This window comes from Nocardioides jiangxiensis (assembly GCF_030580915.1).
GTDB lineage: Bacteria > Actinomycetota > Actinomycetes > Propionibacteriales > Nocardioidaceae > Nocardioides > Nocardioides jiangxiensis.
Window position 1 is genome coordinate 670,171 of sequence record NZ_JAUQTA010000002.1, and the last position, 42,864, is coordinate 713,034.

The following is a 42,864-nucleotide window of genomic DNA, read 5'->3' on the forward strand; positions in this document are numbered from 1 at the left end:
AGCAGGTCACGACGTACGACTTCGTGCCCTCGGGGGCGCCGCTCCAGCTCAGCTGGGGCGAGGTGTTGCCGAGCGCGTGGACGTGCGCGTCCGCCAGGGGAGCGCCGTCGGTCACGTCGCTGCTGGTCACCGAGAACGCCGGGACCGGCGGGAGCAGGTTGTAGGGATCCGGGGTCACGGGGCGGTCGAGGCTCATGTGGGCACGGTAACCACGTGCTCCCAGCGAGCGGAACGGCTGCAACGCAGTGTTTACGCGCCCGCCCTCTGGGCACCGGTGCGCGCACCGCGGGGCGCATGGGGAGAATGGGGGCGTGAGTGAAGTCCTCAGCAGCACCGTTGCCAGCATCCAGCCGATCGACGCGGAGGCTGTGGCCGCCGCCGAGGCCGCCCAGGCCGGGCTGGCCAAGCCCGCGGGCGCGCTCGGGGTCCTGGAGACGCTCTCCCTCCAGCTGTCCGGCATCGCCGGAACCTGCCCGCCCCCGGTCCCGGTCAAGCCCGCCGTCGGCGTCTTCGCCGGCGACCACGGCGTGCTGGCACAGGGCGTGACGCCGTGGCCCTCCGACATCACCTTCGTGATGTGCAACGTCTTCCAGGCCGGTGGCGCGGGCATCAACGTGCTCGCGCGCGCTGCTGGTGCCTCCGTCACCGTCGTCGACATGGGTGTCGCGGGTCCGTTCACCGAGGGCACCGGCGCAGGCGCGACCCTCGTCTCGAAGAAGGTCCGTCCCGGGACCTCCGACCTGGCCAAGGGCGCCGCGATGAGCCGCGACGAGGCGGTCCAGGCCCTCGAGGCGGGCATCGCCGTGGCGCAGCAGCTCATCGACGACGGTGCCGACCTGCTCATCACCGGTGACATGGGCATCGGCAACACGACCCCGTCGGCCGCCCTGATCGCGGCGCTGACGGGCACTCCCGCCGACGTCGTGACCGGTCGGGGCACCGGCATCGACGACGACACGCTGGCACTCAAGACCTCCGTCGTCGCCGGCGCGGTCGAGCGGATCGCCCCCGACGCCGACGGCGTCGACGTCCTCGCCGAGGTCGGCGGCTTCGAGCACGCGGGCATCGCGGGCTTCGTCCTCGGTGCCGCCGCACGCCGTGTCCCCGTCATCCTCGACGGCGTCATCGCCGGCTCGGCTGCCCTGGTCGCGCAGAAGATCGCTCCCGAGGTGGTCGGCTACTGCATCGCCGGTCACCGCTCGTTCGAGCCCGGCCACCGCATCGCCCTGGAGGCGCTCGGCCTCCGCCCGCTGCTCGAGCTTGACCTCCGCCTCGGCGAGGGCACCGGCGCGGCGCTCGCCGCCCCGATCGTGCAGGCCTCGGCCCGCGTCCTCACCGAGATGGCGACCCTCGAGTCCGTCATGGCGGGTGGCGAGTGATGGCGGACGCCGACCTGCCGACGTACCCGGTCGGGCTGCGGCTCGCGGGCCGCAAGGTCCTCGTCGTGGGCGGCGGACACGTCGCCCAGCGCCGGATCCCGACGCTGATCGCCGCCGGCGCCGACGTCCACGTCGTCGCCCGCGCCGCGACGATGGCGATCGAGGGCATGTCCGACGAGATCACCCTCGCCATCCGCGACTTCGAGCCCGCCGACCTCGACGGCGCCTGGTACGCCATCGCGGCCACCGACAACGCCGAGACCAACGCTGCGGTGGCTGCCGCGGCCGAGGAGCGGCGGATCTTCTGTGTCCGCTCCGACGACGCCTCCGAGGCCACTGCGTGGACCCCGGCGGTCGGCCGCCACGAGGGGCTGACCATCGCGGTCCTCGCCAACCGCGAGCCGCGCCGTTCTGCTGCGGTGCGCGACCAGATCATGGAGGCGCTGCGCTCCGGCACCGCGCTGCGTACGCCGACCACGGCGGCGAGGAAGCCCGGCGTCGTGCTCGTGGGCGGTGGTCCCGGCGACCCGGACCTGGTTACCATCGCCGCCCGCAACGCGATCGCGTCGGCGGACGTCGTCGTCGCCGACCGCCTCGCGCCGCGCGAGCTGCTCGCCGACCTCGCGCCGGATGTCGAGCTGATCGACGTCGCCAAGCTGCCGCGCGGTCGCTACGCGAGCCAGGAGTTCATCAACGAGGTCATCGTCGACCGGGCGCTGGCCGGCAAGCGCGTCGTGCGCTTCAAGGGCGGGGACAACTTCGTCTTCGGCCGCGGCTACGAGGAGATCATCGCCTGCAACGCCGCCGGCGTGCCGGTGGAGATCATCCCGGGGCTCTCGTCGTCGATCTCCGTGCCGGCGCGGGCGGGCATCCCGGTGACGCACCGCGGGGTCACCCACGAGTTCACCGTCATCTCGGGCCACATCCCGCCGGGCCACCCCGACTCCCTGGTCAACTGGACGGCAGCTGCGCAGATGCAGGGCACGCTCGTCCTGCTGATGGCCGTGGAGAACGCACCGAAGATCGCCGCTGCCCTCGTCGAGGGCGGTCGCCCGGCCGAGACCCCGGTCGCGGTGATCATGGACGGCACCATGCCCGACGAGCGCACGGTCCTCTCGACGCTCGGCACGCTCGCCGCGGACCTTGTCGCCGAGGGTGTCACCCCGCCGGCGATCATCGTCATCGGCGACGTCGTCGCGGTCGCCAACCCGGAGCGCTACGGCAGCTGATGGCCCGCCTGGTCGACGTCACGGACGTCAGCGACCCGCGGCTCGCGGACTTCCGCGACCTGCGTGACGTCGACCTGCGCCAGGCCGTCGAGGCCGAGCACGGCCTCTTCCTCGCCGAGGGCGCCAAGGTCGTACGCCGCGCGGCCGAGGCCGGCTTCACCCCGCGCGCCTTCCTGCTCCAGCCCAAGTGGGTCGACGGGCTGCGCGACGTGCTCGACGCGACCGACGCCCCGGCGTACGTGCTGGGGGAGCGGGAGATCGCGGAGGTCGCCGGGTTCCACCTGCACCGTGGCGCCCTCGGCAGCTTCGAGCGCCGGCCGCTGCCGCCGCTCGCCGATCTCCTCGCGAAGCCCGGCCGGCTGCGCATCGCGGTCCTCGAGGACCTCGTCGACCACGGGAACGTGGGGCTGATCTTCCGGAACGCGGCGGCGCTCGGCATCGACGCGGTCGTGCTGACCGAGCGCACGGCGGATCCGCTCTACCGCCGCGCCAGCAAGACCAGCATGGGCAACGTCTACTCGGTGCCGTGGACGCGGGCACGGGGGATCGAGGACATCCTGCGTGCGTTGCGGGAGGCCGACGTCGTGCCGGTCGCCCTCACGCTCGCCGACGACGCGATCACCCTCGACGAGCTCGCCGCCATGAAGCACGAGCGGCTCGCCTTCGTCTTCGGCACCGAGGGAGCCGGCGTGCACCGCAAGACCGAGCAGCAGGTCGACCACCGGGTGCTGATCCCGATGGAGCCGGGCGTGGACTCGCTCAACGTGGCCGCGGCGACGGCCGTGACCTTCTACGCGACCCGCTGAGATCTCCTCCCACGGGAGGACGTCGCGCGGACGTGCCGCTCGCTAGGCTCCGCGGCATGACGAAGAAGGTCGCACTGGTCACCGGCGGTTCGAGTGGCATCGGCGAGTCCGCCGTGGCCGAGCTCCTCGGCAAGGGCTTCACCGTGTACGCCGCCGCGCGCCGCACCGAGCGGATGGCGGGCCTGGCCGACAAGGGCGCCCACGTCGTCGCGCTCGACGTCACCGACGACGCCTCGATGCAGGCCTGCGTCCAGCGGATCCTCGACGAGCAGGGCCGCATCGACGTGCTGGTCAACAACGCCGGCTACGGCTCCTACGGCGCGGTCGAGGACGTGCCGATCGACGAGGCGCGCCGCCAGTTCGAGGTCAACGTCTTCGGCCTGGCCCGGCTCAGCCAGCTCGTCCTCCCCACGATGCGCGCGCAGCGGAGCGGCCGGATCATCAACATCTCCAGCATCGGCGCGCGCCTCTACGAGCCGTTCGGCGCCTGGTACCACGCGACGAAGTTCGCGGTGGAGGGCCTGAGCTTCTCCATGCGGCTCGAGGTCGCGCCGTTCGGCGTCTCGGTCTCGTGCGTCGCGCCGGCGGGCGTCGTCACGGAGTGGAACACCATCTCCCGCGACTCGCTCCTGGAGACCTCCGGCTCGACCGCCTACGGCCCGTGGGCGAAGCGTGCGTTCAAGGTGCTCGAGACCGCCGACGGTCCGGCTCTGTCCTGCACGCCCGACGTGGTGGGCCGCAAGATCGCCAAGGTAGCGACGGCGAAGCGGCCGAAGGCGGTCTACCCGGTCGGCAAGGGCGCTCACGTGATCCGCGGCTCGTTCGACGTGGTGCCCAAGGGCGTCACGGACCTGATGCTCGGCCAGGTCTACGGCACCGGCCGGAAGGCCTGAGCGGACAGCTGGCCGGTCAGGCCAGGTTGGCGGGCCACGTGAGGGGGAACTCCTCGATCGCCTGCTCCATCTGCTTGCGCAGCTTCTTCTGCGCGCCGAAGGCGAGACGGTCGCCGAAGACCATGCCCTCGAGGTGGTCGGTCTCGTGCTGCAGGCAGCGGGCGAGGAGGCCGTCGCCCTCGAAGTGCACCGGCTCGCCGTCGAGGCCGAACCCGTCGACGGCCGCGTAGCCCGGACGGCTGCACGGCACGAAGGCGCCCGGGTAGGACAGGCAGCCCTCGTCTCCCTTGTCGAGCTTGCGGCTCTTCCCCTCCGGCAGGGTGACGACCGGGTTGCAGACGACGCCGACGGTGTGCTGGCCCGAGGCGTCGGGGCAGTCGAAGACGAAGACGGCGAGGTCCTCGCCGATCTGGTTGGCGGCCAGGCCCACGCCCTCGGCGGCGTACATCGTGGCGACCATGTCGGCCGCGAGCGCCCGCAGGCTCTCGTCGTACGCCGTCACCCGCCGCAGCGCGCGGTGCATGACGGGCTCGCCCCAGCGGGTGATCGGACGGACCGTGCCGCCGGTGGGCAGCGGGCCGTGGGGCGCGAGGGGTGCAGGGGAGTCGCTCGTCATGGACGAAATCCTAGTGTGCTGCGCGTCTCTGTAGCGCAATGTGTAACTCGCAGTTACAGTTGCCGCATGTCCCAGAACCCTGTCACCCGGGCCGGCGGCAAGTTCGGCCTGTCCAGCAAGGAGAAGCGAGACCCCATGGGCATCGCGATCCTCGCCCTGAACAAGCTCGGCCAGAGCCCCCTCCTCGACAAGCTCAAGATGCGCAAGCAGGCGGAGGAGATCGTCTTCCAGAGCACGCGCGGTGGCTTCAAGGTCGCGGCCGCTGCCAGCCGCACCTTCGCCCCCAAGGGCAAGAAGGGCGCGCCCGGCACGGCGACCCCGAAGGCGAAGTCGACCGGTCTGTTCGACCTGACCCCGACCGAGGACGAGCAGATGCTCGTCGACGTCGTGTCGGAGTTCGCCGCCGAGGCCGTCCGCCCCGCCGCTGCCGACGCCAACGAGGCGGCCGAGACGCCCGCCGACGTGCTCGCCGCGACCCTGGAGATCGGCCTCCCGATCCTCGGCGTCTCCGCAGAGCTCGGCGGAATCGCCGAGGAGCGGTCGGCGGTCGCCGGCACGCTCGTCCACGAAGCCCTGTCCAAGGGCGACATGGGCATCGCCGTCGCCGCCCTCGCACCCGGTGCGGTCGCCACCGCCATCTCGCTGTGGGGCACCGACCAGCAGCAGCAGACCTACCTCCCGGCGTTCACCGAGGGAGCGGACGTCCCGGCGGCCGCCCTCGCGCTCAACGAGCAGGCCGTCCTCTTCGACGTCTTCAAGCCGTCGACCACCGCCGTCCGCCAGGGCGACAAGCTGGTCCTCAACGGTGTGAAGTCCTTCGTGCCGCGCGGCAAGGACGCCGAGCTCTTCATCATCGGCGCGCAGCTCGACGGCAAGAACGTCCTCGTCCTGGTCGAGGCCGGCACCGACGGCCTCCGCATCGAGGCCGACCCGGCGATGGGCCTCAAGGCCGCCAGCCTCACCAAGGTCCACCTCAAGGACGTCACCGTCGACGCCGGCGCCATCCTCGGCGCGACCGACGGCTCGACGTACACCGAGGCCGTGCGCTACTCGCGCCTGGCCTGGTGTGCGCTCGCCCTCGGCACCGGCCAGGCCGTGCTCGACTACGTCGTGCCCTACGTCAAGACGCGCGAGGCGTTCGGTGAGCCGATCGCCCACCGTCAGGCCGTCGCGTTCATGGTCGCCAACATCGCGATCGAGCTCCAGGCCATGCGCCTGGTCACCTACAAGGCCGCGTCCCGCGTCGCCCGCGGCGTCGACGCGACCCGCGAGATCGCCCTCGCCCGCAAGATCTGCGCCGACAAGGGCATGCAGATCGGTCTCGACGGCGTGCAGCTGCTCGGTGGCCACGGCTTCACCAAGGAGCACCCGGTCGAGCGGTGGTACCGCGACCTGCGTGCCATCGGCATCCTGGAAGGAGGCGTCCTCGTCTGAGCCCCGGCTCAGCACGAAGGCACACAGCCATGATCTATCTCGAGACTCCCAAGAAGCACCGCGCGCTGATCGACCAGGTCCACCAGGTCGCGATGAACATGCTGCGCCCGGTCTCCCGCAAGTACGACCTCGCCGAGCACGAGTACCCCAAGGAACTCGACATGCTCGCCGCGCTGGCGGACGGCCTCAACGAGTCGGGTACGTCGGAGGGTGCCGGCGCGACCGGCGTCCGCCGCAGCTCCGGCGACGACACGTCCAACAAGAACGGCTCCAACATGGCGTCGGCGCTCTCGGTCGCCGAGATGTGCTGGGGCGACACCGGCCTGACGCTCGCCATGCCGCGTCAGGGCCTGGGCAACTCCGCCATCGCCTCCGTCGCCACGGACGCGCAGCTGGAGAAGTTCAAGGGCACCTGGGCCTCCATGGCGATCACCGAGCCGTCGTTCGGCTCGGACTCGTCCGCGATCACCACGACCGCGAAGAAGGACGGCGACGCCTACATCATCAACGGCGAGAAGATCTTCGTGACCTCGGGCGAGCGGTCGGACTCGATCGTCGTCTGGGCGACGCTCGACAAGTCGCTGGGCAAGGCCGCGATCAAGTCCTTCGTCGTCACCAAGGACATGCCGGGCGTGAAGGTCGAGCGCCTCGAGCACAAGCTCGGCATCCGTGCCTCCGACACGGCGGTCATCACGTTCACCGACGTCCGGGTCCCGGCGGAGAACCTCCTCGGTTCGCCGGAGATCAACGTCCAGGAGGGCTTCGCCGGTGCGATGGCCACCTTCGACAACACCCGTCCGCTCGTGGCCGCCATGGCCGTCGGCTGCGCGCGTGCGTCGCTGGACCTGACCCGCGACCTGCTCGAGCAGGCCGGCATCGAGATCGACTACGACAAGCCGGCGCAGCTCCAGTCCGCCGCCGCGGCGAAGTTCCTCCAGCTCGAGGCCGACTGGGAGGCAGCCCAGCTGCTCACGCTGCAGGCCGCCTGGATGGCGGACAACAAGAAGCCGAACTCGCTCGAGGCCTCGATGTCGAAGGCCAAGGCCGGTCGTGTCGGCTCCGACGTCACCCTGTCGTGCGTCGAGCTCTGCGCGGGCGTCGGCTACTCGGAGTCCGAGCTGCTCGAGAAGTGGGCGCGTGACTCCAAGATCCTCGACATCTTCGAGGGCACGCAGCAGATCCAGCAGCTCATCGTGGCGCGCCGGGTGCTCGGTCTCTCGAGTGCGGAGCTCAAGTGACCCACGCCCTCGCGTGATCCTGCGCTGCGCGGTCAGGCCGGCCCGTTCCCTCCGGGGAGCGGGCCGGTCCTGCTTTCCGGGCCGCCTCGGGACGTGGTCAGGCGCGGAGGAAGCGGGGCTCGCGCCAGTGCCGGCTCGCGTACGCAGCCGCCACCGCCGCCATCGACGGCTGCACCAGGTCCTCCGGCACCAGCGCGATCGCCGAGCCGCCGAACCCGCCGCCGGTCATCCGGGCGCCGAGCGCGCCGTGGTCGAGGGCAGCCTGCACAGCGACGTCGAGCTGGTCGCAGGAGACGGCGAAGTCGTCGCGCAGTGACTCGTGGCTCGACGTCATCAGGGCGCCGACCTCTGCCCAGTCGCCGGCTGCGACGGCCTGGACGAGTTCCTCCACGCGCCGGTTCTCGGTGACGACGTGGCGGGCCAGGGGGAGCCACGCGTCGGGAACGGCGGCGAGGGCGGGCTCCTCGACCTGGCGCAGCGAGGGCACCCCGAGGGCTGCCGCGGCCTCGTCGCACGCGGAGCGCCGGGCGGCGTACTGGCCGTCGGCCAGGGCGTGCGGCGCGCAGGTGTCGATGACGAGGAGGGCGAGCCCCGGGGGCGCCCAGGTCACCGGCGTCCGCGTGCCGTCGGCGAAGTCGAGGAGGAGCGCCTCACCAGGCGTCGCGAAGAGGGCCACCGTCTGGTCCATCCCACCGGTCGGCGCGCCGGCGCGCTCGTGTTCCGCACGGATGGTGGCACGCAGCATCACCTCGGGGTCGATCGGTCCGACCAGGGCCCCGATCGCCATCGCCACCGAGCAGGAGAGGGCTGCGGAGGAGGAGAGCCCGGCGCCCACGGGCACGGACGAGGCGATCGCCATGTCGATGCCCGGCACGTCGATGCCCTCCTCGCGCAGTGCCCACACCACGCCCGCGGAGTACGCCGCCCAGCCGGTCGCGGTGGCCGGATCGCCGGTGTAGGTGCCGGTGGCGAGGGTGCTCACTGCCCGCACCTGGTCGTCGGTGCGCGGAGCGACCACGGTGTACGTCGCGTGGGGGAGGGCGAGCGGAAGGCAGAGGCCCTGGTTGTAGTCGGTGTGCTCGCCGACCAGGTTGACCCGGCCCGCCGCGCGTCCGGCCGCCATCGGAGAGGCACCGAGTGCGGACTGCAGCAGGTTGGCGGCGCGGCGGACGTGTTCGGCCGCGGTGCCGGGGTCGATCAGGTGCATGTCTGCCACCTTGGCAGAAAGGAGCGGCGGAAACGCGGAGCGGCCCGTCACCGTTTCGGGTGACGGGCCGCACGCTCGACCGGTCGGGTCAGCAGGTGTGGGTGCCCTTGCGGTTGGCGACGACCTTGCCGTCCTTCACGATCAGGGTGCGAGCCTTCTTGCCCTTCGGGCCGACGCACGCGTTGACCGTCCCGCCCTCGGACGAGACGACGTCCACGGAGAACTTCGGGGTCTGGCCGGCGAACCGCGTGACGTAGCGGGTGGCGTTGCGCAGCCCGCGCCCGGCGGCGACTGCCTGCAGGTCCGTGAGGTCCTCGCCCGAGTTGGCGGCTGCCTCCTGGCGGGCGCCGAAGTAGTCGGCGACGGTCAGCGAGTCGGCGTCCTCGACGAGCTCTCCCTTGGTGCCGAGGCCGACGGTGTCGACGAACTCGAGCTTCTTCTGCTGCTCCGGCGACAGCTTGCCCTTGATGTCCTCGAACAGGGAGTTGCCCAGCTCGCCGGCCTTGCCCTTGGCCTGGTCCGCGGCCTTGGAAGCGGCGTCCTTGGCGGCGTCGACGCCCTTCGAGGCGACCGAGGAGGCAGCGTCGGAGGCCTTGGCCTTGGCCTGGTCGGCGGCGTCCTTCACGGCGTCGCCACAGGCGGCGAGCGAGCCCGCGAGGGCGACGGTGGCGACGGCAGCCGCGATGCGCTTGGTCTGCATGGTGTGTCCTTCCGGTTGGTTGTCCCCGAGAGGGGAAGGGTGAGAGGGACGCTGCCACGGATAGCGTGTACCCGTGCATCCCGTCTCAGATACTCAGACTCTCCAGGTCCTGCCTGCTGACGCGATCCCGGTCGTGGTCTCCGCCACACGTGCGGAGGCAGCGCATGTCCCGAGCGGGGTCGAGATCGTCGTGACGGGCCTGGGCAAGACCGCCGCGGCGACCGCCACGGCCCGGGCACTGGCGCGGCGGGAGCTCGGGCGCGTGGTGCTCCTCAACATCGGCACCGCGGGCGCCCTGCGGGACGGAGTCGTGGGCCTGCACGAGCCGGGCGTCGTGATCAACCACGACATCAACGCCGACGCGATCCGGGCCCTCGGCTACGACCCGCAGGAGCGTCTCGTGCTCGACGCGTCGCGCCCCGCGGTGCTGGCCACCGGCGACGTCTTCGTGACCGATCCGCTCGTGCGTGACCGGCTCGCGCAGCAGGCGCACCTGGTCGACATGGAGGGCTACGCCGTGGCGTACGCGGCGGCGCAGTTCGGCGTACCGCTGCGGATGGCCAAGCACGTCTCCGACAACGCCGACGAGTCGGCCCACGACTGGCCGGCGATGGTCGAGCTCTCGGCCCGCGCGCTGGGCGCCTGGGTCAGCGCGGTCCTCGGCTGATCACCGACGCCTGCCGCGCTTGGCGGTCCCCTTCGCTCCACCCTTCGTGCTGCGTCGGGCACCTGCTCCGCCGCGCCCGGCCTGACCGGACGAAGCGTTCTTCTGCGCAGACGCCTTCTTCGCGGGCTGCTTCGGCCTGGCGGCCGCCTTCTTCTTCGGCGTGGGCGGCGTGGGGGTGCCCCGTGAGCTGTCGGCCGTGCGTCCCCGCACGATCCCGATGAAGGTATCGATGCGCGGGTCCTCGTCCTCGCGGCGCCAGGCGATGCCGACGGGATGCAGCGGACCGTCGGTGAGCTCGCGGGCCACCACGTCCTTGCGGTGGTGGAGGCGGGCGACGGACATCGGCAGGACGGCGACGCCGCCCGCGCCCGACGACACGACCTCGACCGCGTCCTTGGCAGACATGGAGGGGTAGGGGAGGCGCTCGACGGTCGCGACCTCGGCCCAGCCCGGGAGGTCGGCCGGATCGGTGACCAGCTGGTGCCCGGCGAGGTCGCCGATGGTGAGCTGCTCCTCGAGGCTGAGGTCGTCCTCGACGGAGAGGACGGCGACCGACACCTCCTCGTAGAGCGGGATCACGTGGAGCCCGTCGCGGTCGACGGGCAGCCGGACGAAGGAGATCGATGCGGTGCCGTCGGTGAGCACCGCGCGCTGCTGGCCCGTCGCGACCATGCGCAGCTCCAGCGGTGCGTCGGGGTAGCGCTCACGCCACCGCTTCGACCACTTGTCGGGGGAGACGCCGGCGACGAAGGCGACGGCGAGCGGTCCGATGGGCTCCTGCATGCGGTCAGGTTAGTGGGGTGGCGGGCGCGGAAACGGACTCCGGACGCCGTGTGACGTGGGAGGCATGGGGCCGATGTGCATTCGGCCCGTGAGTACTGCTACGGTTTCACCACTCGCGCGGGTGGCGGAATAGGCAGACGCGCTAGCTTGAGGTGCTAGTCCACGTATAGTGGGTGGGGGTTCAAGTCCCCCCTCGCGCACGCGAGTCGAAGAAGGCCCGAGACATCGTTTCGGGCCTTCTTCACATTTCGCGACGCCGGCCCGGCCGAACCGGCGACGTCGGCACGACCGGAGCCGTGGCGGTCCGGCCGTCAGCGGGTGAGCAGGTCGTCCATCACACGTGCGACCAGGACGGCGACCTCCTCGGGCGCGGCCTCGGCGAGCGTCTCGAGGGAGCCGGTCGACCGGCTCGCGAGGATCCCGGCGAGGGCAGCCACCGCCAGCTCGGCACGGAGCCGCGCGTCGGGCGCGCCGGCCCCGGCTGCCTTGGCCGCTGCCGGCTCCACCAGGCGGGTGGTCAGGGTGCCCAGTGCGGCGTCCTGGACCTCGTCGTTGTCGTGGCGGCGCAGTGCGGCGTGCAGGGCCGGGGTGGGGCCGCCCTGCTGGAGACGCTCCAGGACTCCGGCGAGCCTCGTCGGGTCCGTGATGTCGATGGGGGCCTGGCCTGCTGCCGACCCCGCCGGGCGGAGGGACTCGACGTACAGGGCGGCCTTGCTGCCGAAGTAGCGGGCGATCAGCGCCGGGTCGGCGTCCGCGGCACGGCCGATGTCACGCACGGTCGCGTTGTCGTAGCCGTGCTCCGAGAAGAGCGTGCGGGCTGCGTCGAGGAGGCGCGCGCGGGTCTCGGCCGCATCGCGCGTCCGGCGCGCACCGCTCACCGGTCGGCTCCCGCGCGACGTGGCGCCGCAGGCACCTCGGCCGGTTCGAACCCGACCACACCGGCGATGGCGGCGTCGGCGTTCTCCTCGATGAGCAGCTGGTCCACCTCGGGCGTCGTCGACCGCTCGACGAGCTGCACACCCACGACGACCGCGGCAGTCAGGACACAGAGGCCGACCGCGACCCAGGCGCCGACCGTGAAGCCCCGGTCCGTGGGGAAGGGGCTGGCGCCCGTGGTGTGGGCGGTCAGCACGGTGGCGGAGAGTGCGCTGCCCACCGAGTAGCCGATCTGCCGCAGCACCTGGTTCATCGCGAGGGCGCTGCTGGTCTGCGACGCCGGCACGGCGCCGACGATCATCCGGGGCATGACGGCGAAGGAGCAGCCGACGCCGAGGCCGCCGAGGCCCATCACCACGAGGATCTGCCAGAGGTGGCCGCGCTCGGTGATGAAGAAGAGCAGGGCCGCGGTGAAGGCGAGCATGCCCAGGCACAGGATGTACGCCGGCCCCATGCGGCGTCCGAGGGCGGCCGAGAGCCGGCTGGAGAAGTAGCTCATGGCCGAGAGCGGGATCAGCACGAGGCTGCCGACGAGGACCGACTCGCCCAGGCCGTAGCCGGTGGAGGTCGGCGTCTGCACGAAGCGGATCACCATGGACATCAGCATGTACATGCCGACGCCCGCGAAGAGACCGGCGAGGTTGGACGTCGTGACCGTGGCGTCGCGCATCAGGCGCAGGTCGACGAGGGGAGCGGTGGCCCGGAGCTGGTGCCAGGTCCACAGCGCGAGGGCGGCGATCGCGGCGGCAGCCATGCCGAGGATCCGGCCGGAGCCCCAGCCCCATTCCTCGCCCATGCTGATCGCGAGCAGCATCGCGCCCAGGCCGACGGCCAGGAGCACGGAGCCGACGAGGTCGAAGCGCTCGGACGGGTGGTGCTGGCTGGTCGGCACGACGAGCAGCGCGAGGGCGATCGCGACGAGGCCGAGCACTGCGGCGAACCAGAAGGCGTAGCGGTAGCTCACGTTGTCCGCGATCGCGCCGGTGATGGGGTAGCCGAGGCCGACGCCGACCACGGTCGTGACCGAGAGGGTCGCCATCGTGGAGCGCGCACGCGCGGGGGAGAGGTGGTCGCGCGCGATGCCCATGACCAGCGGGAGGAGGGAGAGCCCCACGCCCTGGAGGGCCCGGCCGAGGAGGAGGAGGGCGAAGACGTCGGTCGGGAGGCCGGCGAGCATGCTGCCGACGGTCATCGCTGCCAGGACCGCGACCAGGATGTGCAGCCGGCGCGGGCCGTCGGCGAGGCGGCCGACCATCGGCACCGACACGGCTCCGACGAGGAGCGCGACGGTGAGGGTCCACTGGGCCGTGCCCAGCGAGACCCCGTAGTCACCGGCGATCGTCGGGACGAGGGGCGCGCCGAGGCTGCTGATCATCGCGATGAGCAGTCCGATGTAGACGAGCGCGGGGACGAGTGCGCGTCCCTGCCAGGTGCTCTCGTCCACGTGGGTCGATGTTCCGGGGCCTCCGTCGGTCACGCCGTCCTCCTTGTCAACACGCGATGTCATCACTTGTAGACTAACACTGACGACGTGTCGCCGCACTGTGGCGTCGGTCAAGTCCGCGAGGATGAGGTGTGGCACGGAGACGACGCAGCAGCACGACCCGTGCGCGCACCGAGCGGCCGTTGCCGCTCGTCGGGCCGGGGGAGCGGCTCTGGATCCTCGATGTGCCCTACGGGACGGCAGTCGACGGGGCGAGCTGGCACCCTGCGGTGAAGATGCACGTGTACGTCGGCCGGACGCTGCCGCAGCACCTCGCGGCGTACCACCCGAGGGCGCACACCCTCGGCCGGTTCCTGGAGAACCTCCACAACGACACTCCCTCACCCGTCGACCCGCCGGTCGAGGAGTTCGAGCCGCGGCAGATCCAGTACGAGGGCTCCGACGCGATCGCCAAGCGCGCCGCGGCGGGTGGTCGCCTCTTCCTCCTCGCCGACGAACCGGGTGTCGGCAAGACCGTCACCGCGGTGCTCGGTGCCGTCGCCGCGGCCGAGCTGCGGGGCGGCTCGCGGATCCTGGTGGTGGCGGACCGCCCCGCCGCCATCACGATCGGCCACTGGTGCCGCACCATCGACGCCCTCGGGGACGCCGGGATGGAGTGGGTGGTCACCACGTGGGACCGTCTCGAGAAGGTCGCCGCCTTTCCGTGGGACGTCGTGATCGCCGACGAGGCCCACGCCCTGCGGCGTACGACGACCAAGCGGTGGAAGCACTGGGTGAAGGTCTCGGGCCTCGCGAAGGCGCACGACCGGGCGCCGTTCGTCATCGCGACGACGGCGACGCCGGGACACACGCCGCTCGAGCTGCCCTACCTCGCGCCGGGCTACGCGCAGGTCCACGACGAGCCGATGACCGCCTGGCACCGGGCGACGGCTCCGGGCGAGGCGTTCGCCGACGCGCTGGAGCGCCATGGAGTCGGTGTGGAGTCCGGCCGCTACGGAGCCACCTGGACCAGCGACCCCGAGCGCCGCCGCAGCGACCTCGAGCTCGTGCGCGGCTGGCTCGCCGCTGCGGAGCCGCCCGCGATGCTCCACCGGGCCGCGCCGTGGGGGCCGGTGCCGATCTCCGGGCTGCCGGTCGAGCTCGCTCCCGCGGAGCGGTCTGCCTACGAGGCAGGGTGGGGCGAGTTCTGTCGGGAGATGGACCTCGCGCGCCGCGGCCGCAACTCCGCCCAGGGCCGTGCCGCGCTTCTCCGCTTCCGCCAGAAGGCCGGCCTGATCCGCGTCGACTCGACGGTCGCGTGGATCGGACAGCAGGTCGAGGCAGGTCGCCAGGTCGCCTGCTCGGTGGAGTTCGTGGAGACCGCCGCCGACCCGATCGTCGAGAGGCTGCGCGACAGCGGGCTCGAGGTCGCCTGCATCTACGGCCGCGACCGCTTCGACACCGAGGCCGAGCGGCTGCGCTTCCAGACCGGTGAGGCGAAGGTCTGTGTCTTCACCACGGTCGCGAGCATCAGCCTGCACGCGGGGGAGTCGCTGCCGGACGGGTCGTCCGCCAGTACCGACCCGCGGGTCGGGCTCTTCCACCAGGCGCGCTTCTCGGGGATCGCCGGTCGGCAGGTCACGGGCCGCACGCACCGCGACCACCAGGTCTCGCCGTGGCACATCGCCTGGGCGGAGGGCACGGTCGAGGAGCAGGTCGGCCGTGCGATGGTCGAGCGGATCGCCGCAGCCTCCGACACCGTCGGGGGCGACACCGCGGGCCTCGCCGAGGTCGCCGCCCTCCTCGGCGCCGACTGGCTGCCCGCGACGTCGCTCACGGAGTGAGCCGCTCTCACTGGTCAGGCGGATGCACGGCGGATCCGTCGTACGCCGTAGGATCGTGGCCCGTGAAGACGTTCGAGGAGCTCTGGGCCGAGCTCGAGGAGAAGGCCCAGACCCGTCCTGAGGGATCCGGCACCGTCAAGCAGCTCGACGCCGGCGTCCATGCGATCGGCAAGAAGCTGATCGAGGAGGCCGCCGAGTCCTGGATGGCCGCCCGGTTCGAGGGCAAGGAAGCCACGGCGCTCGAGATCAGCCAGCTGCTGTACCACGCCCAGGTCCTCATGCTCGCGAGCGGACTGACGCTCGACGACGTCTACGCACACCTCTGAGAGGTACCCCCACATGCTGCGCATCGCTGTCCCCAACAAGGGCGCCCTGTCCGAGGCCGCCTCCGAGATCCTCAAGGAGTCGGGCTACCGCCAGCGCACCGGCGCGAAGGAGCTCGCGCTCGTCGACGCCGACAACGGCGTGGAGTTCTTCTACCTCCGTCCGCGTGACATCGCGCTCTACGTCGCCGACGGCACGCTCGACGTCGGCATCACCGGCCGCGACCTCCTGCAGGACTCCGGCGCGAAGGCCGACGAGGTCCGCAGCCTCGGCTTCGGTCGGTCGAAGTTCCACTTCGCCGGCCCGGCCGGGACGTACAGCGAGCTCGCCGAGCTCGAGGGCAAGCGGATCGCCACGTCGTACGTCGGTGTGGTCGAGACGTTCCTCGCGGCCAAGGGCATCAACGCCACCGTGGTGCACCTCGACGGTGCAGTCGAGACGTCGATCCAGCTCGGCGTCGCCGACGTCATCGCCGACGTGGTCGAGACCGGGTCGACGCTCAAGGCTGCCGGCCTGGCGACCTTCGGCGAGGTCATCCTCGAGTCCGAGGCCGTCCTGATCACGCGCCAGGGCGCGGAGAAGGGCGAGGACTACGACGTCTTCCTGCGCCGCCTCGAGGGCGTCCTCGTCGCCCGCAGCTACGTGATGATGGACTACGACATCCGTGCCGACCAGGTCGAGGCCGCGACGGCCCTGACTCCGGGCCTGGAGTCGCCGACCGTCTCCCCGCTGCACCGCGAGGGCTGGGTCGCCGTCCGCGCGATGGTCCCGCGCAAGGGTGCGCAGAAGCTCATGGACGAGCTCTACGGCATCGGCGCACGCGCCATCCTGCTCACCGACATCCACGCCTGCCGGCTCTGATGTCCGAGGTCGCACTGCCGAAGACCTGGCGCCCGTTCGGGGTGCGGGCTGCGGGTGGCATCTTCGGCCTGGCGCTCGTCGTGATCCTCGTGGCGGCCTGGATCTCCTTTCCCGACTCGGTGAAGGAGCAGTTCACCCTCTGGCAGCGGATCACCACGGTTCTCCTCTTCGGCGGTTTCCTGGCCGTCGAGTGGGGGCTCATGCGGTGTCGCGTCACCGCGACCACGTCGGGCCTGACGGTGGTCAACGGCTACAAGGTGCGCCAGCTCGAGTGGGCCCAGATCGTGGCCGCCCGGATGCCGGCCGGCGCGCCGTGGCTCAGCCTGGACCTCGATGACGGCACGACCTGCGCCGTCATGGCGATCCAGGGTTCCGACGGGCTGCGCGCCCGGCGGGCGTACGCCGACCTGAAGTCGCTGATCGGCTGATCGCCGAGTCGGAGCCCCGCTGACCGCCGGGGCGCCGGGTCAGACCGCCCGGATGCCCCAGACCGCCGAGAAGGTGTCCTCGGGCTCGATCGTGACCAGGTCCTCACCGGTGCGGAAGGCGTTGGCATTGGCGGTCATCGGCTCGACGGCGAGCGAGCGCCGGTCGTGGCCGGCCACGTCGTCGCCGCTGTAGAGCTGCAGCCAGCGGTGCTGCTCGTCGACCCACAGCAGGACGGCACGGTCGGCGCGGAGCACGACCTCGGCGCGTCCGTCGCGACCGCGGCGCAGGTCCGTGAACGCGTCGTTGAAGACCGTGCCCTTCACGGGGCGCCAGACCTGGAAGTCGACGTCGGTGCCCTCCACGGACTCGCGTCCGGTCGGCAGCAGGCGGACCGGGTCCGCCAGTCCCCGCGTGGCGGCCGGCAGCAACAGCTCGCAGGTATCGAGCGGCGCGCCGACCGTCAGGTAGGGGTGCGCGCCCGAGGCGTACGGCGCGGGGGAGTCGCTCAGGTTCGTCGCGCTCTGGGTGACGGTGAGACCGTCCGCGCTGACGTCGTACTGGACGTGGAGGTCGAGCAGCCACGGGTAGCCGGTCTGCGCCATCAGGCGGTAGGTCAGCGCGACGCTCGATGCGGTGTGCTCGAGCACGGACCAGGCAGCCCACCGGGCCAGGCCGTGCGAGGCGTTGCTGCGCTTCGGCTCCGTCAGCGCGAGCTGCTGCTGGACGCCGGCGAACTCGTAGCGGCCGTCCTCGATCCGGTTGGGCCACGGCATGAGCAGCTGGCCGCGGCCCATCGAGGCCATCGCGTCCTCGGCGAACCCGTCGACGAGGTCCTCGCCGTCATGGGTGAGGACGCGCAGGGCGGCCCCGCTCTCGGTGATGACGGCGCGGTAGCCACCGGCGCTGATCTCGAACTGTTCTCCGGACGGGCTGAGCATGGCCTTCACCCTAGGGCGATGTCGGCCCGTTCCCTGGTCGCGTCCACGGCGTAGTGGGCGGCCTCGTCCTGCTGCCACGCCACCAGCCGGGCGCGGTACGCCGCGGCGTCGGCTGCCGCGCTCGCGTGGCGTGCCACGTCCCGCGCGAGGGACCGGTCGAGGCGGTCCGGTGGTCCGTCCAGCCAGACCAGCAGTGTCACCAGGTCGGCGACCTGCCGGTGGCCGGCCCCGACACCCTCGAGGACGAGCAGCTCGACCGGATCCTGCTCACGCAGCCCGCCGGGGGAGTCGGTCGCCCAGTCCCACGTGTGCCAGGTCGAGCGCCGGCCCTCGGCGAGCGGCGTGAGCAGCCCGTGCAGGTCGTCGCCGAGGGAGGCGAGGCCGTGCCATCCGGCGTACACGTCGTCGAGGTGGAGCGTGGCGACGTCGAGGTGCCGGGGAGCTGCGGCCTCGATCGCGGCGGCGAGCGTGGTCTTGCCGGCGCCACTCGGCCCGTCGACCGCGACCACGCGCCCGGCCCCGAGCGTGGGCCGTCGTGCCAGGGCGTGTTCGAGGATCTCCCGGGCGGTCGCGTGGCTCATGCTCCCCGAGAGTAGGGCCTGCACGGACCGACACGGTGATGCGTCATCTTCCCTCGCGCCGCGCTCGGCGCCCGGTCGGTGATGTGTCCACGTGTCGGTTCGCGCATGCCGGCGCATGCCGGCGACCTCGAGCGGGAGGCCTAGGCTGGGCGCATGGTCAACACCCAGCGGTTCGAGGGCGCGAAGCTCATCCAGGCGAACTTCCCGGATGACGACGGCACGCAGTCGCCCGAGCTGGCCGCTGCCCTGACGACGTACGCCGCAGGCGGGGCCTACGGCTACGTCGACGTGGTGCGCGCCCTCCAGCCGAGCCGCCTGCTGGTGCCGGTCGTGGCGCTGCTCGGCGAGGTCGAGTACGACGAGAACGGCCTGGCGCACGACAAGTCCTCCGACATGGCCACGGTCCTGATCCAGAACGCCGCGGGCGAGAAGGCGCTGCTCGCGTTCACCAGTACCGACACCCTGCAGGCGTGGAACGCCGAAGCGCGGCCGGTGCCGGCGCCGGCTCACGTGGCTGCTTCCTCGGCGCTCCAGGAGGAGGCGACCACGCTCCTGGTCGACGTGGCGGGGCCGGTGCCGTTCCCGCTGAGCGGTGCGGACCTGCAGGGCGTCGCCGCGGGCTGGGAGCTGGTGAAGGTCGGCGAGGAGTGGGCGTGGGCGGCGCCGGCCGACGACCTCGACGACGACACCGGCTCCGTCGATTCGTGATCCGGGCCTCGACCCGTTAGTCTTGCTCTCGACCGATCTGCATCTGCGTGCTCGCACGACGAGGCGGATCCACCAAGCGGAGGCCCAGGCTTCCCACCCGCATCGACCGACACAGGTCGTCGGGTCCGGTCCTCACAACTCCAGCCGTGCGACGTACGACGGGAGCTGTGACGAGATGTGTGCATCCGTGCACCACATCCGATGACTGGCCTTCGCTTGCGAGCGGAGGCCTTTTTTCATCCTCCGGGTCCACCCAGCAGACAAAGTCACCAGGAGGACACATCAGCACCGAGCTGCGCATCAACGACCGGATCCGGGTTCCCGAGGTCCGCCTCGTTGGACCCAATGGCGAGACGGTCGGCATCGTTCCCACGAACGAGGCACTGAAGCTCGCTCAGGAGGCTGACCTCGACCTCGTCGAGATCGCCCCGCAGGGCAAGCCCCCCGTCTGCAAGCTCATGGACTACGGGAAGTTCAAGTACGAGAACGCCCAGAAGGCCCGTGACGCCCGTCGCAACCAGACGAACGTGATCATCAAGGAGATGAAGCTTCGTCCGAAGATCGACGGCCATGACTACGAGACGAAGAAGGGCCACGTTGTCCGCTTCCTCAAGGCCGGCGACAAGGTCAAGATCACGATCATGTTCCGCGGCCGCGAGCAGCACCGTCCCGAGCTCGGCTACCGCCTGCTGCAGAAGCTGGCGGAGGACGTGCAGGAGCTGGGCTTCGTCGAGTCCAACCCGAAGCAGGACGGCCGCAACATGATCATGGTGCTCGGCCCGAACAAGAAGAAGGCCGAGGCCAAGGTGGACGTCGAGGCGGAGAAGGCTGAGAAGATCGCCGCCCGCGACGCCGACAAGGCCGCCGAGCAGGCGTCGCGTGAGGCCACCAAGCCCACCGAGCCCAAGGTGAAGAAGGCCAAGCGCGCCAACGAGGCGCTCGACCCCGACATCGACCTCTGACGAGATCCCCCTCGTCACGCGAACAGTAAGAGATAGAGAGCAAAGAGATGCCGAAGAACAAGACGCACTCCGGTGCCAGCAAGCGCTTCAAGGTCACCGGCTCGGGCAAGATCCTGCGCGAGAAGGCTGGCAAGCGTCACAACCTCGAGAAGAAGGCCTCCAAGGTCACCCGCCGCATGACCGGCACCGTCGAGCTGGCCAAGGCTGACAACGCTCGCGCCAAGAAGCTTCTGGGTCTCTGACCTTCCCTTCCCCTCAACTTCCCGCAGCCTGAGCAGGCGGCGGGGCTAGCACCAAGGAGTACGACATGGCACGCGTCAAGCGCGCAGTGAACGCCGCCAAGAAGCGCCGCGTTACCCTCGAGCGGGCCTCCGGCTACCGCGGTCAGCGTTCGCGCCTCTACCGCAAGGCCAAGGAGCAGGTCACCCACTCGCTGGTCTACAGCTACAACGACCGCCGCAAGAAGAAGGGCGAGTTCCGCAAGCTCTGGATCCAGCGCATCAACGCGGCCGCTCGTGCCGAGGGCATGACCTACAACCGCTTCATCCAGGGCCTCGGCCTCGCGGGTGTCGAGGTCGACCGCAAGATCCTCGCCGACCTGGCCGTCAACGACGCCGCCACCTTCTCGGCGCTCGTCGCCCAGGCGAAGGCCGCTCTCCCGGCCGACGTCAACGCTCCGGCCAACGCCTGAGCCTGACGCTCCACTGAGCACCTGACGTGGCGAGCTTCCGCACCTCTTCGGAGGGTCCCCTGACACACGGCAACAGCCGGGTCAAGGAGGCGCGGAAGCTCGCCCGTCGCTCATTTCGCAGCACTGCAGGGCTCTTCCTCGCGGACGGGCCCAAGGCCGTCGAGGGCGCGCTGACCGTCGATGGCTGCGTCGTCGAGGTCTTCGCGACGCCGGCCGCGGCCGAGCAGCACGCCGGTCTCCTCGGCGCCACGCAGGTCACGCTCGTCGACGACCGTGCCCTCGCCTCGCTCTCGGACTCCGTGTCGCCCGCCGGTCTGGTCGGCGTCTGCCGCTTCCTCGACCGTCCGCTCGCGGAGGTGCTGGCCCCGCGGCCGCGCCTCGTCGTGATCTGCGCCGACGTCCGCGACCCGGGCAACGCCGGCACCGTCATCCGGTGTGCCGACGCCGCGGGAGCCGATGCCGTGGTCCTGGCCGGAGACGCCGTCGACCTGTACAACCCCAAGACGATCCGCGCCTCGGTCGGCTCCGTCTTCCACCTGCCGGTCGCCCTCGAGCGCGACCCGGTCGCGGCCGTGCGGGCCGCGCAGGCCGCGGGCCTCGGCGTACTGGCGGCGGACATGGACGGACGCGACCTCTTCGCGGCCGACGACCTGCTCGCCCGGCCGACCGCATGGCTGATGGGCAACGAGGCCTGGGGTCTGCCTGACGCCCTGCGCGAGGCCGCCGACGAGGTCGTGAGCATCCCGATCTACGGCGGCGCCGAGAGCCTCAACCTGGCGACGGCGGCAGCCGTCTGCCTCTACGCCTCGGCGCGCGCCCAGCGCTGAGGCGGCCTCAGCCGACCTTCCCGCGGGGAAGGGCCGTGACGAACGCCGTCTCGTCAAGCGCCTCGGCGTACCGCCCGGCCATCACGACGGCGTTGACGATCTCGTCCTGCGCGTCGCGCAGGGCCTCCGCCGTGGGGTAGTCCTCGTCGGGCAGCTCGAGGCTGACGCCGAACACGATCTCGTCGCCTCCGGTGCGGACGACGACCTCGTTCTGCTCCTCGAAGCCGAGCACGGCTACGTCGGCGTCGATCCGGCGGCACTGGTCCCACTGCGGGCTGCGGCCCGTGCACAGGTCGCCGACGGTGGTCTCCTGCAGGGTCGCGGTGCCGTCGAACCCCGTGCCGTCGCGCTTCCAGTAGAGGGTGACGGTGCGGTCGCGGGCGACCCTCCAGTGGTCCGGCTTCTCGTCCCGGACGACCGGCAGGTAAAGGCTCGACGAGCGCATGCCGCCGCGACCCTCCAGCGCCCTGACGAGGGCTGGGTCGGGGCCGTCCGCGCCACAGGAGACGAGCAGCGGCGCGAGGACGGCGAGTGCGACGGCGGCGACGACGGTCGAGCGTGACATGGCACCAGCCTGCACCCGAGCAGCCCGATCGGGCGGGACCCCAGCATCCGGGGGCGATCCGTCCTCGTTGTCAGTGGTCTCTGCGAGTCTGTCGTGCATGACCACTGAGTCCTTCTCCCCGGTGCCTGGCCCCGCTGATCCGCGCCGGTGGCGGGCCCTCGGCGTGCTCGGCCTGATCCAGTTCATGCTGATCCTCGACGTCACCGTGGTGAACGTCGCGCTGCCCCAGATCAAGATCGACCTCGACATGTCGGAGTCCAGCCTGGCCTGGGTCGTGGAGGCCTACGTCCTGGCGGCGGGAGGCCTCCTCCTGCTCGGCGGTCGCCTGGCCGACCTGATCGGGCGACGGGTCACCTTCCTCGCCGGTGTCGCCCTCTTCGGCGTCGCCTCGGCGACGTGCGGCTTCGCGCAGTCCGGGCTGATGATGGACGTCTCGCGCTTCGTGCAGGGCATGGGCGAGGCGCTCGCCGCACCGGCGTCGCTCGGCATCATCGCGGTCCTCTTCCACGACCCGAAGGAGCGCATCAAGGCGCTCGGCATCTTCGGTGGCCTCGCCGGTCTCGGCGGCACCTCGGGCACCGTGATCTCCGGCTTCATCACCCACGTCGACTGGCGGTGGATCTTCTTCATCAACGTGCCGGTCGCGATCGCCGCACTCCTGCTCGTGCCGCGCCTGGTCGACGAGAGCCGGTCGCCGAAGGCCCACCGTCCTGACTTCCTCGGCGCGGTCCTCGGCACGTCCGGTCTGCTCGCCGTCGTCTACGGCCTGCTCCGGGCAGCCGACCACGACTGGACCGAGACCGGGGTCGTCGCCGCGATCGCCGGCGGCCTGGTCCTGGTCGCGCTGATGGTGCTGGTCGAGGCACGGTCGAGCGACCCGCTCATCCCGCTCTCGTTCTTCCAGAACCGCACGCGCGTCACGACCAACATCGTCACGCTCTTCTTCTCGACCGCGTTCTTCTCCTACTTCTTCCTGCTCACGCTGGTGGAGCAGCAGATCCTCGGGTGGAGCTCGATCAAGTGCGGCCTGTCCTACCTCCCGTTCGGCATCTGCATCGGCGCCGGCATCGGCATCGGCACGGGGCTGATGCCGAGGGTGGGCGTCAAGGCCCTCCTCGCCACGGGCTTCGCGCTCGACGCCGTCGGCATGTCGCTGGCCACGCTGATCGGGTCGGGCGACTCCTACGTGGGGCACATCCTGCCCGGCATGGTGCTCCTGGCGCTCGGCTCCGGTCTCAGCTTCCCCGCCATCGGCAACGCCTCGCTCCACCAGGTCACCGCCGAGGACTCCTCGCTCGCCTCGGGCGTCCAGCAGGCGATCCAGCAGATCGGCGGAGCGCTCGGCCTCGCCACGCTGGCGAGCATCGCGGTGAAGCACGCTGCCAGCAACCCGCTGCCCAACCATCTCCCGGATCTCGCCGGCGGCTCGGTCATCGCCTACTGGGTCGGCGCGGTGTCGCTGGCCATTGGTGGCCTGCTGGTGGTCGCCTTCATGGAGTACGTCGACCCCGTGCCGAAGATGCCGGGGGCGGAGATCGCGCCGGAGCCCGAGCCGGCCTGAGTGCCGCGTCGCCTCCGTCCACGCTCCGGCCCACTAGGGTCGGAGCGTGGACCTGATCGACAGCCTTCCTGACGGCGTGGTCGTCCTCGACGCTGCTGGCACCGTCGAGGCGATCAATGCCGAGGCGGCGCGGATGCTCGGGGTGGACCAGGCGTCGTCGGTGGGGCAGGCGGCTGGGGTCGTGCTGTGTCTGCAGGACACCGAGGGGCGTGACTGGCTGGAGCACAACCGGCCGTGGCAGGGCCTCTCCTCACGCACCGGCATCCCCGAGCAGTCGTGGCTGCTGCCCAACGGGTCCGAGGTGCTCGTCGTCGCCCGGATCGTCCGGGGGAGCGCCGGCGTCCAGCGGGTGGCGGTCTCCCTCCGTTCCGGCAGGGGCCGGGCTCGTCTGGACCGCGAGCGGTCCGACCTGGTGGCCACGGTCGCCCATGAGCTGCGCTCGCCGCTCACCGGTGTGAAGGGATTCGTCCAGGCCCTGCTCAACCGCTGGGACCACCTCAACGACGAGCAGAAGAAGCTGATGCTCTCGACCGTGCACAGCGACTCCGACCGGCTCAGCCGCCTCATCGCCGAGCTCCTCGACGTCGCCCGCATCGACACCGGGCGGCTGCAGCTCTACCCCCGTCCGTCGGACGCAGGCATGCTGGCCGCGCGCGTGGTCGACTCGGTCTCGCAGAGCACCGCACGCACGGTCGTGCTCGACATCGAGCGTGGTCTTCCTCCGGTGCAGGCGGACCCGGACAAGTTCGTCCAGGTCGTCACCAACCTCGTCGAGAACGCCGTACGGCACGGGGAGGGCACGGTCCTCGTCACCGTCGGCGCGGGCCGGATCGCCGAGGCGCCGGCGGTGGTCGTGGGGGTCCAGGACGAGGGCGCCGGCATCGCCGAGGAGATCCGCCGCCGGGTGTTCACCAAGTTCTGGAAACACGGCACCTCGGGCGGGTCGGGGCTGGGCATGTACCTCGTCAACGGCCTGGTGCGCGCACACGGCGGCCAGGTCGAGATCGGCAGTGCGCCGGGCGGCGGGGCCCTGGTCTCCGTCCTCTGGCCGGCATCGACGGCCTAGCCGGCGCCCGGTGGTGTCCCACATGCGACCACCTTCGCGAGCGAGCGGTCCCGAGCACGGCGGAGATGGTTCGACGGTCCCACAGCAGCCGCCCGGGCACAACGGACGGCGGCGCCTTCCCTAGACTTGGCCGGTATTTCCCCACACCCGTCCGGAAGGCAGTCATGTCGGGCCCGAACACCGAGTACGACCCCGTCGAGGTCACCCCGCTGCAGGCTGCAGAGGTGGAGGCGATGCGCGATGCCGCGATCGCCGCGATCGCCGCCGCGAAGGACCTCGAAGAGCTCAAGCAGGTCCGCCTGGACCACGCGGGCGACCGGTCGCCCCTCGCCCTCGCCAACCGCGAGATCGGCGCGCTGCCGCCGCAGGCCCGCAAGGAGGCCGGTGCCCGCGTCGGCCAGGCCCGCGGTGCGGTCAACAAGGCGCTGGGCGAGCGCACGGTCGTGCTCGAGGCCGAGCACGAGGAGCGGATGCTGGTCGAGGAGACCGTCGACGTCACCTTGCCGACCGCGCGTCGCGCACCCGGCACCCGTCACCCGATCACCACGCTCTCCGAGCGGATCGCCGACGTCTTCGTCGCGATGGGCTGGGAGGTCGCCGAGGGCCCGCAGGTCGAGGCCGAGTGGCTCAACTTCGACGCGCTGAACCTCGGTGCCGACCACCCGGCGCGCACCATGCAGGACACCTTCTGGCTGCAGCCCGCCGACGCGGCGCTCGTGCTGCGCACGCACACCTCGCCGGTGCAGGCGCGCACGATGCTGACCCGTCAGCCCCCGATCTACGTGGTCTGCCCGGGCCGGGTCTACCGGACCGACGAGATCGATGCGACGCACTCGCCGGTGTTCCACCAGGTGGAGGGCCTCGTCGTCGACAAGGGCATCACCATGGCGCACCTCAAGGGCGCGCTCGACCACTTCGCCGCGGCGATGTTCGGCGAGGGCATCTCGACGCGCTTCCGCCCGTCGTACTTCCCGTTCACCGAGCCGTCCGCCGAGGTCGACCTGGTCTGCTTCGTGTGCCGCAACGGTGAGGTCAGCGACCCCGCGGAGTGCCGCACGTGCCGTGGCGAGGGATGGATCGAATGGGGCGGCTGCGGCGTCGTGAACCCGAAGGTGCTCGTGGCCTGCGGCATCGACCCCGACGTCTACACCGGTTTCGCCTTCGGCATGGGCATCGACCGCACGCTCATGTTCCGCCACAACGTCGAGGACCTCCGCGACGTGTTCGAGGGCGACGTCCGCTTCGCTGCACCCTTTGGAGTCGAGATCTGATGAAGGCCCCCGTTTCCTGGATCAAGGAGTACGTCGAGCTGCCGGAGGACCTCTCCGTCGACGCGCTCGCTGCTCGCCTCACCGCCCTCGGCCTCAAGCTCGAGGCGCTGCACACGCCGGCTGACGCCATCACCGGCCCGCTCGTCGTCGGCAAGGTGCTGACCATCGAGAAGGAGCCGCAGAAGAACGGCAAGGTCATCAACTGGTGCACCGTCGACGTCGCCGACGCCAACGGCACGGGCGAGCCGCAGGGGATCATCTGCGGCGCCCACAACTTCGTCGAGGGCGACCTCGTCGTCGTCTCGCTGCCGGGTGCGGTGCTGCCCGGTGGCTTCGCGATCTCCGAGCGCAAGACCTACGGCCACCTGTCGGCGGGCATGATCTGCTCGCGTGCCGAGCTCGGCCTCGGTGACGACGGTGGCCACGGCATCATCGTGCTCCCCGCAGACTCGGCCAAGCCGGGCGAGGAGGCCATGCCGCTGCTCGGCATGGACGACGCCGTCATCGAGTTCGAGATCAACCCCGACCGGGCCTACGCGCTCTCGCTGCGCGGCGTCGCCCGCGAGGCAGCACTCGGCTTCGACGCGCCGTTCGCGGACCCGGCTGCGCGCGAGGTGCCGGCGGCCAACGGCGAGGGCCACCCGGTGGTCGTCGAGGACGAGACCGGCTGCCCGGTCTTCGTCGCGCGCACCGTCAGCGGCTTCGACCCCGCCCGCCCCACGCCCGACTGGATGAAGCTCCGCCTCGAGCAGTGCGGCATGCGCTCCATCTCCCTGGCCGTCGACATCTCCAACTACGTGATGCTCGAGCTCGGGCAGCCCAACCACTGCTACGACGCTGCGAAGGTCGCCGGTCCGATCCGGGTCCGCCGTGCGACGGCGGGGGAGAAGATCACCACCCTCGACGACGTCTCCCGGACGCTGGACCCTGCCGACCTCGTGATCGCCGACGACAACGGTGCCATCGGCATCGCCGGCGTCATGGGCGGCGCCTCGACCGAGGTGTCCGAGACCACCACCGACATCATCGTCGAGGCTGCGCACTTCGACCCGGTGACGGTCTTCCGCTCGCAGAAGCGCCACAAGCTCGGCTCCGAGGCGTCCAAGCGCTTCGAGCGCGGCGTCGACCCCGAGCTGCCGCAGGCTGCTGCCGACCGTGTCGTCGAGCTGCTGGTGACGCTCGGCGGCGCCACCGTCGGCGCCGGCGTGACCGTCGTCGGCGAGGCGCCGGCCCGTCGCGTGGTCACGGCGTCCACTGAGCTTCCGGCGCGGATCACCGGCATGGAGATCCCGGCGGCCACCACGGTCGCGCACCTGAGGGCGATCGGTGCCGAGGTGACCGTCGACGGGGACACCCTCACGGCCGTCGTTCCCTCGTGGCGCCCGGACATCAGCCAGCCGTTCGACCTGGTCGAGGAGGTCGCGCGCATCGTCGGCTACGAGGACGTCCCGTCCGTCCTTCCGTCGGCGCCGGCGGGCCGCGGCCTCACCGAGCTGCAGCGCCTGCGCCGTCGCGTGGGCCGCGTCGTCGCGGGCGCCGGATTCAACGAGGTGATCTCCTACCCGTTCACCTCCGAGACCGACTACGACGCCCTCGGCCTGCCCGCCGACGACGAGCGTCGTCGTTCGCTGCGCATGGAGAACCCGCTCAACGCCGAGCAGCCGCTGCTCGCCACGACCCTGCTCCCGGGCGTGCTCCACACGCTGGCTCGCAACGTCGGTCGCGGCAACGCCGACGCAGCGATCTTCGAGACCGCGCTCGTCTTCCTGCCGACCGGCGACGAGAAGGCGCCGATCCTCGGCACCGACCGTCGACCGACGCCCGAGGAGTGGGCGGCCATCGAGAAGGCCGTGCCGGCCCAGCCGCAGCACCTCGCCCTCGCCCTCACCGGCGCCCGTGAGGCCGACGGCTGGTGGGGCGCGGGTCGCGCCGCCGGATGGTCGGACGCGATCGCGGCGGTCCGCGAGCTCGCCGGCGCGCTCGGCGTGGCCCTCGACGTCGAGGCTGCTGCCGTCGCGCCGTGGCACCCGGGCCGGTGTGCGGCCCTCTCCGTCGGCGGTGCGGTCATCGGCCACGCCGGTGAGCTGCACCCGAAGGTCTGCAAGGCCTACGGCCTGCCGGCGCGCTCCGCGGCTGCCGAGCTGGACCTCGACGTTCTCCTGCAGCACGCGACCTCCCCGACGGCGCCGCGGTTCTCGTCGTACCCGGTGGCCAAGGAGGACGTCGCACTGGTCGTCGATGCCACCGTGCCGTCCGCTGCCGTCGAGGCGGCGCTGCGGGAGGGCGCCGGTGAGCTGCTCGAGTCGATCCGTCTCTTCGACGTCTTCACCGGCGAGCAGGTAGGCGAGGGCAAGAAGTCGCTGGCGTTCGCGCTGCGGTTCCGGGCAGCCGACCGCACGCTCGCCGAGGGCGAGTCGGGCGCCGCCCGCGACGCCGCGGTCGCCCTCGCGGCGGAGCGCACGGGCGCGGTCCAGCGCTGAGCCTCACCGTCTGAGCCGCACCTTCTGGCGGCAGCCGGACAGGCGTGGCAGCCCCGCGGGGTCCTGCCACGCCTGTCCGGCTGCTCACCTCAGAGCTGCGCGCCGAGCCGCTCCAGCGCCGCGTCGAGAGTCTGCTCGACGACCAGGTCGCGCACTGTCTGCGCATCCATGAACTCCGCGTCCGCGAGCTGGTGGAGCATCGTCACCATCGGGGCCCAGAAGCCGCCGGGACTGAGCAGCCCGATCGGCTTGTCGTGCAGGCCGAGGGTCTTCCAGGTCCACACCTCGAAGAGCTCCTCGAGGGTGCCGAGGCCCCCGGGGAGCACCAGGAAGGCGTCGGCACGGACGCTCATCATCGCCTTGCGCTCGTGCATGGTGTCGACGACGTGCATCTCCACGCCGTCCTCGTGGAGCCGGGCCCACTCACGCTCGACCATGAAGCGCGGGATCACGCCGTAGACCCGGCCGCCGTGGTCGAGCACCCCCTGGGAGACCCGGCCCATCAGGCCCGCGCTGCCGCCGCCGTAGACGAGCTCGATGCCGCGCTCGCCGAGCGACCGGCCCACGTCGTAGGCCAGGTCCGCATGGGCGGGGTCGGAGCCGTCACGGGAGCCGAGGAAGATCGCGAGTCGTCGCAGCACGCGCCCCAACCTAGGAGTACGCCGATCCGCTAGCGTCGGCGCCATGCCGCTGTACGAGTTCGAGGGCAAGCGCCCGACCGTCCACCCCGAAGCCTTCATCGCCCCGACCGCCGTCCTCATCGGCGACGTGACCGTCGAGAAGGGGGCGAGCGTCTGGTACGGCGCGGTGCTCCGTGCGGACATCTGCTCGATCGTGGTCCGCGAGGGCGCCAACATCCAGGACAACTCGGTCGTGCACGGCGGTCCCGACGTGACCGTCGAGATCTGCAAGCACGCCGCGGTGGCGCACAGCGTCGTCTTCCACGGCGACTACCTCGGGGAGAAGTCGCTGGTCGGCAACGGCAGCGTCGTCCTCGACAACGCACGGATCGGTGCCGGCACGATGGTCGCGGCCGGCTCGGTCGTGGCGGCGGGCAAGGAGATCCCCGAGGGCGTGCTCGCACTGGGCAGCCCGTGCGAGGTGAAGAAGCCGATCGCCGGCACGGCCGCGGAGTTCTGGGTCGAGGTCAACGGTGCGTACTACGCCGAGCTCGCGGAGCGCCACGCAAAGGGCGTCGCGCGGGTCGAGGAATGACGCAACGGACCCCCGAACACATGTTCATGCAGAGGGATGTATAGTCATGCATATGAGCAAGGTCAGGATCGCCGTCGCCGGAGCCAGCGGATACGCGGGCGGTGAGGTGCTGCGCCTGCTGCTCGGTCGGGACGACGTGGAGATCGGCGCGCTGACCGGCGGCTCCAACGCCGGCGAGAAGCTCGGCGTCCTCCAGCCGCACCTCGTCCCGCTCGCGGACCGAATCCTCGAACCGACGACGCCCGAGATCCTGGCGGGTCACGACGTCGTCTTCCTCGGCTTGCCGCACGGCCAGTCCGCCGAGATCGCCAACGCCCTGGGTGAGGACGTCGTCGTCATCGACTGCGGCGCCGACTTCCGGCTCACCGACGCGGGGGAGTGGGAGAAGTTCTACGGCGGCACGCACGCCGGCTCGTGGCCCTACGGCCTGCCCGAGCTCCCCGGCCAGCGGACCGAGCTGCAGGGCGCCAAGCGGATCGCCGTGCCCGGGTGCTACCCGACCGTGTCCACGCTGACCCTTGCCCCGGCGGTCGCCGACGGGCTGGTCACTCCGGACATCGTGGTCGTGGCCGCCTCCGGCACCTCAGGCGCCGGCAAGGCCCTCAAGGCGAACCTCCTCGGCTCCGAGGTCATGGGCAACGTCTCGGCGTACGGCGTCGGTGGCGTCCACCGGCACACGCCCGAGATCACGCAGAACCTGTCGCTCCTCACCAACGCCGACATCAACGTCAGCTTCACCCCGCTGCTGGTTCCGATGCCGCGGGGCATCCTCGCGACCTGCTCCGCCCCGGTCACGCCCGGCACGACGGCCCAGCAGGCGTACGACGCCTACGCGGCGTTCTACGCCGACGAGCCGTTCGTGACCGTGCTGCCGCAGGGCGTGTGGCCGCAGACCAAGAGCGTGCTCGGCTCCAACTCCGTGCACGTCCAGGTGACCGTCGACGACACCGCCGGCCGGCTGGTCGCCGTCGGCGCCGTCGACAACCTCGCCAAGGGCACCGCCGGCGCCGCCGTGCAGTGCATGAACCTCGCGCTGGGCCTTCCCGAGGGCACCGGCCTCACCACGATCGGACTGGCCCCGTGAGCGACCTCGACAACGACGGCATCCTCGACCTCGACACCGTGGCCGACGCGGTGCCTGCCTGGCAGCAGCAGGCCTTCACGCTGGCGGAGTACCCCGAGAAGCTCGCGCTCGTGAAGCTCGCGGCGGGTGCGGAGGTGCCGCGCTGGGCCGAGTCCAGCTCGATCTTCAGCATCACGGCGACCGCCACCGAGACCAGCCTGATCTGCGCCGGCCGGTCAGTGCCGACGAAGACGCCGAGCATCAAGCCGCTGATCGCGTTCCGGATCACCGGCGAGATCGACGAGGGCGCGATCGGCGTCCTGGCGGGCCTTCTGGTGCCGCTCGCCGAGATCGGCGTGCCGGCGTACACGTTCTCCACCTACGAGACCGACTGGATCATGGTCCGGGTGGTCGACGCGGCGAAGGCAGCGGAGGAGTGGCGACGACGAGGGCACACCGTTGCCGCCGCCGTCCCGATCAATCCTCCCAAGTCCTCCGCTGCTGCCAACCAGCAGAAGAAGGCCCCCCAGAAGGGCAAGAATCCCAAGTGAGCATCACGCACCCTGCCGGCTTCGTCGCCGCCGGCGTCGCCGCCGGCCTCAAGTCGAGCGGCGGCAAGGACCTCGCGCTGGTCGTCAACCAGGGCCCCACCTTCGACTCCGCCACCGTCTTCACCTCCAACCGCTGCAAGGCCAACCCGGTCCTGTGGTCGCAGGAGGTCGTCAAGGACGGCATCGTGAAGGCCGTCGTCCTCAACTCCGGCGGCGCCAACTGCTACACCGGCCCCGAGGGCTTCCAGACCACGCACGCCGTGGCCGAGAAGGTCGCCGAGAAGGTCGGGATCGGCGCGATCGACGTCGTCGTCTGCTCGACCGGACTGATCGGCCTGGCCAACGACCGCCAGCACCTGCTCGACGGCGTCGAGGCGGCGTACGCGGAGCTCAGCGCCGACGGCGGTGACGCGGCCAGCCGGGCGATCATGACCACGGACTCGGTCAACAAGCAGTTCGTCGTCGAGCGCGACGGCTGGTCCATCGGTGGCATGGCGAAGGGTGCGGGCATGCTCGCGCCGGCGCTGGCCACGATGCTGGTCGTCATCACGACCGATGCGATCGTCTCCGCTGCCGACCTCGACACGGCGCTGCGGGCGGCGACGCGGGTCTCCTTCGACCGGCTCGACTCCGACGGGTGCCAGTCGACCAACGACACGGTCACCCTGCTCGCCTCGGGAGCGAGCCGTGTGCAGCCGACCCTCGAGGAGTTCACCGAGGCGCTGACGGAGGCGTGCGTGAGCCTGGCGAAGCAGCTGCTCGCCGACGCCGAGGGCGCCGACCACGAGATCTCCATCGAGGTTGTCCACGCCGCGACCGAGGACGACGCGGTCGAGGTCGGCCGCTCGGTGGCGCGGTCCAACCTCTTCAAGGCGGCCGTCTTCGGCCGGGACCCCAACTGGGGCCGTGTCCTGGCGTCGGTCGGCACCACGCAGGCCGCCTTCGACCCGGCCGACCTCGACGTCGCCATCAACGGCGTGTGGGTCTGCAGGAGGTCCACACCTGCCGAGGACCCGGCCACCATCGACCTCGCCCCGCGGGCCGTCACGGTCACCATCGACCTCAAGGCCGGCGACCAGAGCGCCACGGTGTGGACCAACGACCTGACCCACGCCTACGTCCACGAGAACAGCGCGTACTCCTCATGAGCGACCTGAGCCCGAACAAGAACGCCCACGTCCTGGCCGGCGCGCTGCCCTGGCTGAAGCGGTACCACGGCAAGATCATCGTGGTGAAGTACGGTGGCAACGCCATGACCGACGAGGCCCTCAAGGTCGCCTTCGCCGAGGACATCGCCTTCCTGCGGCTGGCCGGCTTCAAGCCGGTCGTCGTGCACGGCGGTGGTCCCCAGATCTCGAAGATGCTCGACCGTCTCGCCATCAAGTCCGAGTTCCGGGGCGGTCTCCGGGTCACCACCCCCGAGGCGATGGACGTCGTCCGCATGGTGCTGGTCGGCCAGGTGCAGCGCGAGCTCGTCGGCCTGCTCAACCAGCACGGCCCGCTGGCCGTCGGCCTGTCCGGCGAGGACGCGGGCCTCTTCACCGCCACGCCGACCAACACCATCGTCGACGGCGAGGAGGTCGACCTCGGCCTCGTCGGCGAGGTCGCCAAGGTCCGGCCCGAGTCGGTCCTCGACCTCGTGGAGGCCGGCCGGATCCCGGTCATCTCGAGCGTGGCGCCCGACGAGAACGGCGTGGTGCACAACGTCAACGCCGACACGGCCGCTGCCGCGCTCGCCGCGGCGCTCGGTGCCGAGAAGCTGCTCGTCCTCACCGACGTGGAGGGCCTCTACCGCGACTGGCCGCACAGCGACGACGTGATCGGCGAGATCAGCCCCGAGGCGCTCGCCGAGATGATCCCGAGCCTGGCCTCCGGCATGGTCCCGAAGATGCAGGCCTGCCTCCAGGCGGTGCAGGACGGTGTCCCGCGGGCGACCGTGGTCGACGGGCGGGAGCCGCACGCGGTCCTGCTCGAGATCTTCACCGAGGAGGGTGTCGGCACCCAGGTGCTGCCCGGCGTCGAGACGAAGATCCGGCAGGCCAAGGCACCTGCCGTGGTGAAGGAGTCCTGATGACGCAGAGCTCGTCGAACGAGCAGTGGACCGAGCGCTACACCGGCTCGGTGATGAACACCTTCGGTACGCCGAAGCTCGTCCTGGTCAAGGGCGAGGGCGCCCGGGTCACCGACGCCGACGGCAAGGAGTACGTCGACCTGCTCGGCGGTATCGCCGTCAACGCGCTCGGCCACGCCCACCCGGCGCTGGTCGCTGCCGTGACGGAGCAGCTGCAGACCCTCGGCCACATTTCGAACTTCTTCGCCAGCGCCCCGCAGGTCGAGCTCGCCGAGCGGCTCTGTCGGATGGTCGGTCACTCGGTGGACGCCGCAGAGGACACGAAGGTCTTCTTCACCAACTCCGGCGCCGAGGCCAACGAGGCCGCCTTCAAGCTCACCCGGCGTACCGGCCGCACGCACCTCGTGGCCACGGAGGGCGCCTTCCACGGCCGGACCATGGGCGCGCTCGCGCTGACCTCCAAGGAGGCCTACCGGGCGCCGTTCGAGCCGCTGCCGGGCGAGGTCACCTTCGTGCCGTACGGCGACGCCGAGGCGCTGGCGGCTGCGGTCACGGATCGGACCGCAGCCGTGATCATCGAGCCCGTCCAGGGTGAGGCCGGTGTGGTGATCCCGCCGCGCGACTACCTCGCCCAGGCGCGGCGCATCACCGCAGCAGCCGGTGCGCTGCTGTGGCTCGACGAGATCCAGACCGGCATCGGCCGGACCGGCAGCTGGCTCGCCTTCCAGAACGACGACCTCTGCGACGAGCTGCCCGCCGTCCCCGACATCGTGACCCTGGCCAAGGGCCTCGCCGGCGGCATCCCGATCGGCGCCTGCGTGGCGACGGGTGCCGCGGCGACGCTGCTCCAGCCGGGCAACCACGGTTCGACGTTCGCGGGCAACCCGATCGCTGCGGCTGCCGCGCTCGCCGTGCTCGACACGATCGAGAAGGACGGGCTGCTCGAGCACGTCGCGGCGGTCGGCGAGCGCCTCGCCGCAGGACTCGCCGCGGAGCCGCGGATCACCGAGGTGCGCGCGGCCGGCCTGCTCATCGGCGTCGACCTGGCTGACGGCATCGACTCCGCCGCCGTCGTCACGGCCGCGCTCGAGGCCGGCTTCATCCTCAACAACCCCACGCCCAACCGGCTGCGGTTCGCCCCGCCGCTCGTCCTCACCGATGCCGACGTCGACGCGTTCCTGGCTGCCCTGCCGGGGATCCTCGACGCGGCCCAGAAGGGAGCACAGGCATGACCCGGCACTTCCTCGCCGACGACGACCTCACCGCTGCCGAGCAGCAGCAGGTCCTCGCGATGGCGGCCTCGCTGAAGGCGGAGCCGTACTTCCTCAAGCCCCTCGAGGGCCCGCGCACGGTCGCGCTGATCTTCGACAAGCCGACCCTGCGCACCCAGGCGAGCTTCGCGGCCGGCATCGCCGAGCTCGGTGGTTTCCCGATGACGGTCGACGGCAACAAGGCCGGCATCGGCGTCCGCGAGTCCGTCGCCGACGTCGCCCGTGTCCTCGGCCGCCAGGCCAGCCAGATCGTGTGGCGCACCGACGCGCAGTCGAAGATCGAGGAGATGGCGCGGTACGCCGGTGTCCCGGTCGTCAACGCGCTGACCGACGACTTCCACCCGTGCCAGCTCCTCGCCGACCTGCTCACCATCTCCGAGCACAAGGGCGAGCTGGCCGGGCTGACCGCGACGTTCCTCGGCGACGGTGCCTGCAACATGGGCAACTCCTGGCTGCTCGCCGGGGCGCTCGCTGGCATGCACATCCGGATCTCGAGCCCCGAGGGCTACGAGCCGTCACAGGAGATGGTCGACCGGGCCAACAAGCTCGGCCAGGAGACCGGTGGCACCGGCGAGCTCGTCCGCGACCCGCAGGCCGCGGTCTCCGGCGCCGACGTCGTCATCACCGACACGTGGGTCTCGATGGGCAAGGAGGCCGAGGCCGCCGAGCGGCTCGCGGACCTCGCCCCCTATGCGCTGACGGCAGAGCTCCTGGCGGGTGCGAAGGCGGACGCCATCGTCATGCACTGCCTGCCGGCGTACCGGGGCAAGGAGATCGCCGCGGAGGTCCTCGACGGTCCGCAGAGCGTCATCTGGGACGAGGCCGAGAACCGCCGCCACGCCCAGAAGGCGATCCTGACGTTCCTGCAGGCAGCCCAGCAGGCCGACGGGCAGCAGGACTGACCATGCACGAGACCGCCCTCAAGCCGCTGACGAAGGCCGCTCGCCAGGCGCTCATCGTCGAGCTGCTCGGCACCCACGAGGTGAAGTCGCAGCCCGAGCTCGCCGAGCTGCTCGGCGAGCAGGGCCTGCACGTCACGCAGGCCACGCTCAGCCGTGACCTGGTGGAGCTGGACGCGGTCAAGGTGCGGGTCGCGTCCGGCGCGCTCGTGTACGCCGTTCCGGCCGAGGGCGGCGACCGGACCCCTGCCCCGGGCGAGGGCGCCGGCGCCGGTGCCACGCACCGCCTGTCGCGCCTCGCGTCCGAGCTCCTCGTGAGCGCCGAGGCCAGCGGCAACCTGGTCGTCCTGCGCACACCTCCGGGCGCCGCGCAGTTCCTCGCCGGCGCGATCGACCGCGCCGAGGTCCCCGATGTGCTGGGGACCATCGCGGGGGACGACACTGTCCTCGTGATCGCGCGCGCCCCCGACGGCAGCGCGCTCGCCAAGCACTTCACCTCCCTGGCCGACGGCCACCCCAGCAGCACCGACTGATCCGAAGAAGAAGGAACACGAACTTGAGCAAGGTCCTCACCTCCCTGCCCGTCGGCGAGAAGGTCGGCATCGCCTTCTCCGGAGGCCTCGACACGTCGGTCGCCGTCGCCTGGATGCGCGACAAGGGTGCGATCCCGTGCACCTACACCGCCGACATCGGCCAGCCCGACGAGCCGGACATCGCCGGCGTCCCCGCGCGCGCGAAGCAGTACGGCGCCGAGATCGCCCGTGCTGTGGACATCAAGCCGCAGCTGGTCGAGGAGGGCCTGGCCGCGCTCGCGTGCGGCGCCTTCCACATCCGCTCCGGGTCCAAGGCCTACTTCAACACCACGCCGCTGGGCCGCGCCGTCACCGGCACGATGCTGGTCCGGGCCATGCAGGCCGACGACGTCAACATCTGGGGCGACGGCTCGACGTACAAGGGCAACGACATCGAGCGGTTCTACCGCTACGGCCTGCTCGCCAACCCCGAGCTGCGGATCTACAAGCCGTGGCTCGACAACGACTTCGTCACCGAGCTCGGCGGCCGGCACGAGATGTCGGAGTGGCTGGTCGAGCACGGCCTGCCGTACCGCGACTCGACGGAGAAGGCCTACTCCACCGACGCCAACATCTGGGGCGCGACACACGAGGCGAAGATCCTCGAGCACCTCGACGTCTCGTTCGAGGTCGTCGAGCCGATCATGGGCGTGAAGTTCTGGGACCCGACCGTCGCGATCGAGACCGAGGACGTCGCCGTGACGTTCGAGGCCGGCCGACCGGTCGCCCTCAACGGCAAGCGCTACGACGACGCCGTCGCCCTGGTGCTCGAGGCGAACCGGATCGGCGGCCGCCACGGCCTCGGCATGTCCGACCAGATCGAGAACCGCATCATCGAGGCCAAGTCGCGCGGCATCTACGAGGCGCCGGGCATGGCGCTGCTCTTCGCGGCGTACGAGCGCCTGCTCAACGCGGTGCACAACGAGGACACCCTCGCCAACTACCACAACGAAGGCCGCAAGCTCGGTCGCCTGCTCTACGAGGGCCGCTGGCTCGACCCGCAGTCGCTCATGCTCCGCGAGTCGATCCAGCGCTGGATCGCCTCGCTCGTCACCGGCACCGTCACCCTGCGCCTGCGTCGCGGCGACGACTACACGATCGTGAAGACCGAGGGCGCGAACTTCTCCTACCACCCGGAGAAGCTCTCCATGGAGCGCGTCGAGAACGCCGCGTTCGGCCCGACCGACCGCATCGGCCAGCTGACCATGCGCAACCTCGACATCGCCGACTCGCGCGCCAAGCTCGAGCTGTACGCCGGCCAGCCGCTCGACCAGGGCACCGTCCTGGTGGAGAACGGCACGCTGTTCGGTGAGCTCCCGGCCGGTGGCTTCGACCAGATCGCGGTCTCCGCCGAGGTGGACCCGGCCGCGGAGGAGCTGCAGGACGAGGTCGCCTTCGAGAGCGGCACCGACTGATGTCTGCCGAGCACGGCACCAAGCAGGACGCGACCAACGAGGGCAAGCTCTGGGGCGGCCGTTTCGCCGGGGGTCCGTCGCCGGAGCTCGAGGCGCTCTCGCGCTCGACGCACTTCGACTGGCGCCTGGGCCTCTACGACATCGCCGGCTCGCACGCCCACGCCAAGGCGCTGGGCGCCGCCGGACTGCTGACCGCGGCCGACGAGGCCGAGATCCACCGCGGCCTCGATGTGCTGGCGCAGCGCTTCACCGACGGCTCGCTCCAGCCGGCCGAGTTCGACGAGGACGTCCACGGTGCCCTCGAGCGGCTCCTGCTGGAGGAGGTGGGAGCCGAGATCGGCGGCCGCCTCCGGGCGGGGCGGTCGCGCAACGACCAGATCGCCACGCTCTTCCGCTGCTACCTGCTCGACCACGCGGAGACGATCGCGGGCCAGGTGCTCGACCTGGTCGACGCCCTGACCGGTCAGGCCCGCTCGCACCTCGGCGCGATCATGCCCGGGCGCACGCACCTGCAGCACGCCCAGCCGGTCCTGCTGAGCCACCACCTGCTGGCCCACGCGTGGCCGCTGCTGCGCGACGTCGACCGGCTCAAGGACTGGCGTCAGCGGGTCATCGCGTCCTCGCCGTACGGCTCGGGCGCGCTCGCCGGCCAGACGCTCGGGCTCGACCCCGAGCTGGTCGCTGCCGAGCTGGGCTTCACCGGCTCGATCGCCAACTCGATCGACGGCACCGCGGCCCGTGACTTCGTCGCGGAGTTCGCCTTCGTCTGTGCACAGATCGGTGTCGACGTCTCCCGCATCGCCGAGGAGGTCATCCTCTGGTCGACGAAGGAGTTCGACTTCGCGAAGCTGCACGACTCCTGGTCGACGGGGTCGAGCATCATGCCGCAGAAGAAGAACCCGGACATCTCCGAGCTCGCCCGCGGCAAGGCGGGACGTCTGATCGGCAACCTGTCCGGCCTGCTGGCGACACTCAAGGCCCTCCCGCTCGCGTACAACCGCGACCTGCAGGAGGACAAGGAGCCGGTCTTCGACTCGGTCGACACGCTCGAGGTGCTGCTGCCGGCCTTCACCGGCCAGGTCGCGACGCTGACCTTCAACACGGCCCGCATGGCGGAGCTCGCGCCGCAGGGCTTCTCGCTCGCCACCGACATCGCCGAGTGGCTCGTGAAGCAGGGCACGCCGTTCCGGATCGCGCACGAGGTCGCCGGCGAGTGCGTCCAGGTCTGCGAGGCCCAGGACAAGGAGCTGGCCGACCTCACCGACGAGGAGTTCGCCGCGATCAACCCCGCGCTGACGCCCGCGGTCCGTGAAGTGCTCACCGTCGAGGGCTCCGTCGCCTCGCGCGACGGCCGCGGCGGCACCGCCCCGGTGCGCGTCGCCGAGCAGCTCGACGAGGTGGCCGCCGTAGTCTCTGGACATCGTGCCTGGCTCAGCTGATCTCTCCGTGCTGGAGCGGCCGGTCCTCGAGGCCGCGCCGCTCCTGCTCGGTGCCGTCCTGCGCCACGACGGGGTCGCCGTCCGGATCACCGAGGTCGAGGCGTACGCCGGCGAGGCCGACCCCGCCTCGCACGCCGGCCGCGGGATGACGCCGCGCAGCGCGGTGATGTTCGGACCGGCCGGCCACCTCTACGTGTACCTCGCCTACGGCGCGAACTTCTGCGCCAACGTCGTCACCGGGCCCGAGGGGGAGGCGAGCGCGGTGCTGCTCCGCGCCGGCGAGGTCATCGAGGGCCTCGAGCTCGCGCAGGCCCGTCGTGGCACCTCCGTGAAGCGTGAGCTGGCGCGCGGCCCGGGCCGGCTCTGCTCCGCCCTGGGCATCCGGCTCCGCGACAACCGCACCGACCTCCGGGTCGGGCCGGTGACGCTGGAGCTGGGCGTACCGGTCGACCCCGCGCTGGTGAGCACGGGCCCGCGTGTGGGCGTGAGCAAGGCTGCCGACGTGCCGTGGCGCTTCTGGCTCACCGGCGACCCGACGGTGTCGGCGTACCGCTCGGGCGCGAAGGGCTGACATGCGCCGCCTCGCAGCCGTGCTGGTCGCTGCCTTCCTCGTCGGGGGAGTGGCGCAGGCCTGGCTGTGGCGACTGGACGTCCAGGTGCTCACCGCGGCCGTCACCACGCAGTTCGCGTGGGCTCTGGTGCTGTACGCCGCCGGGTGGACCGCACCTCGCCGGTCCCGGTGGGCGGTGCTCTCGGGTGCCCTGGCCGGTGCCGTCCTGATCGGCAGCTACTACCTGTGCCAGGCGCTCGCCGACGGCGCCGCGTCGGCGACCGACCAGTTCGCGCAGTCGCGCGGGCCGGCCTGGGTGGCCGCGACGATCGCCGTGGGAGCGGTGCTGGGCCTGCTCGGCGGCTGGAGTGCGCGGGTCGGTCAGCGTCCGGTCCGGGCCGGGTTCGGACTGCTCACGATGGCGGCTGCGCTCGTGCTGGGCCCGCTGGTCCTCATCGGCCTGTACGGCGGTGACCTGCCCGCGACGGCGCGCATCGTCGTGCCTCTCGTCTACGGCGCGGTCGGGCTCGTCCTCGCTGCCCGTGCGGTACGCCGCGTACCCCGCCGCTGCCTGGTTCGTGCCGCCCTCGCTGCGGCTGCTGCCGGCGTGGTCGGGCTCGGGCTCCTGGTCCTCCTGATGACCCGGGTTCTCTACCGCACGTTCTGATGAGGCAGGCTTGTCCTGCACCATTGACGACTCGCTGAATGACTGAAAGGCCGATCGTGGCTGTCGACCCGAACCTGATCAACGACCTGGAGTGGCGGGGTCTCCTCGCCAACTCGACCGATCTCGACGCGCTCCGCGCCGAGCTCGCCGAGGGTCCGGTCCGGTTCTATGTCGGCTTCGACCCGACCGCGCCGAGCCTGCACCTGGGCAACCTCGTCCAGATCCTCACCGCCAAGCGCCTCCAGGACGCCGGCCATGTGCCGTACGCCCTCGTCGGTGGCGCGACCGGGATGATCGGCGACCCCAAGGAGTCCGGGGAGCGCACGCTCAACAGCCTCGACACCGTCAAGGACTGGGTCCGCCGTGTGCAGTCGCAGATCGAGCCGTTCCTCTCCTTCGAGGGCGACAACGCCGCGACGATGGTCAACAACTACGACTGGACCGCGCCGTTGTCGACCATCGACTTCCTGCGCGACATCGGCAAGCACTTCCCGGTCAACCGGATGCTGGCCCGCGACGTGGTGAAGTCCCGTCTCGAGCAGGGCATCTCCTTCACGGAGTTCTCCTACGTCCTGCTGCAGTCGATGGACTTCCTCGAGCTGTACAGGCAGCACGACGTGAAGCTCCAGTTCGGGGGCTCCGACCAGTGGGGCAACCTCACCGGTGGCGTGGAGCTGATCCGCCGTGCGACCGGCGGCAAGGCGCACGCGTTCTCGACGCCGCTCGTGACCAAGGCGGACGGCACCAAGTACGGCAAGACCGAGGGCGGCGCGCTCTGGCTGGACCCCGAGCTGATGAGCCCGTGGGCCTTCTACCAGTTCTGGCTCAACGTCGAGGACGTCAAGGTCGGCGAGCTGCTGCGCATCTTCACGTTCCTCACCCGCGAGGAGATCGAGGAGCTCGACGCCCAGACTGCCGAGAAGCCGTTCCTCCGCGCCGGGCAGAAGGCGCTCGCCGAGCACGTCACGACGCTGGTCCACGGTCGGGGCGAGACCGAGAAGATCAAGGCGGCCGCTGCCGCGCTCTTCGGTGGCGGCGACCTCCACTCTCTCTCCGTACCCACCCTCGCGGCCGCGTTGGGCGAGGCAGGGGCGGTGAAGCTCGAGAAGCCTGGCTCCATCGTGGAGCTCCTGGTCGCTTCCGGCCTGTCGAAGTCCAACGGCGAGGCCCGGCGCACGATCGCCGAGGGCGGCGCCTACCTCAACAACGAGCGCGTCGAGGACCCGGAGTTCGTGCCGGCCGAGTCCAACCTGATCGGCGGCTCGTGGCTGGTGCTGCGCCGCGGCAAGAAGAACCTCGCCGGTATCGAGATCGGCTGAACCCCGTGACGAAGGCGCTCCCCGGAGGCTGGCAGGACGACGTCCTGGCCCGCGCCGAGGAGCGCCTTCCGCGTTCCGTGTGGCGCTACGTCATGGCGACCGCGGGTGAAGGTCTGACCGACCGGGAGAACGCCGCCGCGTGGCGCCGGGTCCGCCTCGTTCCCCGCGTCCTGCGGGACGTTCGCAGCCTCGAGCTCGGCGTGCACCTGCACGGGGATGACTACCGGCTTCCTTTCGGCATCGCCCCGACCTCTCTCCAGCGGGCCGCAGATCCCGAGGGGGAGCTGGCGATGGCGCGCGCTGCCGCAGCGGCCGGCGTACCCCACGTGGTCTCGAGCAACGCCGGCCACCGCTTCGCCGACATCGCAGCGGCAGGTGGTCCCTGGTGGCTGCAGGCCTATGTGACCGCCGACCGCGACGACTGCCTGCCGATGCTCGAGGCGGCAGTCGCAGCGGGTGCGCGCGCCGTCGTGCTCACCGCCGACCTTCCCTTCCCCGGCACGAAGCACGACGTCGGTGACGACGACTTCGCCGACGTCGACCTCTCCTGGCACCGCGCGAACTACGACGGGCGGGCCCGCCGGACCCAACGGGGCGAGTGGGCGGCTGACCTTTCGGCGGCCGACATCGCGTGGCTGGGGGAGCAGACCGGCCTCCCGGTCGTGGTCAAGGGGGTGCTGCACCCCGTCGATGCCGAGCTCTGCGTCGACGCCGGTGCCTCCGCAGTCTGGGTGAGCAACCACGGCGGGCGACAGCTGGACCGTGCGGCGACGACGGCGGCCCTCCTCCCCGCGGTCGCCCGCTGCATCTCGGGTCGGGTGCCCCTGTACGTCGACGGCGGCGTGCGCGGCGGGGCCGACGTCCTGTCCGCGCTGTCCCTCGGGGCGGATGCCGTCTTCCTCGGTCGCCTTCCGCTCCTGGGGCTGGCGGCCGGCGGAGAGGAGCTACTGCGGCGGATCTTGCAGACGATCGAGTCCGAGCTGAGCGAGTACATGCGGCTCGCCGGGGCCCGGAACACGGCCGAAACCCGCGATCTGAGCGCCGAAATCGGCCAATTCCGCCTCTGACCTGCGGAAACGTCTGATGTGGCCGCGGTCACGCTGACCCGATTTGCAACACCGTCGAAACACCGTCTAATGTTTCACCTGTCGCCGGGAACGGCGGGAGGAACGGCCGAGAGGCCGGGCCGACCGGGTCCTGGCGAAAGTCTTCCCGAAGACACCTTGCGAAGTACGGGTTTGCCAGTCATGGCGGCCGGAAAAGTTCGCGAGTTGCTGTGCGCCGGGGAAGGCCACAATCCAAAGCCCCGCAGGGGAAGCAGGAAACTGCCAACCACGGTGCGCGCTGGATCCTTGAGAACTCAACAGTGTGCCAAAAGTCGACGAATTAATTTTACCCGTCCGACGTCTGCGC

45 protein-coding genes and 1 tRNA gene (1 of these 46 only partly in view) are annotated in these 42,864 nt (G+C 71.2%); 35 read left to right on the forward strand and 11 right to left on the reverse strand.

The features are described from left to right. Window positions 1–196 carry the start of a YbhB/YbcL family Raf kinase inhibitor-like protein gene (locus Q5722_RS14700; RefSeq protein WP_305029013.1) on the reverse strand. It extends 335 nt beyond the left edge of the window, so only the first 196 of its 531 coding nucleotides appear in the window; the start codon lies at window positions 194–196; its stop codon lies beyond the left edge, outside the window. A 115-nt stretch (window positions 197–311) separates the two neighbouring features. Between Q5722_RS14700 and cobT the strand changes: the two genes are divergently transcribed. The 4 genes from cobT to Q5722_RS14720 are packed head-to-tail and all read left to right on the forward strand — an operon-like array spanning window position 312 to window position 4,307. Next, window positions 312–1,379 (forward strand): nicotinate-nucleotide--dimethylbenzimidazole phosphoribosyltransferase, encoded by a 1,068-nt coding sequence (gene cobT / locus Q5722_RS14705; protein ID WP_305029014.1) that lies wholly within the window; start codon window positions 312–314, stop codon window positions 1,377–1,379. After that, window positions 1,379–2,608: a uroporphyrinogen-III C-methyltransferase gene (gene cobA / locus Q5722_RS14710; protein WP_305029015.1), complete on the forward strand. Its 1,230-nt coding sequence runs from the start codon at window positions 1,379–1,381 to the stop codon at window positions 2,606–2,608. The genes cobT and cobA overlap by 1 nt, the downstream gene beginning before the upstream one ends. Next, the gene (locus Q5722_RS14715; protein WP_305029016.1) at window positions 2,608–3,414 is read left to right on the forward strand and encodes a TrmH family RNA methyltransferase; all 807 of its coding nucleotides are present in this window, start codon (window positions 2,608–2,610) and stop codon (window positions 3,412–3,414) included. Before cobA ends, Q5722_RS14715 begins: the two co-directional genes overlap by 1 nt. A gap of 56 nt (window positions 3,415–3,470) precedes the next feature. Further along, window positions 3,471–4,307, forward strand: a complete 837-nt coding sequence (locus tag Q5722_RS14720; RefSeq protein WP_305029017.1) for an oxidoreductase — start codon at window positions 3,471–3,473, stop codon at window positions 4,305–4,307. Between the two features lie 16 nt (window positions 4,308–4,323). On the opposite strand, the gene def is transcribed toward Q5722_RS14720, so the two are convergent. Beyond that, window positions 4,324–4,923 (reverse strand): peptide deformylase, encoded by a 600-nt coding sequence (def, locus tag Q5722_RS14725; protein ID WP_305029018.1) that lies wholly within the window; start codon window positions 4,921–4,923, stop codon window positions 4,324–4,326. 66 nt (window positions 4,924–4,989) lie between these two features. Between def and Q5722_RS14730 the strand changes: the two genes are divergently transcribed. Together Q5722_RS14730 and Q5722_RS14735 are read left to right on the forward strand one after the other, a co-directional pair. Then, window positions 4,990–6,357: an acyl-CoA dehydrogenase family protein gene (locus Q5722_RS14730; protein ID WP_305029019.1), complete on the forward strand. Its 1,368-nt coding sequence runs from the start codon at window positions 4,990–4,992 to the stop codon at window positions 6,355–6,357. Window positions 6,358–6,386: 29 nt separating this feature from the next. Then, a complete protein-coding gene (locus Q5722_RS14735) occupies window positions 6,387–7,595 on the forward strand; it encodes an acyl-CoA dehydrogenase family protein (RefSeq protein WP_305029020.1) in 1,209 nt (402 codons plus the stop codon). 97 nt (window positions 7,596–7,692) lie between these two features. Here the strand turns inward: Q5722_RS14735 and Q5722_RS14740 are convergent, their stop codons facing one another. Together Q5722_RS14740 and Q5722_RS14745 are read right to left on the reverse strand one after the other, a co-directional pair. After that, window positions 7,693–8,802, reverse strand: coding sequence for a galactokinase (locus Q5722_RS14740; protein WP_305029021.1), 1,110 nt, complete (start codon window positions 8,800–8,802; stop codon window positions 7,693–7,695). An 88-nt stretch (window positions 8,803–8,890) separates the two neighbouring features. Next, window positions 8,891–9,502: a hypothetical protein gene (locus tag Q5722_RS14745; RefSeq protein WP_305029022.1), complete on the reverse strand. Its 612-nt coding sequence runs from the start codon at window positions 9,500–9,502 to the stop codon at window positions 8,891–8,893. Window positions 9,503–9,575: 73 nt separating this feature from the next. Between Q5722_RS14745 and Q5722_RS14750 the strand changes: the two genes are divergently transcribed. Next, on the forward strand, window positions 9,576–10,169 hold the full coding sequence (locus Q5722_RS14750; protein WP_305029023.1) for a nucleosidase: 594 nt from the start codon (window positions 9,576–9,578) through the stop codon (window positions 10,167–10,169). On the opposite strand, the gene Q5722_RS14755 is transcribed toward Q5722_RS14750, so the two are convergent. Further along, the gene (locus tag Q5722_RS14755) at window positions 10,170–10,952 is read right to left on the reverse strand and encodes a LysR family substrate-binding domain-containing protein (RefSeq protein WP_305029024.1); all 783 of its coding nucleotides are present in this window, start codon (window positions 10,950–10,952) and stop codon (window positions 10,170–10,172) included. Between the two features lie 115 nt (window positions 10,953–11,067). On the opposite strand from Q5722_RS14755, the gene Q5722_RS14760 reads away from it, so the two are divergent. After that, a tRNA-Leu gene (locus Q5722_RS14760) sits at window positions 11,068–11,152 on the forward strand. 111 nt (window positions 11,153–11,263) lie between these two features. On the opposite strand, the gene Q5722_RS14765 is transcribed toward Q5722_RS14760, so the two are convergent. Beyond that, window positions 11,264–11,830 (reverse strand): TetR/AcrR family transcriptional regulator, encoded by a 567-nt coding sequence (locus tag Q5722_RS14765; RefSeq protein WP_305029025.1) that lies wholly within the window; start codon window positions 11,828–11,830, stop codon window positions 11,264–11,266. Further along, window positions 11,827–13,395, reverse strand: coding sequence for an MFS transporter (locus Q5722_RS14770; protein WP_305029026.1), 1,569 nt, complete (start codon window positions 13,393–13,395; stop codon window positions 11,827–11,829). The genes Q5722_RS14765 and Q5722_RS14770 overlap by 4 nt, the downstream gene beginning before the upstream one ends. Window positions 13,396–13,463: 68 nt before the next feature. On the opposite strand from Q5722_RS14770, the gene Q5722_RS14775 reads away from it, so the two are divergent. From Q5722_RS14775 to Q5722_RS14790, 4 genes are all read left to right on the forward strand, one after another. Continuing rightward, window positions 13,464–15,155 carry a DEAD/DEAH box helicase gene (locus Q5722_RS14775; RefSeq protein ID WP_305029027.1) on the forward strand — a complete coding sequence of 564 codons (1,692 nt, stop codon included), beginning with the start codon at window positions 13,464–13,466 and terminating at the stop codon, window positions 15,153–15,155. Window positions 15,156–15,217: 62 nt separating this feature from the next. Continuing rightward, window positions 15,218–15,481: a phosphoribosyl-ATP diphosphatase gene (locus Q5722_RS14780; protein WP_305029028.1), complete on the forward strand. Its 264-nt coding sequence runs from the start codon at window positions 15,218–15,220 to the stop codon at window positions 15,479–15,481. A gap of 13 nt (window positions 15,482–15,494) precedes the next feature. After that, on the forward strand, window positions 15,495–16,340 hold the full coding sequence (gene hisG / locus Q5722_RS14785) for an ATP phosphoribosyltransferase (protein ID WP_305029029.1): 846 nt from the start codon (window positions 15,495–15,497) through the stop codon (window positions 16,338–16,340). Next, the gene (locus Q5722_RS14790; RefSeq protein WP_305029030.1) at window positions 16,340–16,768 is read left to right on the forward strand and encodes a PH domain-containing protein; all 429 of its coding nucleotides are present in this window, start codon (window positions 16,340–16,342) and stop codon (window positions 16,766–16,768) included. The genes hisG and Q5722_RS14790 overlap by 1 nt, the downstream gene beginning before the upstream one ends. A gap of 39 nt (window positions 16,769–16,807) precedes the next feature. Here Q5722_RS14790 and Q5722_RS14795 read toward each other — a convergent pair whose 3' ends face one another. Both Q5722_RS14795 and Q5722_RS14800 read right to left on the reverse strand, forming a co-directional pair. Further along, entirely contained in the window at window positions 16,808–17,707 is a 900-nt protein-coding gene (locus Q5722_RS14795) for an aldose 1-epimerase family protein (RefSeq protein ID WP_305029031.1), read from the reverse strand. Between the two features lie 5 nt (window positions 17,708–17,712). After that, window positions 17,713–18,288 carry a uridine kinase family protein gene (locus Q5722_RS14800; RefSeq protein WP_305029032.1) on the reverse strand — a complete coding sequence of 192 codons (576 nt, stop codon included), beginning with the start codon at window positions 18,286–18,288 and terminating at the stop codon, window positions 17,713–17,715. 153 nt (window positions 18,289–18,441) lie between these two features. Between Q5722_RS14800 and Q5722_RS14805 the strand changes: the two genes are divergently transcribed. The 5 genes from Q5722_RS14805 to Q5722_RS14825 all read left to right on the forward strand — a co-directional run bounded on the left by Q5722_RS14805 (window position 18,442) and on the right by Q5722_RS14825 (window position 21,476). Further along, window positions 18,442–18,996, forward strand: coding sequence for an SseB family protein (locus tag Q5722_RS14805; protein WP_305029033.1), 555 nt, complete (start codon window positions 18,442–18,444; stop codon window positions 18,994–18,996). A gap of 179 nt (window positions 18,997–19,175) precedes the next feature. After that, window positions 19,176–19,958 carry a translation initiation factor IF-3 gene (gene infC, locus Q5722_RS14810; protein WP_369415035.1) on the forward strand — a complete coding sequence of 261 codons (783 nt, stop codon included), beginning with the start codon at window positions 19,176–19,178 and terminating at the stop codon, window positions 19,956–19,958. Window positions 19,959–20,005: 47 nt separating this feature from the next. Then, the gene (gene rpmI / locus Q5722_RS14815; protein WP_107699752.1) at window positions 20,006–20,200 is read left to right on the forward strand and encodes a 50S ribosomal protein L35; all 195 of its coding nucleotides are present in this window, start codon (window positions 20,006–20,008) and stop codon (window positions 20,198–20,200) included. Window positions 20,201–20,265: 65 nt separating this feature from the next. Beyond that, window positions 20,266–20,649: a 50S ribosomal protein L20 gene (gene rplT, locus Q5722_RS14820; protein ID WP_305029034.1), complete on the forward strand. Its 384-nt coding sequence runs from the start codon at window positions 20,266–20,268 to the stop codon at window positions 20,647–20,649. 26 nt (window positions 20,650–20,675) lie between these two features. After that, complete coding sequence (locus Q5722_RS14825) at window positions 20,676–21,476, forward strand: TrmH family RNA methyltransferase (protein ID WP_305029035.1); 801 nt, start codon at window positions 20,676–20,678, stop codon at window positions 21,474–21,476. Between the two features lie 7 nt (window positions 21,477–21,483). Here the strand turns inward: Q5722_RS14825 and Q5722_RS14830 are convergent, their stop codons facing one another. Beyond that, on the reverse strand, window positions 21,484–22,041 hold the full coding sequence (locus Q5722_RS14830) for a hypothetical protein (RefSeq protein WP_305029036.1): 558 nt from the start codon (window positions 22,039–22,041) through the stop codon (window positions 21,484–21,486). Between the two features lie 97 nt (window positions 22,042–22,138). On the opposite strand from Q5722_RS14830, the gene Q5722_RS14835 reads away from it, so the two are divergent. The 4 genes from Q5722_RS14835 (at window position 22,139) to pheT (ending at window position 28,419) form a co-directional block, all read left to right on the forward strand. After that, window positions 22,139–23,602: an MFS transporter gene (locus Q5722_RS14835; protein ID WP_305029037.1), complete on the forward strand. Its 1,464-nt coding sequence runs from the start codon at window positions 22,139–22,141 to the stop codon at window positions 23,600–23,602. A 46-nt stretch (window positions 23,603–23,648) separates the two neighbouring features. Continuing rightward, window positions 23,649–24,668, forward strand: coding sequence for a sensor histidine kinase (locus Q5722_RS14840; protein WP_305029038.1), 1,020 nt, complete (start codon window positions 23,649–23,651; stop codon window positions 24,666–24,668). 164 nt (window positions 24,669–24,832) lie between these two features. Beyond that, window positions 24,833–25,939 (forward strand): phenylalanine--tRNA ligase subunit alpha, encoded by a 1,107-nt coding sequence (gene pheS / locus Q5722_RS14845; RefSeq protein ID WP_305029041.1) that lies wholly within the window; start codon window positions 24,833–24,835, stop codon window positions 25,937–25,939. Then, window positions 25,939–28,419, forward strand: coding sequence for a phenylalanine--tRNA ligase subunit beta (gene pheT / locus Q5722_RS14850; protein ID WP_305029042.1), 2,481 nt, complete (start codon window positions 25,939–25,941; stop codon window positions 28,417–28,419). The genes pheS and pheT overlap by 1 nt, the downstream gene beginning before the upstream one ends. A gap of 89 nt (window positions 28,420–28,508) precedes the next feature. Here pheT and Q5722_RS14855 read toward each other — a convergent pair whose 3' ends face one another. Beyond that, a complete protein-coding gene (locus Q5722_RS14855) occupies window positions 28,509–29,060 on the reverse strand; it encodes an LOG family protein (protein ID WP_305029043.1) in 552 nt (183 codons plus the stop codon). Between the two features lie 43 nt (window positions 29,061–29,103). On the opposite strand from Q5722_RS14855, the gene Q5722_RS14860 reads away from it, so the two are divergent. The 14 genes from Q5722_RS14860 to Q5722_RS14925 are packed head-to-tail and all read left to right on the forward strand — an operon-like array spanning window position 29,104 to window position 42,518. Further along, the gene (locus tag Q5722_RS14860; protein WP_305029044.1) at window positions 29,104–29,634 is read left to right on the forward strand and encodes a gamma carbonic anhydrase family protein; all 531 of its coding nucleotides are present in this window, start codon (window positions 29,104–29,106) and stop codon (window positions 29,632–29,634) included. Between the two features lie 46 nt (window positions 29,635–29,680). After that, window positions 29,681–30,718 carry an N-acetyl-gamma-glutamyl-phosphate reductase gene (gene argC / locus Q5722_RS14865; protein WP_305029045.1) on the forward strand — a complete coding sequence of 346 codons (1,038 nt, stop codon included), beginning with the start codon at window positions 29,681–29,683 and terminating at the stop codon, window positions 30,716–30,718. Next, the gene (locus Q5722_RS14870) at window positions 30,715–31,248 is read left to right on the forward strand and encodes an ACT domain-containing protein (protein WP_305029046.1); all 534 of its coding nucleotides are present in this window, start codon (window positions 30,715–30,717) and stop codon (window positions 31,246–31,248) included. Before argC ends, Q5722_RS14870 begins: the two co-directional genes overlap by 4 nt. Then, window positions 31,245–32,396, forward strand: a complete 1,152-nt coding sequence (gene argJ / locus Q5722_RS14875) for a bifunctional glutamate N-acetyltransferase/amino-acid acetyltransferase ArgJ (RefSeq protein WP_305029047.1) — start codon at window positions 31,245–31,247, stop codon at window positions 32,394–32,396. Before Q5722_RS14870 ends, argJ begins: the two co-directional genes overlap by 4 nt. Next, on the forward strand, window positions 32,393–33,319 hold the full coding sequence (gene argB / locus Q5722_RS14880; protein WP_305029048.1) for an acetylglutamate kinase: 927 nt from the start codon (window positions 32,393–32,395) through the stop codon (window positions 33,317–33,319). Before argJ ends, argB begins: the two co-directional genes overlap by 4 nt. Next, window positions 33,319–34,551 carry an acetylornithine transaminase gene (locus Q5722_RS14885; RefSeq protein WP_305029049.1) on the forward strand — a complete coding sequence of 411 codons (1,233 nt, stop codon included), beginning with the start codon at window positions 33,319–33,321 and terminating at the stop codon, window positions 34,549–34,551. The genes argB and Q5722_RS14885 overlap by 1 nt, the downstream gene beginning before the upstream one ends. Beyond that, window positions 34,548–35,492 carry an ornithine carbamoyltransferase gene (gene argF / locus Q5722_RS14890; protein WP_305029051.1) on the forward strand — a complete coding sequence of 315 codons (945 nt, stop codon included), beginning with the start codon at window positions 34,548–34,550 and terminating at the stop codon, window positions 35,490–35,492. Before Q5722_RS14885 ends, argF begins: the two co-directional genes overlap by 4 nt. 2 nt (window positions 35,493–35,494) lie before the next feature. Continuing rightward, the gene (locus tag Q5722_RS14895; protein WP_305029052.1) at window positions 35,495–36,022 is read left to right on the forward strand and encodes an arginine repressor; all 528 of its coding nucleotides are present in this window, start codon (window positions 35,495–35,497) and stop codon (window positions 36,020–36,022) included. Window positions 36,023–36,045: 23 nt separating this feature from the next. Beyond that, window positions 36,046–37,476, forward strand: coding sequence for an argininosuccinate synthase (gene argG / locus Q5722_RS14900; protein WP_305029053.1), 1,431 nt, complete (start codon window positions 36,046–36,048; stop codon window positions 37,474–37,476). Then, window positions 37,476–38,915: an argininosuccinate lyase gene (argH, locus tag Q5722_RS14905; protein WP_305029054.1), complete on the forward strand. Its 1,440-nt coding sequence runs from the start codon at window positions 37,476–37,478 to the stop codon at window positions 38,913–38,915. Before argG ends, argH begins: the two co-directional genes overlap by 1 nt. Further along, window positions 38,899–39,486: a DNA-3-methyladenine glycosylase gene (locus tag Q5722_RS14910; protein WP_305029055.1), complete on the forward strand. Its 588-nt coding sequence runs from the start codon at window positions 38,899–38,901 to the stop codon at window positions 39,484–39,486. Before argH ends, Q5722_RS14910 begins: the two co-directional genes overlap by 17 nt. Window position 39,487: 1 nt before the next feature. Next, window positions 39,488–40,132, forward strand: coding sequence for a hypothetical protein (locus tag Q5722_RS14915; RefSeq protein ID WP_305029056.1), 645 nt, complete (start codon window positions 39,488–39,490; stop codon window positions 40,130–40,132). Window positions 40,133–40,170: 38 nt separating this feature from the next. Continuing rightward, complete coding sequence (gene tyrS, locus Q5722_RS14920) at window positions 40,171–41,451, forward strand: tyrosine--tRNA ligase (protein WP_305029057.1); 1,281 nt, start codon at window positions 40,171–40,173, stop codon at window positions 41,449–41,451. Window positions 41,452–41,456: 5 nt separating this feature from the next. Further along, complete coding sequence (locus Q5722_RS14925) at window positions 41,457–42,518, forward strand: alpha-hydroxy-acid oxidizing protein (protein WP_305029058.1); 1,062 nt, start codon at window positions 41,457–41,459, stop codon at window positions 42,516–42,518. The last annotated feature ends 346 nt before the right edge of the window (window positions 42,519–42,864 follow it).

Coding starts and splice junctions, on each gene's coding strand:
- cobA (WP_305029015.1), top strand. CDS start 1,379: ATGGCGGACGCCGACCTGCCGACGTACCCGGTCGGGCTGCGGCTCGCG.
- Q5722_RS14715 (WP_305029016.1), top strand. CDS start 2,608: ATGGCCCGCCTGGTCGACGTCACGGACGTCAGCGACCCGCGGCTCGCG.
- Q5722_RS14720 (WP_305029017.1), top strand. CDS start 3,471: ATGACGAAGAAGGTCGCACTGGTCACCGGCGGTTCGAGTGGCATCGGC.
- def (WP_305029018.1), bottom strand. CDS start 4,923: ATGACGAGCGACTCCCCTGCACCCCTCGCGCCCCACGGCCCGCTGCCC.
- Q5722_RS14730 (WP_305029019.1), top strand. CDS start 4,990: ATGTCCCAGAACCCTGTCACCCGGGCCGGCGGCAAGTTCGGCCTGTCC.
- Q5722_RS14735 (WP_305029020.1), top strand. CDS start 6,387: ATGATCTATCTCGAGACTCCCAAGAAGCACCGCGCGCTGATCGACCAG.
- Q5722_RS14740 (WP_305029021.1), bottom strand. CDS start 8,802: ATGCACCTGATCGACCCCGGCACCGCGGCCGAACACGTCCGCCGCGCC.
- Q5722_RS14745 (WP_305029022.1), bottom strand. CDS start 9,502: ATGCAGACCAAGCGCATCGCGGCTGCCGTCGCCACCGTCGCCCTCGCG.
- Q5722_RS14755 (WP_305029024.1), bottom strand. CDS start 10,952: ATGCAGGAGCCCATCGGACCGCTCGCCGTCGCCTTCGTCGCCGGCGTC.
- Q5722_RS14770 (WP_305029026.1), bottom strand. CDS start 13,395: ATGACATCGCGTGTTGACAAGGAGGACGGCGTGACCGACGGAGGCCCC.
- hisG (WP_305029029.1), top strand. CDS start 15,495: ATGCTGCGCATCGCTGTCCCCAACAAGGGCGCCCTGTCCGAGGCCGCC.
- Q5722_RS14790 (WP_305029030.1), top strand. CDS start 16,340: ATGTCCGAGGTCGCACTGCCGAAGACCTGGCGCCCGTTCGGGGTGCGG.
- Q5722_RS14795 (WP_305029031.1), bottom strand. CDS start 17,707: ATGCTCAGCCCGTCCGGAGAACAGTTCGAGATCAGCGCCGGTGGCTAC.
- Q5722_RS14800 (WP_305029032.1), bottom strand. CDS start 18,288: ATGAGCCACGCGACCGCCCGGGAGATCCTCGAACACGCCCTGGCACGA.
- Q5722_RS14805 (WP_305029033.1), top strand. CDS start 18,442: ATGGTCAACACCCAGCGGTTCGAGGGCGCGAAGCTCATCCAGGCGAAC.
- rpmI (WP_107699752.1), top strand. CDS start 20,006: ATGCCGAAGAACAAGACGCACTCCGGTGCCAGCAAGCGCTTCAAGGTC.
- rplT (WP_305029034.1), top strand. CDS start 20,266: ATGGCACGCGTCAAGCGCGCAGTGAACGCCGCCAAGAAGCGCCGCGTT.
- Q5722_RS14830 (WP_305029036.1), bottom strand. CDS start 22,041: ATGTCACGCTCGACCGTCGTCGCCGCCGTCGCACTCGCCGTCCTCGCG.
- Q5722_RS14835 (WP_305029037.1), top strand. CDS start 22,139: ATGACCACTGAGTCCTTCTCCCCGGTGCCTGGCCCCGCTGATCCGCGC.
- pheS (WP_305029041.1), top strand. CDS start 24,833: ATGTCGGGCCCGAACACCGAGTACGACCCCGTCGAGGTCACCCCGCTG.
- pheT (WP_305029042.1), top strand. CDS start 25,939: ATGAAGGCCCCCGTTTCCTGGATCAAGGAGTACGTCGAGCTGCCGGAG.
- Q5722_RS14860 (WP_305029044.1), top strand. CDS start 29,104: ATGCCGCTGTACGAGTTCGAGGGCAAGCGCCCGACCGTCCACCCCGAA.
- argC (WP_305029045.1), top strand. CDS start 29,681: ATGCATATGAGCAAGGTCAGGATCGCCGTCGCCGGAGCCAGCGGATAC.
- argB (WP_305029048.1), top strand. CDS start 32,393: ATGAGCGACCTGAGCCCGAACAAGAACGCCCACGTCCTGGCCGGCGCG.
- Q5722_RS14885 (WP_305029049.1), top strand. CDS start 33,319: ATGACGCAGAGCTCGTCGAACGAGCAGTGGACCGAGCGCTACACCGGC.
- argF (WP_305029051.1), top strand. CDS start 34,548: ATGACCCGGCACTTCCTCGCCGACGACGACCTCACCGCTGCCGAGCAG.
- Q5722_RS14895 (WP_305029052.1), top strand. CDS start 35,495: ATGCACGAGACCGCCCTCAAGCCGCTGACGAAGGCCGCTCGCCAGGCG.
- argH (WP_305029054.1), top strand. CDS start 37,476: ATGTCTGCCGAGCACGGCACCAAGCAGGACGCGACCAACGAGGGCAAG.
- Q5722_RS14915 (WP_305029056.1), top strand. CDS start 39,488: ATGCGCCGCCTCGCAGCCGTGCTGGTCGCTGCCTTCCTCGTCGGGGGA.
- tyrS (WP_305029057.1), top strand. CDS start 40,171: ATGACTGAAAGGCCGATCGTGGCTGTCGACCCGAACCTGATCAACGAC.